Source organism: Micromonospora ferruginea (assembly GCF_013694245.2).
GTDB classification, from domain to species: domain Bacteria; phylum Actinomycetota; class Actinomycetes; order Mycobacteriales; family Micromonosporaceae; genus Micromonospora; species Micromonospora robiginosa.
Genome location: NZ_CP059322.2, coordinates 5,592,630 through 5,649,297, shown reverse-complemented (window position 1 = coordinate 5,649,297; position 56,668 = coordinate 5,592,630). Strand labels below are relative to the sequence as shown.

Annotated in this window: 49 protein-coding genes, 3 tRNA genes and 3 rRNA genes (1 of these 55 running past the window's edge); 29 read left to right on the top strand and 26 right to left on the bottom strand. The window is 71.6% G+C overall.

Translation table 11 applies throughout. The features are described 5' to 3' along the window. The 4 genes from H1D33_RS25165 to H1D33_RS25150 all read left to right on the top strand — a co-directional run. Positions 1-187, top strand: the 3' portion of a protein-coding gene (locus tag H1D33_RS25165; protein WP_181570820.1) for a hypothetical protein. Its footprint begins 428 nt before the window's first position; only the last 187 of its 615 coding nucleotides appear in the window; the start codon falls outside the window, past its left edge; the stop codon is at positions 185-187. A gap of 32 nt (positions 188-219) precedes the next feature. Next, a complete protein-coding gene (locus H1D33_RS25160; protein ID WP_414685554.1) occupies positions 220-714 on the top strand; it encodes a hypothetical protein in 495 nt (164 codons plus the stop codon). Positions 715-798: 84 nt separating this feature from the next. Then, complete coding sequence (locus H1D33_RS25155) at positions 799-1,410, top strand: permease-like cell division protein FtsX (protein ID WP_181570822.1); 612 nt, start codon at positions 799-801, stop codon at positions 1,408-1,410. Beyond that, positions 1,407-1,991 carry a SigE family RNA polymerase sigma factor gene (locus tag H1D33_RS25150; RefSeq protein WP_246411881.1) on the top strand — a complete coding sequence of 195 codons (585 nt, stop codon included), beginning with the start codon at positions 1,407-1,409 and terminating at the stop codon, positions 1,989-1,991. The genes H1D33_RS25155 and H1D33_RS25150 overlap by 4 nt, the downstream gene beginning before the upstream one ends. A 67-nt stretch (positions 1,992-2,058) precedes the next feature. Here H1D33_RS25150 and H1D33_RS25145 read toward each other — a convergent pair. Next, positions 2,059-2,145 (bottom strand) — tRNA-Ser (locus H1D33_RS25145). Between the two features lie 75 nt (positions 2,146-2,220). Here H1D33_RS25145 and deoD point away from each other — a divergent pair. After that, the gene (gene deoD, locus H1D33_RS25140; RefSeq protein WP_091070383.1) at positions 2,221-2,928 is read left to right on the top strand and encodes a purine-nucleoside phosphorylase; all 708 of its coding nucleotides are present in this window, start codon (positions 2,221-2,223) and stop codon (positions 2,926-2,928) included. A gap of 105 nt (positions 2,929-3,033) precedes the next feature. Here the strand turns inward: deoD and H1D33_RS25135 are convergent, their stop codons facing one another. The 4 genes from H1D33_RS25135 to H1D33_RS25120 form a co-directional block, all read right to left on the bottom strand. After that, complete coding sequence (locus H1D33_RS25135) at positions 3,034-3,480, bottom strand: nucleoside deaminase (protein WP_181572591.1); 447 nt, start codon at positions 3,478-3,480, stop codon at positions 3,034-3,036. Positions 3,481-3,634: 154 nt separating this feature from the next. Then, the gene (locus tag H1D33_RS25130) at positions 3,635-4,159 is read right to left on the bottom strand and encodes a tRNA adenosine deaminase-associated protein (protein WP_181570823.1); all 525 of its coding nucleotides are present in this window, start codon (positions 4,157-4,159) and stop codon (positions 3,635-3,637) included. A 121-nt stretch (positions 4,160-4,280) separates the two neighbouring features. Continuing rightward, positions 4,281-4,451: a hypothetical protein gene (locus tag H1D33_RS25125; RefSeq protein ID WP_175441502.1), complete on the bottom strand. Its 171-nt coding sequence runs from the start codon at positions 4,449-4,451 to the stop codon at positions 4,281-4,283. A 72-nt stretch (positions 4,452-4,523) separates the two neighbouring features. Continuing rightward, entirely contained in the window at positions 4,524-4,820 is a 297-nt protein-coding gene (locus H1D33_RS25120) for a hypothetical protein (RefSeq protein WP_246412138.1), read from the bottom strand. Positions 4,821-4,950: 130 nt separating this feature from the next. Here H1D33_RS25120 and H1D33_RS25115 point away from each other — a divergent pair, with 130 nt between their 5' ends. After that, positions 4,951-5,784 (top strand): M23 family metallopeptidase, encoded by an 834-nt coding sequence (locus H1D33_RS25115; RefSeq protein ID WP_414685440.1) that lies wholly within the window; start codon positions 4,951-4,953, stop codon positions 5,782-5,784. A 56-nt stretch (positions 5,785-5,840) separates the two neighbouring features. Then, positions 5,841-6,911: a PHP domain-containing protein gene (locus tag H1D33_RS25110; RefSeq protein ID WP_181570825.1), complete on the top strand. Its 1,071-nt coding sequence runs from the start codon at positions 5,841-5,843 to the stop codon at positions 6,909-6,911. A gap of 4 nt (positions 6,912-6,915) precedes the next feature. Here H1D33_RS25110 and H1D33_RS25105 read toward each other — a convergent pair whose 3' ends face one another. After that, the gene (locus H1D33_RS25105) at positions 6,916-7,887 is read right to left on the bottom strand and encodes a DMT family transporter (RefSeq protein WP_181570826.1); all 972 of its coding nucleotides are present in this window, start codon (positions 7,885-7,887) and stop codon (positions 6,916-6,918) included. A 91-nt stretch (positions 7,888-7,978) separates the two neighbouring features. Between H1D33_RS25105 and H1D33_RS25100 the strand changes: the two genes are divergently transcribed. Continuing rightward, positions 7,979-8,602, top strand: coding sequence for a Uma2 family endonuclease (locus H1D33_RS25100; protein ID WP_181570827.1), 624 nt, complete (start codon positions 7,979-7,981; stop codon positions 8,600-8,602). A 52-nt stretch (positions 8,603-8,654) separates the two neighbouring features. Beyond that, positions 8,655-10,325, top strand: coding sequence for a DUF885 domain-containing protein (locus H1D33_RS25095; RefSeq protein ID WP_181570828.1), 1,671 nt, complete (start codon positions 8,655-8,657; stop codon positions 10,323-10,325). A gap of 72 nt (positions 10,326-10,397) precedes the next feature. Here H1D33_RS25095 and H1D33_RS25090 read toward each other — a convergent pair whose 3' ends face one another. The 3 genes from H1D33_RS25090 to nudC all read right to left on the bottom strand — a co-directional run bounded on the left by H1D33_RS25090 (position 10,398) and on the right by nudC (position 13,915). Next, complete coding sequence (locus H1D33_RS25090; protein WP_181570829.1) at positions 10,398-11,909, bottom strand: DUF6114 domain-containing protein; 1,512 nt, start codon at positions 11,907-11,909, stop codon at positions 10,398-10,400. 80 nt (positions 11,910-11,989) lie between these two features. Further along, positions 11,990-12,577: a DUF6230 family protein gene (locus tag H1D33_RS25085; protein ID WP_181572593.1), complete on the bottom strand. Its 588-nt coding sequence runs from the start codon at positions 12,575-12,577 to the stop codon at positions 11,990-11,992. A 414-nt stretch (positions 12,578-12,991) separates the two neighbouring features. Continuing rightward, positions 12,992-13,915: an NAD(+) diphosphatase gene (nudC, locus tag H1D33_RS25080; RefSeq protein WP_181570830.1), complete on the bottom strand. Its 924-nt coding sequence runs from the start codon at positions 13,913-13,915 to the stop codon at positions 12,992-12,994. Positions 13,916-14,102: 187 nt separating this feature from the next. On the opposite strand from nudC, the gene H1D33_RS25075 reads away from it, so the two are divergent. Then, positions 14,103-15,917, top strand: a complete 1,815-nt coding sequence (locus H1D33_RS25075) for a VanW family protein (RefSeq protein ID WP_181570831.1) — start codon at positions 14,103-14,105, stop codon at positions 15,915-15,917. Positions 15,918-15,974: 57 nt separating this feature from the next. On the opposite strand, the gene H1D33_RS25070 is transcribed toward H1D33_RS25075, so the two are convergent. The 5 genes from H1D33_RS25070 to H1D33_RS25050 form a co-directional block, all read right to left on the bottom strand. After that, positions 15,975-16,601 carry an NADPH-dependent F420 reductase gene (locus H1D33_RS25070; RefSeq protein ID WP_181570832.1) on the bottom strand — a complete coding sequence of 209 codons (627 nt, stop codon included), beginning with the start codon at positions 16,599-16,601 and terminating at the stop codon, positions 15,975-15,977. A 203-nt stretch (positions 16,602-16,804) separates the two neighbouring features. Continuing rightward, positions 16,805-16,921: ribosomal RNA gene (gene rrf / locus H1D33_RS25065) — 5S ribosomal RNA — on the bottom strand. 74 nt (positions 16,922-16,995) lie between these two features. Then, positions 16,996-20,105 (bottom strand): 23S ribosomal RNA (locus tag H1D33_RS25060). Between the two features lie 374 nt (positions 20,106-20,479). After that, positions 20,480-21,994, bottom strand: a 16S ribosomal RNA gene (locus H1D33_RS25055). The 16S, 23S and 5S rRNA genes sit together here, the layout of an rRNA operon. Before the next feature lie 661 nt (positions 21,995-22,655). Next, on the bottom strand, positions 22,656-22,937 hold the full coding sequence (locus H1D33_RS25050; protein ID WP_414685439.1) for an SCO4848 family membrane protein: 282 nt from the start codon (positions 22,935-22,937) through the stop codon (positions 22,656-22,658). A 152-nt stretch (positions 22,938-23,089) separates the two neighbouring features. On the opposite strand from H1D33_RS25050, the gene H1D33_RS25045 reads away from it, so the two are divergent. The 4 genes from H1D33_RS25045 (at position 23,090) to H1D33_RS25030 (ending at position 28,961) form a co-directional block, all read left to right on the top strand. Continuing rightward, complete coding sequence (locus tag H1D33_RS25045; RefSeq protein WP_181570833.1) at positions 23,090-23,533, top strand: PRC-barrel domain-containing protein; 444 nt, start codon at positions 23,090-23,092, stop codon at positions 23,531-23,533. Positions 23,534-23,778: 245 nt separating this feature from the next. Next, complete coding sequence (gene argS / locus H1D33_RS25040) at positions 23,779-25,497, top strand: arginine--tRNA ligase (RefSeq protein ID WP_181570834.1); 1,719 nt, start codon at positions 23,779-23,781, stop codon at positions 25,495-25,497. 222 nt (positions 25,498-25,719) lie between these two features. Then, entirely contained in the window at positions 25,720-28,317 is a 2,598-nt protein-coding gene (locus tag H1D33_RS25035; RefSeq protein ID WP_181570835.1) for a carbohydrate binding domain-containing protein, read from the top strand. Between the two features lie 113 nt (positions 28,318-28,430). Then, entirely contained in the window at positions 28,431-28,961 is a 531-nt protein-coding gene (locus H1D33_RS25030) for an alpha/beta hydrolase (protein WP_181570836.1), read from the top strand. Here H1D33_RS25030 and H1D33_RS25025 read toward each other — a convergent pair. The 4 genes from H1D33_RS25025 to H1D33_RS25010 all read right to left on the bottom strand — a co-directional run bounded on the left by H1D33_RS25025 (position 28,958) and on the right by H1D33_RS25010 (position 32,018). Next, on the bottom strand, positions 28,958-29,251 hold the full coding sequence (locus tag H1D33_RS25025; RefSeq protein WP_181570837.1) for a DUF4287 domain-containing protein: 294 nt from the start codon (positions 29,249-29,251) through the stop codon (positions 28,958-28,960). The two genes, H1D33_RS25030 and H1D33_RS25025, sit on opposite strands and share 4 nt — an antisense overlap. Positions 29,252-29,362: 111 nt before the next feature. Continuing rightward, positions 29,363-29,644 (bottom strand): SCO0607 family lipoprotein, encoded by a 282-nt coding sequence (locus tag H1D33_RS25020; protein ID WP_181570838.1) that lies wholly within the window; start codon positions 29,642-29,644, stop codon positions 29,363-29,365. 48 nt (positions 29,645-29,692) lie between these two features. After that, positions 29,693-30,835: a glutathione-independent formaldehyde dehydrogenase gene (locus tag H1D33_RS25015; protein ID WP_181570839.1), complete on the bottom strand. Its 1,143-nt coding sequence runs from the start codon at positions 30,833-30,835 to the stop codon at positions 29,693-29,695. Positions 30,836-31,043: 208 nt separating this feature from the next. Then, positions 31,044-32,018, bottom strand: a complete 975-nt coding sequence (locus H1D33_RS25010) for an AraC family transcriptional regulator (protein WP_181570840.1) — start codon at positions 32,016-32,018, stop codon at positions 31,044-31,046. 196 nt (positions 32,019-32,214) lie between these two features. Here H1D33_RS25010 and H1D33_RS25005 point away from each other — a divergent pair, with 196 nt between their 5' ends. Genes H1D33_RS25005 through H1D33_RS24990 form a run of 4 tightly spaced genes read left to right on the top strand, consistent with a single transcriptional unit; the run spans position 32,215 to position 35,386 of the window. After that, a complete protein-coding gene (locus tag H1D33_RS25005; RefSeq protein ID WP_181570841.1) occupies positions 32,215-32,634 on the top strand; it encodes a TOBE domain-containing protein in 420 nt (139 codons plus the stop codon). 35 nt (positions 32,635-32,669) lie between these two features. Beyond that, entirely contained in the window at positions 32,670-33,473 is an 804-nt protein-coding gene (modA, locus tag H1D33_RS25000) for a molybdate ABC transporter substrate-binding protein (protein WP_246411883.1), read from the top strand. Between the two features lie 6 nt (positions 33,474-33,479). Then, the gene (locus H1D33_RS24995) at positions 33,480-34,331 is read left to right on the top strand and encodes an ABC transporter permease (protein ID WP_181570842.1); all 852 of its coding nucleotides are present in this window, start codon (positions 33,480-33,482) and stop codon (positions 34,329-34,331) included. Then, a complete protein-coding gene (locus H1D33_RS24990; protein ID WP_181570843.1) occupies positions 34,328-35,386 on the top strand; it encodes an ABC transporter ATP-binding protein in 1,059 nt (352 codons plus the stop codon). The genes H1D33_RS24995 and H1D33_RS24990 overlap by 4 nt, the downstream gene beginning before the upstream one ends. A gap of 54 nt (positions 35,387-35,440) precedes the next feature. On the opposite strand, the gene H1D33_RS24985 is transcribed toward H1D33_RS24990, so the two are convergent. The 3 genes from H1D33_RS24985 to H1D33_RS24975 form a co-directional block, all read right to left on the bottom strand. Then, positions 35,441-36,982, bottom strand: coding sequence for a non-reducing end alpha-L-arabinofuranosidase family hydrolase (locus H1D33_RS24985; protein WP_181570844.1), 1,542 nt, complete (start codon positions 36,980-36,982; stop codon positions 35,441-35,443). A 351-nt stretch (positions 36,983-37,333) separates the two neighbouring features. Continuing rightward, positions 37,334-39,604 carry a glycoside hydrolase family 44 protein gene (locus H1D33_RS24980; protein ID WP_181570845.1) on the bottom strand — a complete coding sequence of 757 codons (2,271 nt, stop codon included), beginning with the start codon at positions 39,602-39,604 and terminating at the stop codon, positions 37,334-37,336. Positions 39,605-39,705: 101 nt separating this feature from the next. Beyond that, on the bottom strand, positions 39,706-40,680 hold the full coding sequence (locus H1D33_RS24975; RefSeq protein ID WP_181570846.1) for a helix-turn-helix domain-containing protein: 975 nt from the start codon (positions 40,678-40,680) through the stop codon (positions 39,706-39,708). 292 nt (positions 40,681-40,972) lie between these two features. On the opposite strand from H1D33_RS24975, the gene H1D33_RS24970 reads away from it, so the two are divergent. From H1D33_RS24970 to H1D33_RS24950, 5 genes are all read left to right on the top strand, one after another. Next, entirely contained in the window at positions 40,973-41,464 is a 492-nt protein-coding gene (locus H1D33_RS24970; protein ID WP_181570847.1) for a hypothetical protein, read from the top strand. Next, on the top strand, positions 41,457-42,146 hold the full coding sequence (locus H1D33_RS24965; RefSeq protein ID WP_246411885.1) for a VanZ family protein: 690 nt from the start codon (positions 41,457-41,459) through the stop codon (positions 42,144-42,146). Before H1D33_RS24970 ends, H1D33_RS24965 begins: the two co-directional genes overlap by 8 nt. A gap of 5 nt (positions 42,147-42,151) precedes the next feature. After that, on the top strand, positions 42,152-42,838 hold the full coding sequence (locus H1D33_RS24960; protein ID WP_181570848.1) for a response regulator transcription factor: 687 nt from the start codon (positions 42,152-42,154) through the stop codon (positions 42,836-42,838). Positions 42,839-42,854: 16 nt separating this feature from the next. Next, positions 42,855-43,937, top strand: a complete 1,083-nt coding sequence (locus tag H1D33_RS24955) for a sensor histidine kinase (protein ID WP_281370414.1) — start codon at positions 42,855-42,857, stop codon at positions 43,935-43,937. A 142-nt stretch (positions 43,938-44,079) separates the two neighbouring features. Then, positions 44,080-45,039: a helix-turn-helix transcriptional regulator gene (locus H1D33_RS24950; protein WP_181570850.1), complete on the top strand. Its 960-nt coding sequence runs from the start codon at positions 44,080-44,082 to the stop codon at positions 45,037-45,039. Positions 45,040-45,117: 78 nt separating this feature from the next. Here H1D33_RS24950 and H1D33_RS24945 read toward each other — a convergent pair whose 3' ends face one another. Continuing rightward, entirely contained in the window at positions 45,118-46,734 is a 1,617-nt protein-coding gene (locus H1D33_RS24945; RefSeq protein ID WP_246411887.1) for a cellulose-binding protein, read from the bottom strand. A 267-nt stretch (positions 46,735-47,001) separates the two neighbouring features. Between H1D33_RS24945 and H1D33_RS24940 the strand changes: the two genes are divergently transcribed. From H1D33_RS24940 to H1D33_RS24925, 4 genes are all read left to right on the top strand, one after another. Further along, complete coding sequence (locus tag H1D33_RS24940; RefSeq protein WP_181570851.1) at positions 47,002-48,486, top strand: tannase/feruloyl esterase family alpha/beta hydrolase; 1,485 nt, start codon at positions 47,002-47,004, stop codon at positions 48,484-48,486. A 94-nt stretch (positions 48,487-48,580) separates the two neighbouring features. After that, positions 48,581-48,976: a GntR family transcriptional regulator gene (locus H1D33_RS24935; RefSeq protein WP_181570852.1), complete on the top strand. Its 396-nt coding sequence runs from the start codon at positions 48,581-48,583 to the stop codon at positions 48,974-48,976. Continuing rightward, entirely contained in the window at positions 48,973-49,872 is a 900-nt protein-coding gene (locus H1D33_RS24930) for an ABC transporter ATP-binding protein (protein WP_181570853.1), read from the top strand. The genes H1D33_RS24935 and H1D33_RS24930 overlap by 4 nt, the downstream gene beginning before the upstream one ends. Continuing rightward, positions 49,869-50,831, top strand: coding sequence for an ABC transporter permease subunit (locus tag H1D33_RS24925; protein ID WP_181570854.1), 963 nt, complete (start codon positions 49,869-49,871; stop codon positions 50,829-50,831). Before H1D33_RS24930 ends, H1D33_RS24925 begins: the two co-directional genes overlap by 4 nt. A gap of 65 nt (positions 50,832-50,896) precedes the next feature. Here the strand turns inward: H1D33_RS24925 and H1D33_RS24920 are convergent. Next, positions 50,897-50,969, bottom strand: a tRNA-Arg gene (locus tag H1D33_RS24920). A 36-nt stretch (positions 50,970-51,005) separates the two neighbouring features. Beyond that, positions 51,006-51,096 (bottom strand) — tRNA-Ser (locus tag H1D33_RS24915). Between the two features lie 134 nt (positions 51,097-51,230). On the opposite strand from H1D33_RS24915, the gene H1D33_RS24910 reads away from it, so the two are divergent. Then, complete coding sequence (locus tag H1D33_RS24910; RefSeq protein ID WP_246411889.1) at positions 51,231-52,949, top strand: hypothetical protein; 1,719 nt, start codon at positions 51,231-51,233, stop codon at positions 52,947-52,949. On the opposite strand, the gene H1D33_RS24905 is transcribed toward H1D33_RS24910, so the two are convergent. Beyond that, positions 52,910-53,683, bottom strand: a complete 774-nt coding sequence (locus tag H1D33_RS24905; protein WP_181570855.1) for a CPBP family intramembrane glutamic endopeptidase — start codon at positions 53,681-53,683, stop codon at positions 52,910-52,912. The genes H1D33_RS24910 and H1D33_RS24905 overlap by 40 nt on opposite strands. A gap of 122 nt (positions 53,684-53,805) precedes the next feature. Between H1D33_RS24905 and H1D33_RS24900 the strand changes: the two genes are divergently transcribed. Then, complete coding sequence (locus H1D33_RS24900; RefSeq protein ID WP_181570856.1) at positions 53,806-54,927, top strand: globin domain-containing protein; 1,122 nt, start codon at positions 53,806-53,808, stop codon at positions 54,925-54,927. Positions 54,928-55,001: 74 nt separating this feature from the next. On the opposite strand, the gene H1D33_RS24895 is transcribed toward H1D33_RS24900, so the two are convergent. Then, positions 55,002-56,534: a peptide deformylase gene (locus H1D33_RS24895; protein WP_181572598.1), complete on the bottom strand. Its 1,533-nt coding sequence runs from the start codon at positions 56,532-56,534 to the stop codon at positions 55,002-55,004. Positions 56,535-56,668: the final 134 nt, after the last annotated feature.

The following is a 56,668-nucleotide window of genomic DNA, read 5'->3' as shown; positions in this document are numbered from 1 at the left end:
GATCGACCCGTTCGCCGAGTTGGGCCTGCACCTGGAGCGCGACACGGACGGCTGGCTGGCGCACGGCCGGCGCGGGCTGTCCGCCGACTACTGGGACGAGCTGGCCGACGAGTGGGAACTGCGCCAATCCGGCCCGCACCAGCAACCTCTTCGCCCCGGTCCCGTTGGGGACTGGGGGATTGCATGAAATTACGACAATTCGGTTTTATAGCCGCACTGCTGGCTGCCGCTTCCGCCGCCGGGAGCGGCGTCCGTCCACAAGGGCCCGACATCGCGGCCCGCCCGGTCGGATCCGCCGAGGTGGTCAGCCTGGACGGCCTGCGCAACGCGGAGTTCGGCGCCACCGAGGAGGACCTGACCCGCCGCGGCCTGCTGCGCACCGACGAGGAGGCGTGCGGGCCCACACTGGCCGGACACGGCTCGGTCAGCCCGATCTTCGTCGACGACCGGCTCGTCCTGCTCTGGCTCGACGACCCGATGACCACCCCGGAGGGCATCGGCGCCGGCACGCCGGTCGGCGAGGTGCGCGCCGCGTACCCCGGGGCCGCCGCGCTGCCGGCGCCGCCCGGCAGCCACCGCTTCGCCGGGCTGCTCGCCCGCGACGGCGACCGCGCCTATCTCTTCCTGCACGACGGCGTCACCGTCCGCAAGGTAATCGCCGGGTACGCGGACTGGGCCCGCCGCCTCTTCGACGAGGGCTACGGCCCCTGCTGACGGTTCGCCGGCGATCCGGTGTGACCGATGCGGCGCCTCGACCAGTCCTTGAGAGAGGAAGCCATCGGACACCAGGAGCGAGCTGTGGACCAGAACCTGCACGTGCTCTTCGAGCGGGCACTCGACGTCGAACCCGCACCACCGACCAGGGACGTGGCCCGGGAGGCCATGGTGGCGGGCAACGCGCTGCGTCGCCGACGCGGCCTGCTCGGGGGAGGCGCGGCGGCCGGCGTCGTCGCGATCGCCGCCGCTCTGATCGCCCTGAACGTGGCGCCCTCGTCCACGGAGCCGGTATCGCCGGTGGTCGCGGCGGGCGCGCTCATGCCCTCCACCGATCCCACCTGTGACCGGCGATGGGGGTACGAGGCGGTCGACGTCGGCGTCTTCCTGCGCCAGGAGATCACCGATCAGCAACGCCTCGACCTGCGCGAGGCGCTCCGCTCGGATCCGCTCGTGCGGAGCGTCACCTTCCAGGGCCACGACGAGGCGTACGCCAGGTTCAAGGAGATGTACAAGGACAACCCGGATCTGGTCAACGCGGTCAGACCGGAGCAGATGCCCGAATCGTTCCAGGTCAGACTGGCCAGGGCCGCGGACTTCTCCCGGCTCGTGACGAACTTCCACGACACCGGCGGCGTCGACCAGATCCTGGGCGGACCGTGCCCGGCCCGCTCGGGTGCCGGGGAGGGCGAGTGACGAGCGGGCAGATCGACGTGTGCGCCACGCCGCCCACCGAACACCAGGCCGGCCCACTGGCCCGGTGGAGCAGCGCCCGCCGACGTGAGCGCGAGATCCGGGACGAGGACTTCAGCGCGTTCGTCGCGGCGACCGCGCCCCGGCTGAGACGCACCGCCTACCTGATGTGCCGGGACTGGCACCTCGCCCAGGACCTGACCCAGATCACGTACGCCAAGATGTACGCGTCGTGGGGGCGGATCCGGCGGGCCGCCAACCTCGACGCGTACAGCCGTCGGGTGCTCATGAACGCCGTGTTCGACCAGCGGCGACGGCGCAGCGACACCGAGGTGGTCTGCGCCGAACTGCCCGAACGGCCGGAACCACCGGCGACGACGGACCTGCACGTCGCGTTGATGACCGCGCTGTCGACGCTGCCCGTTCGGGACCAAGCGGTCGTGGTGCTGCGGCACTGGGAGGACCAGAGCGTCGCCTCCGTCGCCACGATCCTGGGTCTCTCCGCCTCGGCGGTGAAGATGCGCGACGCCCGGGGGTTGGGCCGGATCCGCGCGCTGCTCGGCGAGGACTTCACCGGCAACTGAGGGCCGGAACACGGAACGCCCGGTGTGATCCGAACGGATCACACCGGGCGTTCTCGCTGTTCACGAGCGGTGGCGGCGGGATTTGAACCCGCGGAGGGCGTAAACCCTCACACGCTTTCGAGGCGTGCTCCTTAGGCCACTCGGACACGCCACCGCCGACGAGGGTACAGGACCACCGGTACGGACGCCGAACCGGTATCCCGCCGGCCGGCCTGGCAGGATCTTTGCCATGAGTACGCACATCGGCGCTGAGCCGGGAGAGATCGCCGAGCGGGTCCTGATGCCGGGCGACCCGCTGCGGGCCAAGTGGATCGCGGAGACCTACCTCGAGGAGGCCCGCTGCTACACGACGGTGCGCGGCATGCTGGGCTTCACCGGGCGGTGGAACGGCGTCGACGTCTCCGTCCAGGGCTCCGGCATGGGCATGCCGTCCGCCTCCATCTACGCCCACGAGCTGATCAACGACTACGGCGTGAAGACGCTGATCCGGGTCGGCTCGTGTGGCGCCCTGACCGAGGACCTGCAGTTGCGGGACGTGGTGGCGGCCATCGGCTCGTCCACCGACTCGAACATGAACCGGATGCGGTTCGACGGGCTGATCGACTACGCCCCGGTGGCCGACTTCGGCCTGCTGCGTACCTCGGTCGAGGTGGCCGAGCGGCGCGGCATCACCATGCGGGTCGGGCCGATCCTGGCCGCGGACGCCTTCTACACCGACCGGCCGGACCTGTACGACACGCTCGCCGACTACGGCGTGCTGGCGGTGGAGATGGAGTCGGCGGCGCTCTACACCATCGCGGCCCGGTTCAAGGCCCGCGCGCTGACCGTGCTGACCGTCAGCGACCACATCAAGACCGGCGAGAAGACCACGTCGCAGGAGCGTGAGCAGACCTTCGGCCAGATGGTCGAGATCGCCCTCGACACGATCATCGCCTGACCTGTCGTTCCCGCCCGCCCGTCCCGCCACCGCCCGGTGCCGGGGCGGGCGGCTTGTTAAGAGGGGGCCCCTTCTCTACCGGAGGCGTTAACCGGGGGCCCCGCCTTACTCCCTGAAGAAGGCGCGCAGCAACGCCGCGCTCTCCGCCTCCAGGACGCCGCCGTACACCTCGGGGCGGTGCGGGAGCCGGCGGTCGCGCAGCACGTCCCAGAGCGAGCCGACCGCGCCGGTCTTCGGCTCCCACGCCCCGAACACCACGGTCGGCACCCGGGCCAACGCGATCGCCCCGGCGCACATGGTGCACGGCTCCAGCGTCACCACGAGGGTGCAGTCGTCCAGCCGCCACCGGCCCAGCCGGCGCGCGGCCCGGCGCAGCGCCAGCACCTCGGCGTGCGCGGTGGGGTCGCCGGTCAGTTCCCGCTCGTTGCGCCCGACGGCCAGCTCGACGCCGTCGGGGCCGTAGAGCACCGCGCCGACCGGCACGTCGTCGACGCCCTCGTCGGGTGGTCCGCCGTCCGGGCCGGTCACCGCGACCTGAAGCGCACGGCGCATCCACAGCTCGTGCCGCTGCCGGCGGCCCAGCGCGCCCGGGTCGGCCAGCCCTTCGGCGGCGCCGGGACCGACGTGCGGCGACCCGGCGGTGTCCAGCGCCGGGTCGGTCGCGTCGGCCGGTTCGGTGACGCCTGGTGCCACGGACTCGCCGGGCTCAGACCTCACGCAGTTCCTCGACCTCGTCCACGCAGCCGAGCACCTGGCAGATCTCGGCCGTCACGTCGGCCGGCATGTTGCCGTCGTGGGCGCAGAGGGCGAGCAGCTTCTGGGCCGGGATGCCCAGGTCGGTGAGGAGGTCGGCGTCACCGACCGGGTCGGCCTCCGGGTCCACGGCCGGCTGCTCGTTCTCGTCGTCGCCGCCGGACGGCCGGGGCTCGTCGACGTCCTCCAGCCCGGTGACCGACGTCTTCAGGTCACCCACCAGCAGCGCGCCGAGCCGGGACTCCTCCGCGTACGCCGAGTCGGAGCCGAAGACCCGCAGGTCCTCCCCCTCGTCCAGGCGCAGCACCACCAGGTAGGTGTCGTCGGCCTCGACGAACATCAGGGAGAGGTCGGCGTCCGGCTCGACGTCGCGCAGCCGGTCGGCCACCTCCTCGATGTCGGTGACACCCCGCAGGCTCACCTCGCCGGCGGTCCAGCCGCCGTCGACGCGCGCCACGGCAGCAGCGAAGTACGACACGGTCCCCCCAAATTGGCCTCGGCAGCACGCCGACACGTCACGCGATGCACGTTAACCGGTCGGGTCGGCGGGCGACCGGTCAACGCCCCGTAAGGGGCCGGCCGTTCCTGGAGAAAGTCGGTCAGCCGGCGACGCGCCGGCGGGTCGCGATCAGTTGGCGTAGACGTTCGCTGCGCGCCCGCTGCGGCCGTTCGCGCTGCTGTACCGCTCGGGCGCCGGCCAACTCGGCGAGGAGTTGCAGGCGGCGGCGGCTCCGATCGGGGTCGAGCCGCGGCGGTGTGGTCCAGGCCATACGGCGAGCGTGAACCGTCACCGCCCGTACGTCAAGATGGTCTTCGCTACGCAGCGAAACCGGCACCCAAGGTCACCAGAGCGGCCAGTCGCCGGCCTGCGCCCACCGCACGGCGACGATCGCCGCGGCGATGCTCCAGCCGCCGGCGGTGACGATCGCCACCCCGGTCGCCACCCCTCGATCGCCGTGCCGGACCAGCACGGAGGCGGCCACCCAGGCGAGCCCGCCGGCGAGCAGCGTCCACCAGGCGTAGCCGGGGACGTCCCTGCCGACCAGCCCGAACAGCAGCAGCCAGGCGAACGTGACCACCGCGCCGATCGCGACGCCGGCGCCGGTGACCGGGTTCGGCTCGCGGTAGCTGGGGCGCATCGGCCCGCCGGACGGGAAGAGCCCCGACGGGGTACGCGGCGGGGGCGGCAACGCCCCCGCGCCGGGCCCGTCGGCTCCGCCGTGCCACCCGTTCGTCACCGCTGCCCCCTTCCCCGGATCACCCGCGCCGATGTCACGCACAGTGACCGAACGGTGCGGGCGGGTCTCGGCTGTCGTCCCTACGGTAGTGGTCTGCCAGGATGACCGGATGCGCTCGCCATCGATCGGACGCCGCGCGCGTCCGGCGTACCCGGTCCTGCTGCTCGTCGCGGCGCTGCTCGCCGGGTGCGGCCGTCCCGCCGCGCCGGCCGACGCCTGGCAGGACCCGAGCCCGATGGCGACCGCCGCGCAGCCCGCCGAGTCCACGGCGGGCCCGGCCCCCTCGGTGGTCTCCTCCGCCGCGCCGACCCCGACGCCGACGCGCGCGGCGGCGCGGCGGGTGTTCCCGGTGCGCGCCGGCAACGTCGACTACCACCCGACGCACGGCGGCTACCCGGGCACGGACGTCTTCGCCGACTGCGGCGAGCCGGTGGTGGCGGTCACCGACGGGGTGGTCCTGGAGGTGAGCCGGGTGGACCGGTTCGACAAACGCGGGCCGCTCGGGCCGAACAACGGCGGCCTGTCGGTGTCGCTGCTCGGCGACGACGGGGTGCGCTACTACGGCTCGCACCTGAGCGCGATCGCGGCCGGCGTCGACGCCGGCGTCCGCGTCCGCGCCGGTCAGCAGCTCGGCAAGGTGGGCCGCACCGGCAACGCCAACAACGTGTGCCACCTGCACTTCGGGCTCTCCCCGAAGTGCACCGGCCACGACGACTGGTGGATCCGCCGGGGCGTGGTGTGGCCGGCGCCCTACCTGAACTCCTGGCGCAAGGGCGGCAACCGCTCCCCGGTCGCCGAGGTCACCGCGTGGCAGCGCGGGCACGGCTGCCCGAAGTCGCCGGGCGGGTCCGCCGCGGGCGGCTGACCCGACGCGCGGGCAGCGGCACCCGGCGGGCCGCCCGAGCGCGTAGGTTCCAGGGCATGACTGCCCGGGATCCCCTCGCCGACCTGCGCCGGATCGCGTTCCTGCTGGAGCGGGCGAACGAGGCCACCTATCGGGTCCGGGCGTTCCGGTCGGCGGCGAACGCGCTGGGCGCGCTGCCGGCCCGGGAGGTGGCCGAGCGGGCCCGCACCGGCACGCTGACCGAGCTGGCCGGCGTCGGTGACGTCACCGCCCGCTGCGTGGCCGAGTCGCTGGCCGGCGAGGAGCCGGTCTACCTGCGCCGGCTGCTGGCCACCGAGGGCGCCGACCTGGACGCGGAGGCGGCGAAGCTGCGCGACGCGCTGCGCGGCGACTGCCACAGCCACTCGGACTGGTCCGACGGCGGCTCGCCGATCGAGGAGATGGCGTTGGCCGCGGTCGAGCTGGGCCACGAATACCTGGTGCTCACCGACCACTCGCCGCGGCTCAAGGTGGCCCGGGGTCTCACCGCGGACCGGCTGCGCCGGCAGCTCGACCACGTGGCCGCGGTCAACGAGGCGCTGCCGAAGGGCTTCCGGATCCTCACCGGCATCGAGGTGGACATCCTCGCCGACGGTTCGCTCGACCAGGACGACGAGTTGCTGGCCCGGCTGGACGTGGTGGTCGGCTCGGTGCACAGCGGCCTGAGCGACGAGCGGGCGAAGATGACCCGCCGGATGCTGGCCGCGGTCGCCAACCCGCACCTGGACATCCTCGGTCACTGCACCGGCCGGATGGTGTCGTCCCGGCCGGCCGGCGTGACCGGGCCGGGCGACAAGGGGCACCGGGCGCGTACCCGCAAGGAGAGCGACTTCGACGCGGACGCCGTCTTCGCCGCCTGCGCGGAGCACGACGTGGCCGTCGAGATCAACTCGCGGCCGGAGCGGCAGGACCCGCCGAAGCGGCTGATCCGCCGCGCCCTGGAGGCCGGCTGCCGGTTCGCCATCGACACCGACGCGCACGCTCCCGGTCAGCTCGACTGGCAGCGGTTCGGCTGTGAGCGGGCGGCCCGCTGCGGCGTACCGGCCGATCGGGTGGTCAACACCTGGAGTGCCGACCGCCTGGTGAAGTGGACGGCGGGCCGGGGCTGAGCGGTCAGCCCCGGGCGGCCGGCTCGACCACTCGGGTGGCGGCCGGCGCCGGCACGCTGCGGCGCCGGCCGAACAGGCCCTGCGCGACCGCCACGCCGACGAGCACCACGAGCGCGCCCACCGGCTGGTGCCAGTTCATCCGCTCGCCGAGGACCACGGCGCCGACCAGCACCGCGAAGACCGGGATCAGGTAGGTCACGGTGGACGCGGTGCTCGCGCCGGCCAGCCGGATGTTGCGCATGTTGATCACGAAGGCCAGCCCGGTGCCGAGCGCGCCGAGCGCGAGCACGCTGGCCACCACCCGCGCCGAGAGGCCGGTCGGAGCCGGCGGCGCGCCGGCCACCAGCGGCGCGACCAGCGCGAGCTGTGCGGTCGCCACGAGCAGTTGCGCCGCCGACAGCGACAGGCCCGAGTGCGCGCTGCCCGCGATGAACTTCTTCTGGTACGGGATGGCCACGCCGTAGCAGGCCGCCGCGCCGAAGCACATGAGCTGGCCGGTGAAGTGGGCCCCACCCACGCCCTCCCAGACGCCGAGCACCACCAGCACACCGGCGAAGCCCAGGGCCAGCCCGACCGCCCGCCGCGCGGTCAGCCGCTCGGTGCGGAACACCAGCACCGCCAGCGGCAGCACGATCAGCGGCGTGGTGGCGTTCCAGATGCCGGCGAGCATGGACTCGACCCGTTGCTCGCCGAAGCCGAACAGCGTGAACGGCAGCGCGACGCCGAACGCGGCCACCACCAGCAGGTGCGCCCAGATCCGGGGTTCGCGGGGCAGCCGGTCGCGCAGCACGGCCAGCACCACCAGCAGCGTGGCCGCGCCGGTGGCGACCCGGTAGAGGGTGAGGTGCACCGGGTGCAGCTCGGTCACCCCCACCTTGATGAACAGGAAGCTGGAACCCCAGATCGCGGCCAGCGCGACGAAGCCCGGCAGCCAACTGCGCAGCGGTGCCCGGTCAGGAGCGGTATCGGCGTTCACCCCTGACACTCTGCTCCTCGGGTACGACGATGTCGCGCGAAATTCTCCACGCCGTGTCGACCGCCACAGCAACCGACTTACAGTGGAGAAGTTGACCGGTCGAGGAGGTGACACGTCGATGGCCGCGCCCCTGCGCTTCGATCCGCTCGTCGATTTCGACGGGATGTGGACCACCCGGCTCGCCGACCGTTACCTCCCGTTGCGCGAGCTGCCCGACGCGCGCTACGAGTGCATCGACGGAAGGCTGGTCATGACCCCCGCCGAGACCGGCACCAACAGCTACGCCGAGGGCGAGCTGAGCCACCTGCTCAAGCCGGCGGCGAGGGAGGCCGGTTTCTACGTCTTCGGGGCGGTGAACCTGACCTTCACCCCGGACCGCTGGATCCAGCCCGATCTGACGGTCCTGCACACCCTGCCCGCGAGCGAGCAGGAGGACCGCTGGATCCCGGTGCGGCTGTGCACGATGGCGGTCGAGTTCGTCTCGCCGGGCAGCCGGCGACAGGATTTCGTGGACAAGCCCCGCCGCTGCGCCGAGGCCGGGGTGCCGTACTTCATGCGGGTGCAGATCGCCCGGCAGATCCGGCATGTCGGCGTCGGGTTCCTCACGCTCGACGGCGGCACTTATGTCAGTACGGCCCAGGCGGTCAGCGGCCAGCGGCTCAAGCTGGACCTGCCGTTCCCGATCGACTTCGACCCGGCTGATCTGCTGCCCTGAACACGACAAACACCATCGACACCGGGGTGCCCCGGTCACGTAGTCTCGCGCGGTGGGACGAATCGATGACCTCGCCAACCGGTACGTGGCGGAGTGGGCTCCGCTGAGCCCGACCGGCGCCACCTACGTCGGCATCGCCGGCTACGACGACCAGCTCGACGACCTCTCCCCCGACGGCTACGCGGCCCGCGCCGACCTGGTCCGGCGCACGCTGGCCGAGCTCGACGTGGCCGAGCCGGAGACCGAGGCGGAGCGGACCGCCCAGGAGGCGATGCAGGAACGCCTCGGCCTCGAACTCGCCCGCTACGACACCGGCGAGACCACCAGCGAGGTCAGCGTCATCGAGAGCGGCCTGCACGAGCTGCGGATGGTCTTCGACCTGATGCCGACCGACGGCGAGGAGGCCAAGGCCAACGTGGCCACCCGGCTCAACCGCTTCGCGTCGGCGCTGGACGCCTACAAGCGCACGCTGCGCGAGGCCGCCGCCAACGGCCAGGTCAGCTCGCAGGTGCAGCTCGTCGAGGTCGCCAAGCAGTGCGACATCTGGACCGACCCGGACGGCGACAACTTCTTCCACGGCCTGGTCGAACGCCTCGACGCGGACGGCACGCTCGGCGCGGAGCTGCGCAAGGGCGCCGCCGCCGCGACCGCGGCCACCGCCGAGTTCGGGCAGTTCCTCCGCAGCGAGCTGGCCCCGGTGGGCCGGCAGAAGCAGGCCGCCGGCCGGGAACGCTACGAACTGGCCTCCCAGTACTTCCTCGGCGCGAAGGTCGACCTGGACGAGACGTACGCCTGGGGCTTCGCGGAGCTGGCCCGGTTGGAGGCCGACATGCGGACGGTGTCCGGCCGGATCGCCGGTCCGGGCGCCACCATCGACGAAGCGGTACGCGTGCTCGACGCGGACCCGGCGCGGACGGTCCTCGGCAAGGAGGCGTTCCGCGACTGGATGCAGGCGCTGGCCGACCGGGCGATCAGCGAGCTGGACGGCACCCACTTCGACATTCCGGAGCAGGTCCGCCGGATCGAGTGCTGCCTCGCGCCGACCAGCGACGGGGCGATCTACTACACCGGCCCGAGCGAGGACTTCTCCCGCCCGGGTCGGATGTGGTGGGCGGTGCCGCAGGGCATCACCGAGTTCTCCACCTGGCGCGAGGTGACCACGGTCTACCACGAGGGCGTGCCGGGTCACCACCTCCAGGTCGCGCAGACCGCCGTCCGGGCCGACCTGCTCAACCGCTGGCAGCGGCTGCTCTGCTGGGTGTCCGGGCACGGCGAGGGCTGGGCGCTCTACTCGGAGCGGCTGATGGACGAGCTGGGCTACCTGGAGGACCCGGGTGACCGGCTCGGCATGCTCGACGGGCAGGCGCTGCGGGCGGCCCGGGTGATCGTCGACATCGGCATGCACCTGGAGCTGGAGATCCCGGCGGACAACCCGTTCGGCTTCCACCCGGGCGAGCGTTGGACGCCGGAGCTGGGCTGGGAGTTCATGCGGGCGCACTGCCGGGTGCCGGACGAGAACCTGCGCTTCGAGCTGAACCGCTATCTCGGCTGGCCGGGTCAGGCCCCCTCGTACAAGGTGGGCGAGCGGATCTGGTTGCAGGCGCGCGAGGAGGCGAAGGCCCGCAAGGGCGCCGACTTCGACCTGAAGGAGTTCCACCGCCAGGCGCTCGACCTGGGGGCGCTGGGGCTGGACCCGCTGCGTCGGGCGTTGGCCCGGCTCTGAGGTTCGCGGCGACGGCGACGGCCGGGAGCCGGAGGGTGGTTCCTCCGATTCCCGGCCGTTTCGTCGTGCCGGTCAGGCCAGGTCGAGCCGGAGCACCGGCTGGGCGGTGAGCGACTTCGAGTGCTCGTAGGCCAGCTCGATCACCGGGTCGTCGAAGCTGATCGGGATCGGCGAGGTGATCGGGATGCCGTCCGGGAAGGGCAGGTCCGGCGTCAGCGTGATCTTGATGCCGAGCAGGTGCCCGACGAACCGGGTGGCGTAGAAGGCGACGTCGCCCTCGACGGTGAGCCGGTCCGTGACGTACCGCTGCTTCTTGCCGGCCGGGCCGCTGGCCAGCAGCGTGAAGTCGTCCGTGACGGCCTTCTTCATGGTGAACTTCAGGCACTTCAGCTTGCCGTCGTGGGTGGGCAGCTCGACGATGCCCTCGAAGCGCAACCCGGTCATGGTCACCTTGGAGCCGGTGAGCCGCGACGGCGGGTCGGCGACGATCGGCTGGTCGGGGTCGGCGGCGAGCTTGGGCAGCGGCTTGCCCTCCTCGACCGGCTTCGGCTTGGTCGGCGCCGGTTCGGCGCAGTCGTCGCCGGACGTCGCCGGGGAGGACGGCTTCGCGCTTCCGCTGGGCTTCGGCGTGGCGCTGCCGCTCGGGGACGCGGCAGCGGCCGCCGCCGTCGAGGGCGACGGGGACGGCGACGCCTCGGTCTTGTCGTTCCCGCCGGTGAACAGGCCGGTGATGCCGTCGACCAGGTCGGTCAGCAGGTTGCCGTCCGACTCCGGGGCCGGCTCGGCCGGCGCGGTGGTGCTCGGGCTGGCCGACGGGGAGGCCGAGGCGGTCTTCGAGGCGGACGGCTTCGGCGCGGGCGCCGTCGTGGTCGGGCAGGCCGCCGGCGCGGCGAGCGCGGGTCGCTCGTCGCGGACCGCGACCAGTCCGGCCGCGGAGACCGCGAGGACCAGCAGGATCGCGTACGCCCGGGGCGGGTGCCCCGGTCCGCGCGGCGCGTCCGGTCCGGCCGGTTCGACGGGCGACGCCTCGCGCAGCGGGTTACGCGGCGCCGGCAGCGTGTCGGTGAGGACGCCGGTGGTCTCGTCCTCCCGTTGCCGGGGCAGCAGTTCGTCCACCAGGGCCGGCTCCGGCTCGTCGGCCGGCTCCTCCACCGGCTCGTCGACCGGCTCCTCCACCGGCGTCACGGTGGCGTCCTTGCGCGGCACCCAGGCGAAGCCGAGCGCGCTGCCGATCATGCCGAGCAGCAGGCCGATGAAGAACCCGCCGAGGTTGACCCCGATCAGCGAGTAGAGCGCGGTGATCGCCGCGACCACCGAGTAGAACATCCGCTGGGCCGGGCTGAACCAGAGCAGCATGCCGCAGGTCACGAGGATGGTCGGGACGAGCCAGGACAGGAAGCCGGTGGGCCCCATCTGGAACGTGAGGCCGTTGAGGCTCATCTGGGTGGTGGCGAAGATCTCCAGGCCGGCCAGGGCGGTGAGGAGACCGCCCCAGAACGGCCGCGCCCGGCGCCACCGGCGGAAGCCACGCCACGCCTGGCCGAGCCGACCGGGCCGGGCCTGCTGCGTTTCGGCGGTTGTCACGTACTCCTCCTGGCGGTGCTGACGGGGTGCGACATGGTTGAGGCCCGCGGAGGGCGCCCTCCGCGGGCCTCGCCATCAGATCAGAAGCATTCCTTGGCGTCCTTGCCCACGTTGACCTTCAGCTTGAGGCCGTTGAGGGTGAAGACGCCGGCGCTGGTGGAGCGGGCCACCTGCTCCAGCTTCGTGATGGTCACCGAGTCGGCGCTCTGCCCGAACGCGCCGGGCTGGCCCTTCGCCTTGTTGAGGTCGTTGGCGTCGCGGCCGATCTGGATGTTCTCGAAGGTGGCGTCACCCTCGAGCGACTCCATGTCGATCAGCAGGTTGGTGGCGGTGGCCGGCTTGCCGCCGCCACCGGCGTTGATGGTCAGCACGATCGGCACGCCGGGGATGCTGGCGTTGACCGACTGGCAGAGGTCGTAGAGCTTCGCGTCGGCGATCTCGGAGACGGCGACCGGGTGCTGGGTGCCGTTCTTCTCCTGGACCAGGCCGCCGTACTGCTTGAAGCCGTTGCCCTCCAGCTTCGAGGCGCCGACCTTGAAGGTCTGGCCCGACACCGCGAACGACGCCGCGATGGCGCCGTTGGCCATGCCGAGCACGATGCCGCCGGCCACGACGGTCGCCGGGACCATCATCGCGGCGAAGCGCCGCCAGCGGGTGCCACCACTCATCTGGCGGTTCTCCGATTCACTCACAAGGTCCTCCTCGACGGGGGTGCGTCTCCGGACGCGGGACGCGACGCGGGACGGAAAGCTGCGGGGCGGCGCGGGAGGCCGTTGTGCCGAACGGACCGCGCGGTTCGCGGATTGGATGCTCTCGCGAAGCGACAGACCTCACAAGTCCCTTGCTACTGACGGGTAACACAGTTGTGGTATCAAGATCGCCTACGGTTACCAACGGTTAACGTCCCGGCGACAAGGAGCCCCGGACAAACCGTCGCCATTACGACACGATGGCGGACAGGTTTCACCTGTGGTAGCCGTCACGGCAAAACATCACAGTTCGATAACGGCGAGCTGACAAGCCGCTGAGGGTGAGGCCCCGCTCACCCGTCCGGTCAGCCCCGGCCACCGACCGGAGGCCGATCAGCCCCGCCCGTCCAACCACGACCCCAGCAGGTGGCGGTCGATCGAGTCGATCCGACCGAGGAGCCGCCCGGCGGCGACCCGGTCGCGCAGCTCCGCCCGGGTGAACCAGCGCGCCTCCACCACCTCGTCGCCGTCCACCCGCACCCGCGTCGACACCGCCGTGGCGCGGAAACCGACCATCAGCCCGGCCGGGAACGGCCACGCCTGCGAACCCTGGTAGGTCACCTCGCCCACGGCCACCCCGGCCTCCTCGTCCAGCTCCCGCCGGACCGCGTCCTCCAGGCTCTCGCCGATCTCCACGAACCCGGCCAGCGTCGACCAGGAGTCCTCCGCCGCGCCGCGGTGCCGGGCCAGGAGGCACCGCTCCGGCTCGCCGGGCGCCTCGACAAGCATGATGACCGCCGGCTCGATCCGCGGGAACAGCAGCCGACCACAGCCGGCACCGGCGCAGGAGCGGGTGTGGCCGCCCGTCCCGGCCACCGTCGCCGCGCCGCAGGTGCCGCAGAACCGCTGGCCGCGGTGCCAGTGCAACAACCCCTTCGCGTACGCCTGGACGGCCGCCTCGGCCGGCTCCAGGCCGCCCACCAGCGCCCGGACGTCCACCGCCTCGGACGCGCCGGCCAGCGCGCACGCCTCGTCGCCCTCCCGGCCGGACAGGTCGGCGGCGAACACCGCCCGCCCCGCGTCCAGCCCGAGGAAGACCGTCTGGTCGGCGGCGGCGAGCACCTCGCCGGCGTCCACCGCCGCCGGGCGTACCAACGCCCGCCCGGCGTCCACGAGGCACCGGTCCCGCCACAGCGGCAGCACCACGCTCCCCGGGTCGCTCAGCCGCTCGGCGAGCCACGCGGCGTCGCCGCGCAGCGCCGCCGCCCGGTCCAGCCACCCACCGCCGTACGCCACCACCCGGTCGTCCGTCCGCACCCGCCCACCGTGTCACGACCAGGACCGGAACGGGGACCCGAAACGGGTGATCGGCGCGACACCCCCGCACGCCCGACACGACCTCCCCGCCGGAGACTCCCGACCGGCCCGAGCGTTGGTTACCGTAGGTGTCTCCCGCGGGGGAAGCAGTCCCCGCACGCGTATTCCCGATGAGGTTGCAGTGACGATGAGCGGCGAGAAGATGCCGGCTGCCGACGACCGGCCCACCGTCAAGGTGGCGGCGGTGAGCTGGCCCGGAGTCGAGCTGGAGCCGGTCGCCACACCGCCCGCCGCCGACGGCGGGAAGCCGACCCGCTCCCGACGCGCCCGGCTGCTGCTGGCCGGCGGGCTCACCGCCGCGCTGCTCGCCGGCGGGATCGGCCTCGGCGCCTACGCGTACGCCGGTGACGTGCCCCGGGGCACCGAGGTGCTCGGCACCGAGCTGGGCGGGCGGAGCCGGGCCGACGCCGCCCGGGCGCTCCGCGCCGAGCTGGAACGCCGGGCCGACGCGCTGAACGCGCCGGTCGGCGTGACCGTGGGCGAGAAGAAGGCCGAGCTGAAGCCGGCCGACGTCGGGCTCGCCATCGACGTGGACGCCACCGTGGCGGCGGCCGCCGCCGCCGACGCGCACGCGGTGAGCCGCCTCGTCGGCTCCCGCACGGTGGAGCCGGTGGTGACCGTGGACGCCGAGCGGTTGGGCGCCGCGCTGCGCAAGGTGATGGGCAGCCAGGGGCGCGAGATGACCATGCCCACCGTCATCTGGACCGGCACCACGCCGAAGCCGGTCTACCCGAAGCCGGCGCTGACCGTGGACACGGCCGGCGCGACCGAGGCCGTCACCGCGGCGTGGCTGGCCGCCCGGCCGGTCACCGTGCCGCTGGTGGAGAAGTGGCCGGCGACCTCCCGGGAGGAGGTCGACCGGCTCGTCACCGAGCTGGCCCGGCCGGCCGTCGCCGCGCCGGTCACGCTCACCACCGAGGGCGGCTCGGTCACCATCCCGCCGGCCGCCATCGCGCGGGCGCTGCGTTTCTCGACCGACGACGACGGCAAGGTCACCCCGCGGGTCGACGTCAAGCGGCTGCGCACCGCGCTCGGCGGCAAGCTGGGCAAGCTCGAGGTGGAGCCGCGTGACGCCGGGCTGACCATCACCGGGGGCAAGCCGAAGGTGGTGCCCAGCCGGGCCGGCCGCCAGGTCGACGCCGCCGCGCTGGGCCCGGCCCTGCTCGCGGTGCTGCCGAAGTCGACCGACCGCACGGTCACCGCCGCCCTCAAGCCGGCCACACCGGAGCTGACCGAGGCGAAGCTGGCCGAGCTGGGCATCAAGGAGCGCGTTTCCACCTTCACCACCCGGTTCACCGGCGGCCTCTCCTCCCCGCGCAGCCAGAACATCGTGCAGGCGGCCAAGGACGTGGACGGCACCATCGTGAAGCCGGGGGAGACGTTCTCGCTCAACGCCCACACCGGCGAGCGCGGCTATGACCAGGGCTACCAGGACGCGCCGACGATCGTGAACGGCAAGCTGGTGCCGGGCGTGGGCGGCGGCGTCTCGCAGTTCACCACCACGCTGTTCAACGCCTCGTACTACGCCGGGATGGAGGACGTCGAGCACAAGCCGCACTCGTTCTACTTCAGCCGCTACCCGGCCGTGATCGAGTCGACCATCTACTGGCCGCAGCTCGACTTCAAGTTCCGCAACAACTCGCCGCACGGCGTGCTCATCGACACCTCGTACACGGGCAGCTCGATCACCGTGTCGATCTGGAGCACCAAGATCTACGACAGCGTGAAGACCGAGTACGGCCCGCGCCGGAACGTCACCCAGCCGAAGACCGTCTACCTCAAGCCCGGTCCGGACTGCATCGCCGCGGCCGGTGGTGTCGGGTTCGCCCAGGACGCGTTCCGGGTCATCAAGAAGGACGGCAAGGTCATCAAGCGGGAGAAGTTCAGCTGGCGCTACGACGCCGAGCCGCGCTTCATCTGCGCCCCGGACCCCGGCGCCTGACACCTGACACGCGAGAAGGCCCCGCCGAGGCGGGGCCTTCGTCGTGCTCGGTGCCGGTCAGGGCCGTGCCGCGGCCAGCCCCTCCCGGACGCCGTCCGCGTCGCGGTCGGTGCCGTAGACCGGGGTGTCCGGCTGCTGCCGCCAGCTCTCGTCCAGGGTGCCCGCGTCGACCGGGTCGAAGCCCAGCTCGTCCACCAGGCCCATGACGACCCGCTTGGCGTCCTCGTCGTCGCCGGCCACCGGCAGGGCGATCCGACCCGCCGTGCCCGCCGGCTTGCCCTGGTCCATCAGGTGCGCGGCCTGGATGTTGTTGAACGTCTTCACCACCCGGGCGCCCTTGAGGTGGTCGGCCGTCCACCGGCTGGAGCTGAGGCTGCGGTCCAGCAGCTCGGCGACGTCGCCGTCGCGCTGCGGGTAGTAGTTGTTGGCGTCGACGACCAGCTTGCCGTCGAAGAGCGCGGCCGGCAGGTCCGGCACCGCCTTCAGCGGGATCGCGACCACCACCAGCTCCGCACCCTGGACCACCTCCTCCAGGGCGGCGGCCCGGGCGCCGGTCTCCGCGGCGAGGTCGGTCAGGCTCTCCGGGCCGCGGGAGTTGGTTACCGCGACGTCGTGGCCGAGTGAACGCAGACGACGGGTGAGGGTGCCCCCGATGTGCCCCGACCCGATGATTCCGATCTCCATGACCACTCCTGTACCCCGGCGGGTCCGTTCCGTGCACGAACCCGGCCGTACGCGATGTCACGTTTCTGGATCCGCCAGGCCGGCGGGGGACGCGCGGGGCGGTCCCGGCTCGACGGTACGAGATGCGGCGGGTCGGTCGTGGCGATTCCCGGCGGAAACGCAATGAGGGCCACCCCGTCGGGGGTGGCCCTCATTGAAAGATTGTCCGGCGGTGTCCTACTCTCCCACACCCTCCCGAGTGCAGTACCATCGGCGCTGGAGGGCTTAGCTTCCGGGTTCGGAATGTTACCGGGCGTTTCCCCTCCGCCATGACCGCCGTAACTCTATGAACATGTCAACCAACCCTCGGGTTGTTTGTTTGTTCTGAGTTGCACAGTGGACGCGTAGCAGCTTGGTAGTCAAGTCCTCGGCCTATTAGTACCGGTCAACTGAACCCGTTACCGGGCTTACATTTCCGGCCTATCAACCCAGTCGTCTAGCTGGGGGCCTTACCCCACAATGTGGGTGGGATACCTCATCTTGAAGCGAGCTTCCCGCTTAGATGCTTTCAGCGGTTATCCCTTCCGAACGTAGCTAACCAGCCGTGCCCCTGGCGGGACAACTGGCACACCAGAGGTTCGTCCGTCCCGGTCCTCTCGTACTAGGGACAGCCCTTCTCAAGTATCCTACGCGCACGGCGGATAGGGACCGAACTGTCTCACGACGTTCTAAACCCAGCTCGCGTACCGCTTTAATGGGCGAACAGCCCAACCCTTGGGACCTGCTACAGCCCCAGGATGCGACGAGCCGACATCGAGGTGCCAAACCATCCCGTCGATATGGACTCTTGGGGAAGATCAGCCTGTTATCCCCGGGGTACCTTTTATCCGTTGAGCGACACCGCTTCCACATGCCAGTGCCGGATCACTAGTCCCGACTTTCGTCCCTGCTCGACCTGTCAGTCTCACAGTCAAGCTCCCTTGTGCACTTGCACTCAACACCTGATTGCCAACCAGGCTGAGGGAACCTTTGGGCGCCTCCGTTACCCTTTAGGAGGCAACCGCCCCAGTTAAACTACCCACCAGACACTGTCCCTGAACCGGATAACGGTCCGAAGTTAGATACCCAAATCAACCAGAGTGGTATTTCAAGATTGCCTCCACCCATACTGGCGTATGGACTTCACCGGCTCCCACCTATCCTACACAAGCTAATTCAGATACCAATGTCAAGCTATAGTAAAGGTCCCGGGGTCTTTCCGTCCTGCCGCGCGTAACGAGCATCTTTACTCGTAATGCAATTTCGCCGGGCCTGTGGTTGAGACAGTGGGGAAGTCGTTACGCCATTCGTGCAGGTCGGAACTTACCCGACAAGGAATTTCGCTACCTTAGGATGGTTATAGTTACCACCGCCGTTTACTGGCGCTTAAGTTCTCCGCTTCGCCCCGAAGAGCTAACAGGTCCCCTTAACGTTCCAGCACCGGGCAGGCGTCAGTCCATATACATCGAATTACTTCTTCGCATGGACCTGTGTTTTTAGTAAACAGTCGCTTCCCCCTGCTCTCTGCGGCCATACAACGCTCCACCCGCGCGGGGCTTCACGTCTCCGGCCCCCCTTCTCCCTAAGTTACGGGGGCAATTTGCCGAGTTCCTTAACCACAGTTCGCCCGATCGCCTCGGTATTCTCTACCTGACCACCTGTGTCGGTTTGGGGTACGGGCCGCTAAGAACTCGCTAGAGGCTTTTCTCGGCAGCATAGGATCACTGACTTCACCTGAATCGGCTCGGCATCACGTCTCAGCCTACATGCACCGCGGATTTGCCTACGGCACGGCCTACACGCTTACCCCGGCACAACCACCGGCCGGGCTCAGCTACCTTCCTGCGTCACCCCATCGCTTGACTACTACCCGCCAGGTTCCCACGCTCCCCACCATCAACCCGAAGGTATCCGGCAGCTCGGGTGGTTAGCACAACGAGGTTCGTCAGGGTCGCTCTTTCGCGGGTACGGGAATATCAACCCGTTGTCCATCGACTACGCCTCTCGGCCTCGCCTTAGGTCCCGACTCACCCAGGGCGGATTAGCCTGGCCCTGGAACCCTTGGTCATCCGGCGGAAGGGTTTCTCACCCTTCTTTCGCTACTCATGCCTGCATTCTCACTCGTGCCGTGTCCACAACTAGGTCACCCCGTCGCTTCACCCCCGGCACGACGCTCCCCTACCCATCCACACACCTGCACCAGATATCAAGACCTGGCGAAGTTAAAATGTGAATGCCACAGCTTCGGCGGTGTGCTTGAGCCCCGCTACATTGTCGGCGCGGAACCACTTGACCAGTGAGCTATTACGCACTCTTTAAAGGGTGGCTGCTTCTAAGCCAACCTCCTGGTTGTCTATGCGACCCCACATCCTTTTCCACTTAGCACACGCTTAGGGGCCTTAGCTGGTGATCTGGGCTGTTTCCCTCTCGACTACGAAGCTTATCCCCCGCAGTCTCACTGCCGCGCTCTCACTTACCGGCATTCGGAGTTTGGCTGATTTCGGTAAGCTTGTGGGCCCCCTAGACCATCCAGTGCTCTACCTCCGGCAAGAAACACGCGACGCTGCACCTAAATGCATTTCGGGGAGAACCAGCTATCACGGAGTTTGATTGGCCTTTCACCCCTAACCACAGGTCATCCCCCAACTTTTCAACGTTGGTGGGTTCGGCCCTCCACGCGGTCTTACCCGCGCTTCAGCCTGCCCATGGCTAGATCACTCCGCTTCGGGTCTAGAGCATGCGACTGAATACGCCCTATTCAGACTCGCTTTCGCTACGGCTCCCCCACCCGGGTTAACCTCGCCACATGCCACTAACTCGCAGGCTCATTCTTCAAAAGGCACGCCGTCACCCCGTAAGGCTCCGACGGATTGTAGGCGAACGGTTTCAGGTACTATTTCACTCCCCTCCCGGGGTACTTTTCACCATTCCCTCACGGTACTCGTCCGCTATCGGTCACCAGGAAGTATTTAGGCTTACCAGGTGGTCCTGGCAGATTCACGGCAGATTTCAGGAGTCCGCCGCTACTCGGGAACACCCACAGAAGACCAGCAGCTTTCACCTACCGGACTATCACCGTCTACGGTCAGCCATTCCAGACTGTTCGACTAACCACTGGCTTTGTAACTTCTCGACTGTGTGTCAGCACAATCAGCAGGGTCCCACAACCCCGACCACGCAACCCCTGACAGGTATCACACGCCGCCGGTTTAGCCTCAATCCGCTTTCGCTCGCCACTACTCACGGAATCACTAAATTGTTTTCTCTTCCTACGGGTACTGAGATGTTTCACTTCCCCGCGTTCCCCCCACACACCCTATGTGTTCAGGTGCGGGTGACATCACATGACTGATGCCGGGTTCCCCCATTCGGACACCCTGGGATCACAGCTTGGTTGACAGCTCCCCCAGGCCTATCGCGGCCTCCCACGTCCTTCATCGGCTCCTGGTGCCAAGGCATCCACCGTTCGCCCTTGACAACTTGACCACAAAGATGCTCGCGTCCACTGTGCAATTCTCAACAAACAACCAACCCACAACCCGACACGTCCCACACCAAACCCGGCAACCGCCGGCGGTATGCGAGACCAGGCCATGCCTGGCGCCCGACGAACCCTCACGGTCCGCTCCAAGGCTCCGAAGAAAACAACCGATGGTTGTTCCTTCAGGACCCAACAGGGTGCTTACGCTCCTCCCCAGCCGCACCAGAGGCATCCGTTCCCACCACCGAAGTGGCTGTACTAGGCACCCCCAGCCGTTGCCGAGGACAAACTTGCCAGTGTCTCCGCCATCTGAGCACCCCGACCCGACATTCGCAGGTCGCGGGCTCCATACCAGCTTTCGCTGGATGGTGCTCCTTAGAAAGGAGGTGATCCAGCCGCACCTTCCGGTACGGCTACCTTGTTACGACTTCGTCCCAATCGCCAGCCCCACCTTCGACGGCTCCCTCCACAAGGGTTGGGCCACCGGCTTCGGGTGTTGCCGACTTTCGTGACGTGACGGGCGGTGTGTACAAGGCCCGGGAACGTATTCACCGCAGCGTTGCTGATCTGCGATTACTAGCGACTCCGACTTCACGGGGTCGAGTTGCAGACCCCGATCCGAACTGAGACCGGCTTTTTGGGATTCGCTCCACCTCACGGTATCGCAGCCCATTGTACCGGCCATTGTAGCATGCGTGAAGCCCTGGACATAAGGGGCATGATGACTTGACGTCATCCCCACCTTCCTCCGAGTTGACCCCGGCAGTCTTCGATGAGTCCCCGCCATAACGCGCTGGCAACATCGAACGAGGGTTGCGCTCGTTGCGGGACTTAACCCAACATCTCACGACACGAGCTGACGACAGCCATGCACCACCTGTGACCGCCCCCGAAGGACCTTACATCTCTGCAAGTTTTGCGGCCATGTCAAACCCAGGTAAGGTTCTTCGCGTTGCATCGAATTAATCCGCATGCTCCGCCGCTTGTGCGGGCCCCCGTCAATTCCTTTGAGTTTTAGCCTTGCGGCCGTACTCCCCAGGCGGGGCGCTTAATGCGTTAGCTGCGGCACAGGGAACCGGAGAGGCCCCCCACACCTAGCGCCCAACGTTTACAGCGTGGACTACCAGGGTATCTAATCCTGTTCGCTCCCCACGCTTTCGCTCCTCAGCGTCAGTATCGGCCCAGAGACCCGCCTTCGCCACCGGTGTTCCTCCTGATATCTGCGCATTTCACCGCTACACCAGGAATTCCAGTCTCCCCTACCGAACTCTAGCCTGCCCGTATCGACCGCAGGCCTGGAGTTGAGCCCCAGGTTTTCACGGTCGACGCGACAAGCCGCCTACGAGCTCTTTACGCCCAATAAATCCGGACAACGCTCGCGCCCTACGTCTTACCGCGGCTGCTGGCACGTAGTTGGCCGGCGCTTCTTCTGCAGGTACCGTCACTTACGCTTCGTCCCTGCTGAAAGAGGTTTACAACCCGAAGGCCGTCATCCCTCACGCGGCGTCGCTGCATCAGGCTTCCGCCCATTGTGCAATATTCCCCACTGCTGCCTCCCGTAGGAGTCTGGGCCGTGTCTCAGTCCCAGTGTGGCCGGTCGCCCTCTCAGGCCGGCTACCCGTCGTCGCCTTGGTAGGCCATCACCCCACCAACAAGCTGATAGGCCGCGAGCCCATCCCAGGCCGAAAAACTTTCCACCACCAACCATGCGATCAGTAGTCATATTCGGTATTAGCCCCGGTTTCCCGGGGTTATCCCAAAGCCTAGGGCAGGTTGCTCACGTGTTACTCACCCGTTCGCCGCTCGAGTACCCCGAAGGGCCTTTCCGCTCGACTTGCATGTGTTAAGCACGCCGCCAGCGTTCGTCCTGAGCCAGGATCAAACTCTCCAACAAAAACTTTGTCGGACACAATGTCCTGGCAACAAAAGTGTTGCCAAAGGAATCCCAACCGAATCAGACCAAAGCCTGACCAGTCCGGGGTATAAAACAATTGGCACTGGCTTTACAAGCACCCTGTTGAGTTCTCAAAGAACAACCACACACCACACCGGAAACCCCCACCAGGAGGCCCCCGACCCGGGGCATTTCGTTCACCACACCCGCCGCTCTCGCGCCGGGCACTTTTACTACGTTACCGCACCGTCTTCGCCGTGTCAAACCGTGTGTCCCGGTCTGTCATGCTTCGTACGGGTTGGCGCCGGTGAGCACACGCAGCGGCGAACCCCTGCGTCTGATCATCGGATTTGGCAGGCCGGCCGCTGCGGTCTCCCGCAAGCTCGCCCGGTGCCCTGCCGGTCGACAACGTTACCCGGTCGGTTCCGCTCCGCCAAATCCGCCCTGCGGCGTTTCGCCGAGCCCCGCCCGGACCGCGTCCCTCAGGGGTGGAACACCCCCGGCGAACCCGGTCACCCGCTTGGATCGGCACCTCCGGGCTTTCGTCCCGTTTGCCCCGTTCCGCGCTGGCAGAGAGAAAGTTACGCGTCTGCGGGTTTGATCGTCAAATCCAGGGGTAGGGTCCCGCGTCACATCATCACCTGGCAGCTATATCCGCAGCTCAGCGCCGACCGGCACGACGAGTGGCGAGCCAGCCGCGCACGCCCAGCACTCCGGCCGTCGTACCGATGGCCAGGGAGGCGGCGATGAGAAGCGCGTGCACCCAGAGGAAGGCGGTCGGGGCGCCCTCGCCGACGGCGCCGGTCGACCAGGCCCGGGTGTCGTTCCAGATCGCGACCGCGAACCGCGGCCAGATCACCCAGGTCCACACCCCGACGCCCACCAGGAACAACGACCAACCACGCGACAGGACCATGGTCGGCCAGTATGCCAGCGGCACCACCTTCGAGGACGGTCACGACGGGCGATCCAGCGCCCGCCCGGACGCAGGAGACCGCACCACCGATCGGCCGGGTCCGCCCGCCCGGCCTCGTTTCCTCCGCCGGTCTTGCGGGCACTGTCCACGTGCCGAGACGACATCACGGAGGTGCCAGCATGCAGCCGTTCAATCCGTGGGCCTGGCGGGACCCGGCCGCACTCGCCGGTGGCTACGACCAGACGAGCCCGGACGACGTGCCACGCCAGCGCACCGAGGGCGGCGACGACCGGGTGGATGCGCCCGGCCCCGGCACGCCGATCGACCTCACCGGCTATCGGGTGGAGGCCACCGACGGCCGGATCGGCTCGATCGACGAGGCGAGCGAGGAGGCCGACGCGCGGTACCTGGTGGTCGACACCGGCCCGTGGATCTTCGGGAAGAAGGTGCTGCTGCCGGCCGGGACGGTGGCCCGGGTCGACCACCTGGAGCGCGTCGTGCACGTGGACCGGACCCGGGACCAGGTGAAGGACTCCCCGGCGTTCGACCCGGACGACTTCGCCCGCGCCGACTACCGGGAACAGGTCGGCACCTACTACTCGGAGAGCTACCGGCAGGGTTGAGCGCTTGCGCCACCCCCGGGCCGGGCGGTTACGCTGCCGGCATGAGCAGCTCGCAGGCGTACCCGACGGCGTCCCCCGACGTCCGGCTCGGCGCGCTGCGACGCCGGCGGTCCCGCGACCGCCTGCGCTGAGCCTTCCCTCTCCTGCGACCGGCGGATCGAGCCGCCGGTCCTCGTCGATCGTCCTCGCTCCGCCGCCTTCCATCCGGTGATCCGCGCGGCGGATCGAGCGAGATCGGCGTACCCATGGATCTTGAAAAGGTGTTGACCGACCGGCTGGCGCCGGCGTTCGCGGCGGTGGCCGGCGTGCCGGTGGACCCGGTCGTGCGGCGCTCGCAGCACGCGGACTTCCAGTCCGACGCGGCGCTCGCGCTGGCGCGGCGGCTCGGCCGGCCGCCGCGGGCGGTCGCCGAGGAGGTACGGGAGCGCGCGGAGCTGGCCGACCTGTGCGCGGCGGTGGAGGTGTCCGGGCCGGGTTTCCTCAACCTGACCGTGGCCGACCGGGCGCTCGGCGACCTGGTCTCCGCGCTGGCCGCCGACCCCCGGCTCGGGGTGCCGGTGGTGGCCGAGCCGGCGACCGTCGTGGTCGACTACTCGGCGCCGAACGTGGCCAAGGAGATGCACGTCGGGCACCTGCGGTCGACGGTGATCGGGGACGCCGCGGCGCGGACGCTGGCGTGGCTGGGACACCGGGTGTCGCGGGCCAACCACCTCGGCGACTGGGGCACGCCGTTCGGAATGCTGATCGAGCACCTGGTCGACCTGGGCGAGGCCGAGGCGGCGCAGGAGCTGTCCATGGGCGACCTGGACTCGTTCTACACCGCGGCGCGGGCGAAGTTCGACCAGGACGAGGCGTTCCGGGAGCGGTCGCGGCTGCGGGTGGTGGCGTTGCAGGGCGGCGACCCGGCGACGGTGCGGCTGTGGCGGATGCTGGTGGCGCAGTCCGAGAGCTACTTCCTGACCGTCTACGACCTGCTCGACGTGACGCTGTCCCGGGCCGACTTCCGGGGGGAGAGCAGCTACCACGATCTGCTCGCGCCGACCGTCGACGAGTTGGACCGGCTCGGGCTGCTGCGGCGCAGCGAGGGCGCCGACTGCGTGTTCCCGCCCGGCTCGGTGGGCCGGGACGGCGAGCCGTTGCCGCTGATCGTGCGCAAGTCGGACGGTGGCTACGGCTATCCGGCGACCGACCTGGCCGCGGTGCGGCACCGGACCGGCACGCTGGGCGCGACCCGGCTGCTCTACGTGGTCGGGCTGCCGCAGCGGCGGCACTTCGAGATGGTCTTCGCGACCGCCGCGCAGGCCGGCTGGCTGGCCCCGCCGGCCCGGGCCGAGCACGTCGGTTTCGGGTCGATCCTCGGGCCGGACGGGCGGATGCTGCGCAGCCGGGCCGGCGGGGCGGTGAAGCTGGTCGGGTTGCTGACCGAGGCGGTGGAGCGGGCCACCGCGCTGGCCCGGGAGCGGAATCCGGAGCTGGGCGAGGCGGAGGCGGCCGAGGTCGGGCGCGCGGTCGGCATCGGCGCGATCAAGTACGCCGACCTGTCCGGCGACCGGCACAAGGACTACGTGCTGGACTGGGAGCGGATGTTGTCGCTGGACGGGAACACCGCGCCGTACCTCCAGTACGCGTACGCCCGGATCCGGTCGATCTTCCGGCGGGCCGGGGTCGCGGCACGGCCGGACGCGGAGACGGCGCTCACCGAGCCGGCCGAGCGGGCGCTCGCGATCGAGCTGGCCGGTTTCGCGGCGGTGGTCGACACGGTGGCGGGCAGCCTGGAGTTCCACCACCTGGCCGCGTACCTGCACCGGCTCGCCGCCGCGTTCAGCGCGTTCTACGAGCGGTGTCCGGTGCTGCGGGCCGAGGGGCCGGTGCGGGAGAGCCGGCTTCTGCTGTGCGACCTGACGGCGCGGGTGCTGCACCAGGGGTTGGACCTGCTCGGCATCCGCACCCCGGAGCGGTTGTGAGCGGGCCTGACGGCTGCGGCGATCCGTTAACCGATTCAGCCCGAGGCAGCGTCCCGGCCGGGCTCGTGACGTCATCGATAACGTTCGAATAACGCGGTGTTTCCGACGCTTGACGCTCGTTACCTTAACCGGTTCAGTGAGCGATGGCGACGGCCGGACATCGACGGACGCCGTCGCCGCTCGGTCGCCGCCGGCCCCGGCGGCACAGTCGCGGAGGTTCCCATGACACTGCGCATCCGCCGGACCGCCATCGCGCTCGTCGCCGTGCTGGCGACCGGCGCGCTGTCCGCCCCACCGGCGGTCGCCGCCGGCCGGCCGGCCGCACCCGACCCACCCTCCCGGCGCGCCGACCCGGCGTTCGTGGTCCGCGACGGCACCCGGCTGACCGTCGCCGGCCGGCCGTTCCGGTTCGCCGGGCCCAACGCGTACTGGCTGGGCCTGGACGAGAACGTCGGCGGCATCGACCCGGCCGACCCGCCGGCCGTCGACTACCCGACCTACTTCCGGATCCGGGACGGGCTGACCACGGCCCGGCGGATGGGCGCCACCGTGGTCCGCGCGCACACGCTCGGCGTCTCCACCGGCCACCCGAAGTCGCTGGAACCCACGCTCGGCCAGGTCAACCCGGAGGCGTTCGACCGCATCGACTACGCGATCGCCGAGGCCGGCCGGCAGGGACTGCGGCTGGTCGTCCCGCTCACCGACAACTGGCAGTACTACCACGGCGGCCGGTACGACTTCCTGCGCTGGCTCGGGCTGAGCACCGACGACGACGGCGCGCTGTTCTACACCGACCCGGCCGCACGGGCCGCCTTCAAGCAGTACGTCCGCACGCTGCTCACCCACGTGAACCGCTACACCGGGAAGGCGTACGTCGACGATCCGACGATCATGGCGTGGGAGTTGGGCAACGAACTCAACGGGATGACCGCCGACTGGGTCGACGACCTCGCCGGCCACGTCAAGACGCTCGCCCCCCGGCAGCTCGTCGCGGCCGGCAGCCAGCACGGCACCGACCCCGCCGTGCTGGCCTCGCCGCACGTCGACATCAGCGACTCGCACTACTATCCGCCCACCGCCGCCGGCATCGCGGCCGACGCCGCCGCGGCCACCGCCGCCGGCAAGGTCTACATCGCCGGCGAGTACGGCTCCGGCCAGGCCACCGACGAGTTGCTGGACCAGGTCGCGGCCAACCCAGACGTCAGCGGCGCGCTGTTCTGGTCGCTCTTCGGCCACCACGACCACTCCGGCTTCGTGCCGCACGGCGACGGCTTCACCGTGCACTACCCGGGCGACACCCCGGCGATGCGGGCGGCCGTCTCGGCGTTGACCCGCTTCGCCGCGACGATGTCCGGACGCCCCGCGCCGGCGGTGACCGGCGACCGTCCGCTGCTGACCGCCGTCGACGCCGACTACGGCATCACCACGCTGCGCTGGCGGGGCACCGCGGGCGCAGCCGGCTACCTGGTGCAGCGACGCGGACCGGGCGGGGCCTGGGCCACCGTCAGCGGCGCCCGGCTGCTGAGCGCCGACGACGCACCCTGGTACGACCTGACCACGCCCGCCGGCCGGGTCACCTACCGGGTGGTGGCGGTCGACACCACCGGCGCCGCCGTGGCCGTGTCCGCGCCGGTCGGCACCGACCCGACGAGCGACCAGACGTACGACCCGCTGGAGGACTGGTTCGTCAGCGCCGGGCACAGCGACTCGCTGCGCCGCACGCCCACCGCCGACGGGGTGCTGGTGGCGCCCGCGCGGGGCCGGTCGGGCGAGCTGCGCTACCGCCGGGACGACCTCACCGCCGCCACCGTCACGGTCGCCTCCGCCGGACGCCCCCGGGCCGTGGTCGAGGTGTCCGCCGACGGCACGACCGGGTGGCGGGCGGTACGGCCCCGCGTCGACAAGGCCGGCCACGGCCGGTGGACGCTCTCCGTCACCGGGCTGCGCGCGGTCGGCGGGATCCGGGTGGTGTGGCGGCGCGACGCCCGCTTCGCCGTCGCCTCCGTCGCGTTGTCCGCCCGGTCGGACTCGGTGACCAGCACCGCGCCCGGCACGTTCGCGCTCACCGCGCCGGCGCCGGACTCGACCGGTGTCAGCCGCCTGGCGGCGCTGGACTGGTCGGCCGCGCCGGGCACCGCCTACTACTCGCTGACCGTCTCCGAGCACGCCGACCTCAGCGCACCGCTGGTGGCGGTGTCCGGCCTGCGTACCCCCGGTTTCACGCCGACCACGGCCTGGCCCGCCGGGGCCACCCTGCACGTGCGGGTCACCGCCACCAACGGGTACGGCTCGACCACCACGGACGCCGCGTTCACCAGCCGCGCCGACCTGCCCGGGGTGGTGGTCGACGACTTCGACACCTACCCCTCGGACGAGGCGCTGACCGCCGCCTACCCGCGCAACGGCGGCGGCGACCCGATCACCACCACGCTGGCCCCGGCCGGCGAGGGCAGCGGGCACAGCATGCGGCTGAGCTGGACCCCCGGCGCCAGCGGATACGCGGGCGTCATCCACAACCTGCCGGCCGCGCAGGACTGGCGCGGCACCACCGGGCTGCGGATGTGGGTCGAGCCGGGCGCGGACGGGCAGCAGGTGACCGTCCAGTTCGTCGCGTCCGGCTTCTACTGGGAGAAGACGCTGACGTTCACCGGCACGGAACCCCGGGTGGTGCAGGTGCCGTTCGCCGACTTCGCGCCGCCGCCGTGGGCCACGCCCGGCCCGCTCGACCTGGGTTCGGTCACGCAGTTGTCGCTCTACCCCGGCGGCACGACCGGGCCGAGCAGCCTGCGCCTGGACTCGTTCGGCGCGTACGCGTCGTGAACCCTCGGCGCCGGGCCGGGGCGTCGTGCCCGGCCCGGCGCCCCGCCACGGGCCACCGCGGTCCCCGACGAGCGGCTAGCGTGGACGGTCGACCCGACGAAAGGGAGGCGACCATGGCGGATCGGCGGGCGGTGCTCGCCCCGGGGCGCGGCTACGACACCCGGGGTCCGCTCTTCGTCTACCTCGGGGAGGCGTTGCGCCGGCTCGGCTTCGAGGTGCACGAGGTGACCTGGCAGCGGCTGGACGAACTGCGTCCGGACGCGGCCCCCGGCTTCGTGGCCGAGCAGCTCACGCCGGTCCTCGACGACGGCGTCGACCTGCTGGTCGGCAAGTCGCTGGGCAGCTTCGCCACCCCGTTCGCCGCCGACCGCGGCATCCCGGCGGTCTGGCTGACGCCGTTGCTGACCGACCCGGCCGTCCGCGAGCCGTTGGCGCGTGCCACCGCGCCGTTCCTGCTGGCCGGCGGCACCGCCGACACCCTGTGGGACGGCGAGGTCGCCCGCCGGCTCACCCCGCACGTGGTGGAGGTGGCGGAGGCCGACCACGCGCTGATGGTGCCCGGCCCGCTGGCCCGCTCCGCCGACGCGCTCGGCCGGGTCTGCACCGCCGTCGAGGCGTTCGCCCGAGGGCTCGACCCGGCCTAGTCGGCCGGCCGGGTGGCCTGGCCGTCCAGCCAGAGCGTGTCGCCGGCGTCGCGGTGCGAGCCGGTGGAGCCGACGTGCTTGGCGCTGATCCGCGGTCCGTTCCTGATGACGTGGACCAGGGCCATGGCGTGCCCGCGTCCCAGCCCGTAGTCGTGCTTCAACCAGTCCACGATCACGCCGGCCTTCACGCCCGCCTCCCCGTAGCCGTGTCGCTCGGCCTCCTGGACGAGGACGCGTGGGGTCTTGCCGGTCCGGTTCTCGATCGCGTCGAGGTACGCCTGAAAGGACATGCCCACAGCCTGCTCGCCCGCCGGAGGGCGATCAAGGCGCGGCCGCGGCACGAGCGTTGACCCGGAGGCAACGATCCCGGTCCGGATCCGACCGCTCTGCCGGCGGTGCGCTCACCGCTCGATGATGGCGTTGTTCTCGTCGATGCCGTGGGTCCGCCAGTAGACGTCCCACTCGTCGTCGACGTGCTGGGGAACCTTGCCCTCGGGATAACGGACGTACGGCGGGGTGGGCTCCTGGCCGTTCGGGAAGCAGGCGCTGCCGCCCTGCGCCCCGACCGCGATGGCCGGATACTCGCCGCTGCCGCAGATGGACTCCTCGAACGAGCAGCCGGCGGTGAGCATCAGCGCGCTCAGGCCGACCGCGGCCAGGGCGATCGAGATTCGGGTTCGCATGCGGAGAATTCTCGTCGCCCCGGCCGCCGCCGCCATCCGTACGCGTACTCAGTCGCCGGGGTGCAGCAGCACCTTCGTCCAGCCGTGCTCGCGCCGGTCGAAGTGCCCGTACGCCTCCGGCGCCTCGGCCAGCGGCAGCTCGTGCGAGACCAGGAACGACGGTTGCGCGCGGCCGGCGATGATCAGGTCGCGGAGCTGCCGGTTGTAACGCATCACCGGGGCCTGGCCGGTACCCATCCGCTGGCCCTTGGTGAAGAACGTGCCGTACTGCCAGCCGATGCGCCCCTCGCGCGCCCGCTTGTCCGGGGCGTTCGGGTCCTGCGGCACGTAGACGCCCACCACACCGATCCCGCCGGTCGAGCGGACCACGTCGACCAGGTTGTCCAGCACCAGTTCCGGATGCTCGTCGCCGGACGGGTCGTGCGCCTGGTAGCCGACCGCCTCCACGCCGCAGTCGGCGCCCACCCCGTCGGTGGCGTCCATGATCTGCTGTACCGGGTCGCCCTCGGCGAAGTTGACCGGGATCGCGCCGAGCTTGCCGGCCATGGCGAGGCGGTCGGTCTCCTTGTCCACCACGAACACCCGGTCGGCGCCCTTGATCAGCGCGCTGTGGGCGGCCATCAGCCCGACCGGGCCGGCGCCGAACACGGCGACCGTGTCGCCCGGGGCCTGGCCGGCGAGTTCGGTGCCGTGCCAGCCGGTCGGGAAGATGTCCGACAGCATGGTGAAGTCGTTCTCGTGCTCGGTGCCGGGCGGCAGGCGCAGCAGGTTGACGTCCGCGTACGGCACGCGCAGGAACTGCGCCTGCCCGCCGTCGTACGGGCCCATGTTGGCGTAGCCGTACGCCGCGCCGTCCATCCCCTCGGTCGGGTTGGTGCGCAGGCAGAAGCTGGTCCAGCCGTGCAGGCAGTTGCGGCAGGTGCCGCAGGCGATGTTGAACGGCACGGACACCCGGTCGCCGACCTTGATCCGGGTGAGCGCGTCGCCGACCGCCTCGACCACGCCCATGTTCTCGTGGCCGAGGATCTTGCCGGCCTCGACCGACGTGCGCCCCTCGTACATGTGCAGGTCGGAGCCGCAGATGTTGGTGGTGGTGATGCGGATGATCGCGTCGGTGGGTGCCTGGATGGTCGGGTCGGGCCGATCCTCGACGGCGACGTCGCGGGGACCTCGATAGACAAGTGCCTTCACGGTGAACCTCCAGATCGGTCGGCGGGTCGGGTCAGCCGAGGGCGCGGAGGCGCTCGGCGCTGGTGTCGCGGTGCAAGTCGAGGAACCCGTCCGCGTCCGGGCCGGCGTTCTGGAGAACGAGGTGGTCGAGGGAACCTGCTCCTCGCACTGACCTTTCCAGGCAGGAGCGCCGGAAACCGGCAGACCGGAAAAACCCCTGACCGCCGGCTCAGTCGCGCAGCGTGTCCCCGGGAGACCGCCCGTACGCCGCCCGGTAGTCCGCCGCGAACCGACCCGTGTGCAGGTAACCCCACCGGCGCGCGATCGCGGCCACCGTGTCCCCTGCGGCGCGCCCGGCGGCCGTCAGGTCCCGATGGGCCCGGTCCAGGCGCGCCCGCCGCAGGTAGGCGGTCGGGGTGATGCCGAGGTGCCGACGGAACGCCGCCTGCAGGGCCCGGGGCGTGACGCGGGCCGCCTCGGCGATCCGGGTCGCGGTGATCGGCTCGCCGGCGTGCGTCTCGATGAACGACACGGCACGGCGCACCGGGGCGGCGGTGAGCGTGACGCCGCCGCTGTGGCGGGACACCGCCATCGCCGTGTTCGGGAACGTGGCCAGCGCGACCGAGGCAGCCAGGTCGGCGGCGGCGCGCACCGCGAGCGGACTGCCCCAGTGCTCCTGGGGGCCGGTGAAGATCTGTGTCAGGTACGCGGTCGTGTCGCGCCAGAGGCGGCTCATCGCCACCGAGACCGGCGTCATCGCCTCGAAGCGGAAGTGAGCCGGATCGATGCCGGTACGCGCCGCGGCCACCTCGGTCACCGTCGCGCGATCCAGGTTGACGCTGTCGAGGTCGAAGTTCAGGCAGATGTTGGTCAACGGACGGCCGACCTGGTGCAGAAGCACATCGCCGGGACCGGTCCTCGTCACGTCCCGCCGGTCGCGCGTCTCCAGCCGCCCGGTCCGCATGACGATGATCAGCAGATGGTCCAGCGGTTCGAGCCGGATGTCGGCGTCCATGCCGTACCGCACCCGGCCCACCACGATCGGCCCGGCCCCGGCCGCCTCCTGCTGGTAGGTGAACCGGCGGCCCACCCGATGGAGCCGGAAGTCGTGGCCCACATAGAGCCGGCGCAGCACGTCGTGCGCCTCCCCAGCCTCGTGGGTGGTGTACGAGTAGCGGAACGGCGACCCCGCGTCCTCGGTCATCCTGATCGCCTCCCCGGTTCGGCGGACCGTCCTGTCGTCGCTCCCAACGAGGTCGCCACCCGTGCCGTTGCCGCACAGCAGGTCCGACGAACCCGACATCTATTCGCAGTTGAGAGCCCATATGCACGCTCAGGGCCGTAAGAGCGAGCCGGATTTGGCCTTCTCGCCGGCAGACGCGTGCGGGTAGGGTGCCGGCGTGACGGTTTTTCGGATCGGTGAGGCCGCCGAACTGCTCGGCGTCAGCGCCGACACGGTGCGTCGGTGGATCGACGCGGGTCGGCTGCCCGCCGCCCGCGACGAGCAGGGTCACCGGGTGATCGACGGCGTCGAGCTGGCCGGGTTCGTCCGCGAGCAGGCGGGCGAGGCCGACGGCCGGTCCGAGGAGTCGTCGGCGCGCAACCGCCTGCGGGGGATCGTCACCGCGGTCGCCAAGGACACGGTGATGGCCCAGGTGGACATCCAGGCCGGGCCGTTCCGGATCGTCTCGTTGATGAGCCGCGAGGCGGTCGAGGAGCTGGGCCTGCGGGTCGGCTCGGTCGCGGTCGCGGTGATCAAGTCGACCACGGTGGTGGTGGAGCGGTCCGCTCCGACCCACCGGAGCCGGGCCGGCGCGTGAGCACCGGGGCCGGCGTCCACGAGGAGGGGAAGTCGATGGGCTCACGTCTCGCCCGCGTCGCGCTGACCGGGGTGACCGCCCTGACGATGGCGGTGCCGGCCGGCTGCGGCGGCGGCAGCAGCAACGAGGCCGGCTCCGGGGCGGGTGGCTCGTCCTCCGGGGTGACCGGCTCGGTGACGGTGTTCGCGGCGGCGTCGCTGACCGAGTCGTTCACCACCATCGGTAGGGACTTCGAGGCCGCGAACCCCGGTGCGAAGGTCACCTTCAACTTCGCCGGCAGCTCCGCGCTCGCCAACCAGATCAACCAGGGTGCGCCGGCGGATGTGTTCGCCTCCGCCGCGCCGAAGAACATGCAGTCGGTCACCGACGCCGGTAACGCCGACGGCACCCCCGCCACATTCGCCAGGAACCAGCTCGTCATCGCCGTGGCCAAGGGCAACCCGAAAGGCGTCAAGGCGCTGACCGACCTCACCAGGCCCGGCCTGAAGGTGGCGCTCTGCGCCGAGCAGGTCCCCTGCGGCGCCGCGGCGACCAAGGCCCTGACCACGGCGAAGGTGAAGCTCACCCCGGTCACCCTGGAGCAGGACGTCAAGGGCGCCCTGTCGAAGCTGAAGCTCGGCGAGGTGGACGCCGCGCTGGTCTACCGGACCGACGCCAGGGCCGCCGCCGCCGACGTCGAGGCCGTGGAGTTCCCCGAGTCCGCCGGCGCGATCAACGACTATCCCATCGTCGTGCTGAAGAACGCCCCCAACCGGACGGCCGCGCGGGCCTTCGTCGCCTACGTCCGCTCCGACCAGGGCACCTCCGTCCTGACCACCGCCGGCTTCCAGGCCCCCTGACCGGCGATGACCTCGACCGGCGCCCACGACACGGCGGCCCGCCCCGAACCGGGGAGGCCGCCGCGTCGCCGCCGGGCACAACGGGTGCCGGCGGCCCTGCTGGCGCCGGCGCTGCTCGGCCTGCTGTTCCTGGTGCTGCCGCTGGCCGGGTTGGTGGTCCGGGCTCCGTGGACCAGCCTGCCGCAGCGACTCACCGAGCCGGGCGCGCTGACCGCGCTACGGCTGTCGTTGCAGACCGCCACCGCGGCCACCGTCGTGTGCCTGCTGCTCGGCGTACCCCTGGCGTGGTTGCTGGCCCGCGCCCGGTTCCCCGGTCGTCGGTTGGTCCGGGCGCTGGTCACGGTCCCGCTGGTGCTGCCACCGGTGGTCGGCGGCGTGGCGCTGCTGCTGGTGTTCGGGCGCCGGGGGCTGCTCGGCGAGTGGCTGGACGCCACGTTCGGCTTCTCGTTGCCGTTCACCACCACCGGGGTGGTCGTCGCGGAGGCGTTCGTCGCCATGCCGTTCCTGGTCATCGCGGTGGAAGGTGCGCTGCGCGGGGCGGACGCCCGCTACGAGGAGGCCGCCGCCACCCTCGGCGCCGGCCGCTGGACCACGTTCACGCACGTCACCCTGCCCCTGGTGGCGCCGGGCGTCGCCGCCGGCGCGGTGCTGTGCTGGGCGCGGGCGTTGGGCGAGTTCGGCGCCACGATCACCTTCGCCGGCAACTATCCCGGCGTCACCCAGACCATGCCGCTGGCGGTCTACCAGACCATCGAGGGTGGCGACCTGGACGGTGCGGTGGTGCTCAGCCTGGTCCTGCTGACCGTGTCGGTGGCCATCCTCGCCGGCCTCCGGGACAAGTGGATCACCAGCGCATGAGCCCGGTCGTGGACGCCCACCTGGTCGTCGAGCGGGGCACCTTCCGCCTGGACGTGCCGCTGCGGGTCGCCGCCGGTGAGGTGGTCGCGCTGCTCGGCCCCAACGGCGCCGGCAAGACCACCGCCCTGCGCGCACTCGCCGGCCTGCAACCGCTGACCGCCGGCCATCTGGTCCTCGCCGGGCGGGACGTCGACCGGCCCGGGCAGCGCCACTGGACGCCGCCGGAGCACCGCCCGATCGGCGTGGTCTTCCAGGACTACCTGCTCTTCCCGCACCTGAACGCGCTGGACAACGTCGCCTTCGGGCCGCGGCGGCACGGTGCCGACCGGCGTAGCGCCCGCCGCCGGGCGGCCGAGTGGCTGGACCGGGTCGGGCTGGGCGCCCAGGCGCGCAGCCGGCCGAGGCAGCTCTCCGGCGGGCAGGCCCAGCGGGTCGCGCTCGCCCGCGCCCTGGCCGTCGACCCGGTGCTGCTGCTGCTCGACGAGCCGCTCGCCGCGCTCGACGCGCGTACCCGGCTCGACACCCGCGCCGAACTCCACCGGCACCTCGACGCCCACCCCGGCGCCGCCCTGCTGGTCACCCACGATCCGCTGGACGCCCTGGTGCTGGCGGACCGGCTGGTCATCATCGAGGACGGCCGGGTCGTGCAGGAGGGCGACGCCGCCACCGTCACCGCCCGGCCGCGCACCGACTACGTCGCCCGCCTGGTCGGTCTCAACCTCTACCGTGGCGTCGCCGACGGCCACGCCGTACGCGTCGACGACCGGCTCACCCTCGCCGTCGCCGATCCCCTGCACGGCGACGCGTTCGTCGCGTTCCCCCCGTCGGCCGTCGCCCTGCACCCGCGCCGGCCGGACGGCAGCCCGCGCAACGCCTGGCCGGCCGTCATCGCCGGGCTGCAACGGCACGGCGACAACCTGCGCGTGCAACTGGACGGCCCGATCGCGGTCGCCGCCGACGTCACGCCGGCCGCCGCCAGCCACCTCGATCTGGCTCCGGGCCGGCCGGTGTGGGCCGCCGTGAAGGCCGCCGAGACGCGGGCCTACCCGGCCTGACGGGCCGGCCTCCCCGAGGTGGGGAGACCGGCCCTCGATCCGATCCGCCGGCGGTCAGCGCTGGAGCGTCAGCAGGCCCGGACGGTAGGGCAGCAGGCCGTAGTCGCCGCCGGAGTTGGTGGCGCGGCCCTGGTAGAGCAGTTGCAGGTTGCAGGGGTCGACGGTGAACGTCTGGTCCGCGCTGGTGCGGATCAGCTCACCGTGGCTGATGTCGTTGGTCCAGGTGGCGCCGCTGTTGGCCTTGCCGGCGAACGGGTTGCTCTCGGTCGCCGCGTTCGGCGTCCACGAGCCGCTCAGGCTGGTGGCGGTGAACGACCGGAAGTAGCGGCCCTGCGCGCCGATGGCCTCGACGATCATGAGGTAGCGGGTCTGGCCCTGGAGCTTGTAGACCTGCACGGCCTCGAAGAGGTTGTTCGTGCTGTCGCTCATGATGGTGGTGTAGTTGGAGCCGAAGCTGCCGGGGAAGTTGCCGATCGGCATGCTGGCCCGGTAGATCTTGCCGTTGTCACCGGCGAAGAAGAGGTACATGTTCTGGCTGTCGGCGATGATCGTCTGGTCGATCGGACCGGTGCCGGAGCCGGAGATGCTGCCGGTGAACAGCGGCTGCGCCGACGACCACCCGTTGGGGTTGGTCGGGTCGGTCGAGGTCTTGTAGGAGAACGCCGTGCCGCCCCACTGGTAGGCGAGCACCCAGATGTTGCGCGGGGCGAAGTAGAACAGCGTCGGCGCGACGGTGCCCTGGTTCATGCCGTTCTGGCTGGCCGAGGCCATGTCCGACCAGTTGGTGAACGGGCTGAAGTTCATCGAGCCCCAGGACGAGCCGAAGTCGTGCGTGGTGGCGTACACCAGGTGCCGGCCGTTGTACGGCGCGACGGTGAAGTCCTTCAGCGACGCCCAGCCCGACTTGGGCTGCGCCAGCGGGCCGGTCGACGACCACCGGTACGACGTGGGCAGGTTGCAGGTGCCGCCCGGCGGGGGCGTGGTGGGCGGCGGCGTGGTGGGGTTGCCCCCGCCGTCGACGCGGACGAGCTGCCACTGCTGGTTGCTGCCGTTCCAGTCGTCGTACTGGACGATGCTGCCGCCGTCGGCGGTCGAGGCGCCCTGCACCTCCACCACCTTGTTGCTGTTCCGGTTGATCAGCCGGACGTAGCCGCTGTCGGAGTCGGCCAGCCGGAACTGCTGGTTGGTCCCGTTGGCGTCGGCCCACTGCACGATGTTGCCGCCGTTGGCGGTGGAGAAGTTGTAGACGTCGAGCACCTTGCCGGAGAGCCGCGACCGCAGCCGGTAGTAGCCGCCGCCCGAGTCGACGAACTGCCACTGCTGCTGGTTGCCGTTGTTGCGCGCCCACTGCACGATCCGGGCGCCGTCGTTGGTGGCCAGGTTGTAGACGTCCAGGGCCTTGCCGCTGTTGCGGTTCACCAGGACGTACCAGGCGCTGGTGTCGACCGTCGCGGCGGCGGCCGGGGTGGACAGCACCGCCGTGGCGCCGACGCCGGCCAGCACGGCCGTCACGCCGGCCGCGACGACCCGCGGCGCCCATCCCCGCCGCCGCGACGGCGGGGAGGTGACCGATGGGGACCTACCAAAGCCAAACATGATCCTCCTCGATGGCCTGAACCCGGACGCGGCCGTCCGGTGTTAGCGCTAACAGGAAATCGCGCACTCGATTGCACGCGACGTCTCGACAAGGCAGACCTGCCCGGTGAGTCCCAGCCTCGTCCTTGACCATCGAATGTGGGCGATAACACGACGTTCGTCAAGTCGTAACTTTTTCGAATCATCGAGTCCGCTCATGATGACGCTAACATCGACCACTGCCCATCACTTGACTGTCGGTCCACCGCAACGGTCAGCACCACCCCGGCCCGGAGAGCCACCCCGGGCCGGGGTCGGCGCCGCCACACCGCCACGGCACGGGCCGCCGCGCGGATGGGACCGAGCGGCGGGTCAGCCGCAGCGCCTGCCGTTGAGACTGAACGCGGTGGGCGCCGGGTTGGTGCCGCTCCAGGTGCCGTTGAAGCCGATGCTGGTGGACGCGCCGGGGGCCAGCTTGCCGTTCCAGCTCAGGCTCTCCGCGGTGACCGCCGTCCCGGTCTGCTTCCAGGTGGCCGACCAGCCCTGGCCGACCTTCTGGGTGCCGGTGGGGAAGTCGAACGCCAGCTTCCAGCCGTCGATCGCGGTGGCGCCGGTGTTCGTGACCGTCACGGTCGCGGTGAAGCCGCCCGGCCAACTGTTCGCCGCATACCCGACCGAGCAGCCGCCGGTCGGGGTGGCGGGCGCGGTCCGCACGGCCAGCCCGGGCGAGGCCGCCGAGACGTTGCCCGCCGCGTCGCGCGCGGTCACCACGAAGGTGTACGGGGTGTCCGCGGTCAACCCGGCCACCGTGTACGAGGTGCCGGTCGCACTGCCCACCTTCACGGTGCCGGCGGCGTCCACCCGGTGCACGTCGTACCCGGTCACGCCGGTGTCGTCGGTGGACGGCGTCCAGCTCAGCGCGACGCTGTCCGCGGTGACCGTGCCGGCGGTCGGCTTGCCCGGCGCGGTCGGTGGCACGGTGTCACCGGAGGTCGTCCCGCGCGGCAGCACCAGGTGGGTGATCGAGTTGGCCGGGAAGGTGGCGGTGAAGCCGCCGGCGGCCACCGGCTGGTCGGCCTCCCGGACGATCCCGGCGAGGTTCGCCCCGCTGTAGCGGTAGACCTGGGCACTGCCGGCGGAGGCGCCGGTGAGCGCCACCGGGCTGGTCAGGGCGTCGCCGCTCTTGTTCACCACGACCAGGGTCAGCGCCTTGTCGGCGGTGCGCTCGGCCGCGTACACGGCCAGTTTGTCCTGGTCGGCGCTGGTGGCCCGGACGGACGTCTCGCCGAACGCGCCACCGGCGCCGTCGTAGTTGCGGTAGATGCGGAACGCGTCGGCCACCGGCTGGTCGGCCGTGGGCGCGGTCCACAGGCTGGCCAGGTCGAGCCCCTCGCGGCCGAAGATGCCCAGCACGTCGGCCTGGGCGAGCGCGCCGTTGAGCGAGCCGAACCCGCCCCAGCTGTACTCGGTCATCGCGATCTTCGTGCCGGGGTAGTGCTGGTCGACCAGGTCGCGCATCCGGGGGATGAAGCGGACCGGCTGGTTGATCCAGCTCTCGTCGACGTACGTCGGGTCCCAGAGCTGGCGCGTCGAGCGCAGCCGCAGCGCCTGGGTGGCGGCGTCGCCCGCGTCGGAGCCGCTGACGCCGGACTGCTGCGGGTAGAGGTGCACGTCGAAGTAGTCGAGGATCCGGGTGCCGTGCTGCTGCTCGTACTCCCACATCCGGTCCAGGTACCAGGGGCCGAGATCCTGGCCGCCGTGCGCGGCCTTGTCCGGCGGGTTCGACCAGCAGCCGGTCCGCGAACAGGTGTCCTGGTCCAGCCCGGAGTAGAAGATCGAGTTCAGGCCCCAGCCGACCGGGCCGAGCGTCTTCGCCCCGGGATCGGCCTTCTTGATCGCGGCGGCGTACTGGTAGGTGCGGTCGCGCAGCTCGTCGTAGCCCAACCCGACCGGACGGACGTCCCGGTGGGTGGCGTGCCACAGGTCCGGCTCGTTGTCCAGGTTGTAGAAGCGGACCCCGCCGGAGCCGGCGGCGCCGAACCGGTCCTTCAGGTGGGTGACGAAGTCGCCGGCGTACTCCGGCCCGACCGCCACGCTAGTGTCCTCCGGATCGTTGCCGGTGATCAGGCTGCCGTCCGGCTTCTTCCCGTTGCCGCAGTCCGGCGCCCACTGGTCGGTGGACTCCTGCGGGCCGTACTTGGCGACGCTGAAGCCGCACGACCGGGCCCGGTCCTTGGCGATCCAACCGATCATCGGCACGGTCATGATGGTGTCGGTGCCGGTGGCCTTGTTCCGCTGCACGAAGCGGTCACTCTCCGAGCCGTCGGGCAGGCTGTCCGGGTCCGCGTTGTCGTTCGGGATGTTCTCGAAGTACCAGTCCGAGGCGCGGTTCGTGGTGTCGGTGCGGAAGTTGTAGCGGGTGGTGGCGTTGCCGCCGTACCGGTGCACCGGCAGGCGCAGCTCCCGGGCGAGGGCTTCGTCGGCGAAGTTCATGCCGTAGACGTACGGACTGATCGCGTGCCGGCCGGCGGTCACGTCGACGGCCAGCGCCGGGCCGGTCGCGGCCTGGGCGGGCGCCGGCAGGGCCAGACCACCGAGGGTGGCGGCCAGCACGACGGGGAGCAGTGCTGTGGTGGGACGCACGAGCTCTTCCTTCCTGAGGACATCGAAGCTCGCCGTTGGGAGCGCTTCCACAGCCTGCCCCGGTTCGCCTGCCGCGTCAACACTCCGGCGACGACCTCGGGTCAGCCCCTCAGCGTCTGGCCGGGCGTCTCCCCGTACTCGTCGCGGTAGCGCTCGGCGAAGCGGGAGGGATCGGCGAAGCCCCAGCGGCTCGCGACCGACTCCACGGTCCGGTCGTCGCCGGTGGTGGCCCGGCCCAGTTCCTCCCGCGCCTTGTCGAGGCGGACCCGGTGCAGGTAGGCCAGGGGGGTGCTGTCGAGGTGCCGGCGGAAGGTGAGCCGGAGCGCGCGGGGCGTGACACCGGCGGCGCGGGCGATGTCGGCGACGCTCAGGTCGAGGTGCGGGTGGGACTCGATGAAGGCGATCGCCCGACGCAGCGTCGCCGGGTGGGCGTCGTGCCGGTCCGTCGCGCTCGGCCCCGGTGTCACGTCGCTCGGGAAGATGGTGAGCGCGGTCGCGGCCAGCATCCGCACCGCGGCACCGAGGATGAGTGGTTCGGTCGCGACCTGCGGCCGCTCGAACAACTCCTGGACGTAACGCGCGGTGGTGCGCCACTGCTCGGCGCATCCGGGCAACGGCTCCCACGACCGGGGCCGCCACGGCTGGTCCGGTGCGGTGCCGGACACCTCGTGCAGCAGAGATTCGGGCAGGCCGACGACGTCGAGGTCAGCGTTGTGCAGCCGGGCGTCCCACCGCATCTCCCGCTGGCTGGCGACATAGGTGTCGCCGGGCCCGTAGCGGGCACTGCCCCGGCCCCGCGCGTAGTCGACCCGGCCGGCCTTGACGGTGGCGATGAGAACCTGGTCGCTGCCCTCCACACGGAAGTCGAGGTCCGCCGAGATCCGCGCCGCGCTCACGTTGACGTCGCCGAACTCGATGCGGTCGAAGCCGACCCACATGCCGCCGCCCACCGCGTCCCGGACCCGCAGGTGCGCGCCGTACATCCGGCCGATGAAGTCGCGCGCCTCGTCCGGCTCCGACGATACGAACCGGGTCTGCCGGGGCGGCCCGGGCGAGTCGGCCGCCGATCCCACCATGAGTCCTCCTCGGCGATGTCGCTCCTGGCTGGACCCCGTATCCCGCCCAGCCTAGGCGGGAAGCCACCCATCACAAATGTCCTAGAAGTCGTGTCCTGGACAGGACGTGGGCGCGCGGTCCGGCGGGGTCGCCGATACCCGCGAGGTGCTCCGGCTCCACCGACGCCACCGCGGATGTCACGGGCGTATCGGAAAACGCATACGCCCTCGCAACGCCCCGACGCCTTGGGTGGAGGAGGGCGACCGCGGGCACGGTCGCGGCGCCCGACCGTCGACCGGAAGGAGCACGGGGATGGGACTGGACCCGACAGCCGGCGTGAGCCGGCGGAGGTTGGTCGAGTGGGGCGGGCTGGCGGCCGCCGGCGCGGTGGCGGCCGGGGTGCCGCTGGCGGGCGCCGGACCCGCCGCCGCGGCGGCACGCGCGCCCCGGCCCGGCCGGATCCCGCCGGCCACCCGACCCGGCGGCGCCTACGACAGGTACGTGGCGGGGCTGGCCGCCGCGGGCCGCTTCTCCGGGGTAATGCTGCTGTCGCACCGGGGCCGGACGGTGCTGTCCCGCAGCTATGGCATGGCCGACCGGGAGCGGGGAATCGTCGGCGGCCAGTGGGTGATCCAGCGGGCCGGCGGCAACCCCGGTGTCTGCGCCAACTGGACCAACTACCCGGACACCGGCTGGGTCGGCGTGATCCTCGCCAACGGCGACGACGCGCCGCTGGTCGAGATGATCGCGCGGGAGACGCAGGCCGTCACCGGGGCCACGCCCGACGGGGGCTCCGGTGGCTGAGGCGGGCGGCACCCGCCGTACGCCGAGGGTCGCGCTCGTCGCCCTGGCGGTCCTCGGCCTGGCGGGCGCGGCGTATGCCGTGCGCCGGCCGCTGCTGATGGCCGCCCCGGCGTGCCGGGCCGGGCGGTGGCACGGCTGCCTCGACACCGAGAACGGCGTGGTGCTCATGACCCTGGTCGGGTTGCCGCTGGCCGCGCTGGCGGCGTGGGCCCTGGCCCGGTGCCGTCGGGCCCCGGACGCCGCCACGGCGTGGCGGAGGTCGGTGGCCGAGGTGGGCCTGGTCCATGGCACGGTGCCGTTCGTCTGGATGACCCTGATGCCGGGCCCCGGGGCGGGCGTCGTCCCGGGGCGGGTGAGCCTGGTCCCGCTGCGGGACCTGGTCGCCATGGGGCCGCTGGGGATCGGCGGCAACCTGCTGGTCCTCGCGGCGCTGGGGTTCTTCGCGCCGCTGCGGTTCCCCGCGCTGGCGTCCGTGCCGCGGCTCCTCGCGCTCGGCGCGGCCTGCTCGGCGGTGATCGAGACCCTTCAGTACGTGCTGCGGCTGGACCGGGTCTCGTCCGTGGACGACATGCTGGTCAACGCCGCCGGCGCGGTGCTGTTCGGGCTGGCGTCGCGCCCCTGGTGGCCGAGCGCGGCGCCGACGCCGGACCGACCCCGCCCGACGCCGGCCCGGGCAGACTGAGTCGCATGCGCGTGCTGATCGTGGAGGACGAGCCCTACCTGGCCGAAGCCGTCCGGGACGGGCTGCGGCTGGAGGCGATCGCGGCCGACATCGCCGGCGACGGGGACTCGGCCCTGGAACTGCTCGACGTCAACAGCTACGACCTGGCGGTGCTCGACCGGGACATCCCCGGTCCCTCCGGCGACGAGGTGGCCCGGCGCATCGTCGCCTCCGGCAGTGGCATCCCGATCCTCATGCTCACCGCCGCCGACCGGATCGACGACAAGGCCTCGGGCTTCGAGCTGGGTGCCGACGACTACCTCACCAAGCCGTTCGAGCTGCGCGAACTCGTCCTGCGGCTGAGGGCGCTCGACCGCCGGCGCGGGCACGCCCGTCCTCCCGTGCGCCAACTCGCGGGCCTTCGGCTCGACCCGTTCCGCCGGGAGGTCTTCCGCGACGGACGCTACGTCGCGCTCACCCGCAAGCAGTTCGCCGTGCTGGAGGTCCTGGTCGCCGCCGAGGGCGGGGTGGTCGGCGCTGAGGAGCTGCTGGAACGGGCCTGGGACGCGCACGCCGACCCGTTCACCAACGCGGTCCGGATCACGGTCTCCGCGCTGCGCAAACGGCTCGGCGAGCCGTGGGTGATCGCCACCGTGCCGGGCGTCGGCTACCGCATCGAGACGCCACCGGCGAGCGGTGACGCACGTGGCTAGGCGGCCCGGGTGGAGCGTGCGCGCGAAACTCACCCTCAGCTACGCCGGGTTCCTCGTGCTCGCCGGCGCCCTGCTGCTCACGGCCGTGTGGGTGTTCCTGCTGCGGTACGTCCCCGACCGGGCCATGCTCATCGTCCCCGGCTCCGCCGACACGCTCACCCCCGGCGTGTTCCCGGTCCGGTCCCACCTGCTGCGCGTCTTCGCGCCGAGGGCGGCCGAGACGCTGGCGTTCCTGCTCGCGTTCGGCCTGCTCGGCGGCTGGTTCCTCGCCGGCCGGATGCTCGCGCCGCTGACCCGGATCACGGAGGCGGCCCGGACGGCCGGGACCGGCTCCCTGTCCCGCCGGATCCGCATGCCGGGCCGGCGGGACGAGTTCCGGGAACTCGCCGACGCGTTCGACACCATGCTCGACCAGCTCGAGTCGCACGTCGCCGAGCAGCAGCGGTTCGCCGCGAACGCCTCCCACGAGCTGCGTACCCCGCTGGCGATCTCCCGGGCGTTGCTCGACGTCGCCCGCGACGACCCGACGCGGGACCGGGACGAACTCGTCGCCCGCCTGCACGAGGTCAACCGGCGGGCGATCGACCTCACCGAGGCGCTTCTGGTGCTCAGCCGAGGCGACCGGGGCGTCGTGGGTCGCGAGCGGGTCGACCTCTCGCTTCTCGCCGAGGAGGCCGCCGAGACGCTGCTCCCCGTCGCCGAGCGACGCCGGGTCACCCTGGACGTGACCGGTGGCGCGGCCCCGACCGGCGGCTCCACCGAACTGCTGCTGCGGATGGTGACCAACCTCGTCCAGAACGCCGTCGTGCACAACCTGCCCGGCGGCGGCACGGTGACGGTCCACACCGCGACGTCCGGCGACGCCAGCGTGCTGCGGGTGGTGAACACCGGACCCCCGCTCGCACCGGACCTGGTGCCGACGCTCACCGAGCCGTTCCGGCGCGGCACGGACCGGGTACGCGCCGACGCGCACGCCGGCGCCGGTCTCGGCCTGGCCATCGTGCAGAGCGTGGTCCGCGCCCACGACGGGACGCTCGACCTCGTCCCCGGCCCCGACGGCGGGCTCCTCGTCACGGTGCGGCTGCCCACCGCGCCCTGACCCGTCTCCCCCGCCGCGCCGACGAAACGTGCCTGCTCGGTGCGGTTCCCCGCCAGCCGCACAATGGTGGTTGGACGCGTCGAGAAAACGGCGCGCCGTCGTCTCTGAGCGCCGCATGCTGGGTGCCCCCCGAGGAGCATGCATGGGCCAGGTTTTCGAGGCGACCGACATCGACGTCGCCGAGCAGATCCTCCGCGACGGCTACGGCGGGAACATCCGCCTCGACGCCGGCGAGATTCCGCCGAGGCTGCGACTGGACGCCGTCGCCGTGAGTCCGGCGGCTCGGCTCGACCAGATCACCTTCGGTTTCCGCTTCCACGTGCGGGCCGAGGCGCTCGGCGCGCTCGTCATCTGCCACATCGGCTCCGGCCGGCTCGCCTACCACCCCGCGGACGGTGAGCGGACGACCTACGGGCCCGGCGACGCGTTCGTTCCCGTCCAGCCGGAGCGCGGTTTCACCGCAGACTGCGCGGAGGCCGACTTCCGCACCACGGTTCTGGACCCGGCGCTGCTTCACAGCATCGCGGAGACCGCGCCCGGTCGACGCCCCGAGCCGGTCCGCTTCACCAGCCACGCGCCTCTCTCCGCGGATGCCGCCGGGACATGGGACGCCGTCCACGCCTACGCCCGGGAGACGGTCGGCCTCGGGGTGACCGGGGAACCGCTGGTCGCCGGGAGCGTGGCCCGGATGCTGGTGGCCACCGCCCTGACCGTCTTCCCGAACAATGTGCTCAGCGATCCCACGTTCGCCGACCGCCGCGACGCGCACCCCCGGATGCTGCGTCGCGCGGTCACCTTCATCGAGGAGAACGCGGACCGGGACATCACGCTCGCCGACATCGCCGCCGAGGCCCGCACGACCATCCGCGCCGTGCGGCTGGCGTTCCGCCGGCACCTCGACACCACTCCGACCGCCTACCTGCGGTGGGTCCGGCTCGAACGCGCCGACCAGGAGCTGCGTCGGGCGGACCCGGCCGACCATCTCGCGGTCGCCGAGATCGCCCGGCGCTGGGGGTGGGCCGGCCCGAACCAGTTCGCCGCCGCCCACCGGCGACGGTTCGGCTCGCCACCGGGCGAGCCGCCGCGTCCGCGCACACCGTGAGCGCGGGGAGGCGTACCCGATCCGCGACCGGCGGACGCCGGCGTCGCCGCGAGGGTGACGCCGGCGTCCGCCCGCCCGTTACGGCGTGACCACCTTGCCGCCGAACGTCACCACGAGGCGGCCGTCGGAGGCGAAGGACCAGCCGAGGGCTCCGGAGTACGAGGTGCACCGGGACCCGTTGCTGCCGGAGAAGAACTGGTTGGAGCTGTCGGAGTTGCCGACGATCCGGTCGTTCGAGCCGCCGCTGCACGAGGTGTTGTTCCGGAACACCGAGGAACCGCCGTCGAAGTTGAAGTTGCGCTCGGTGTTGCCGACGCTGGCGTTGTTCGACACCGTCATCGAGCCGACGTTGCGGTTGTAGGTGAAGCCGTGCTGTCCGTTGTGGTAGGCGATGTTGCCCCGGACCACGTGGTTCACCCCGATGTCCTCACCGCCGAGCTTGAAGCCGTTGCGGTCGCCGTTGCCGGCCTGACCGCCGTTGCTCAGCGTGCCGTTGTCGTAGGCCAGGGAGGATTCGATGGTCACCGCGCCGATCGCGCCGGTGTCGCTCTTGGTGTAGAGGTCGTAGCCGTCGTCGATGTTGTTGTGGGACACCGTCCAGCGGAAGACGTTGCCCGGTCCCACGGTGAGCTTCGGGGCGAACCCGTCGGCGTCCTCGCCGTCGGAGTCGACGTTGTCGTGCGACTCGGTGCTCACGATGAGGTTGTTGGACGGCCACTGGTCGCGGGGCGCGTTGGCCACCAGCCGCGAGAGCTGAAGCCCGGAGTCCCGGTTGTTCCGGGTCACCACGCGCTCGATGATGTTGTTGTTGCCGGCGAGCAGGATGCCGTTGTCCCCGGCCCGCTCGACGACGATGCCCCGGATGTGCCAGTACGACCCGCCCACCTGGAGACCCCGGTTCGCCGGGTCCTCGCTCTGGGCCGAGAAGTTCAGCACCGGCGTCTCACCCGGGTAGGCGAAGATGTTCTTCCGCGCGCTGGACGTGCCGTTGTTGCCCTGGCCGATGGTGACGGTCTGGGTGTAGCGGTAGGTGCCGCCGCGCAGGTAGATCGTGCCGCCGGCGGCGACCCGGGTGATCGCCGAGGCGAGTGTCGTCGGGTTGGCCTGGGTGCCGGCCGCGCCGTCGGTGCCGGTCGGCGCCACGTACAGCGTGCCGCTCGACGGTGGGGGCGTGGTCGGCGGCGGCGTGGTCGGCCCGCTCGTCGGCGGCGGGGTGGTGGGTGCCGGCGTGCTCGACCCCGAGGCGTACGTCTCGAACTCGGCGACCCTCGGGGTGCCGTTCGCGCTGGTGATCTCAAAGTTGATCTTCTTCAGCGAGGTGGCCGCGAACGTGATCGGCCCCGCGCCGGTGCCGCTGGCCAGCGTGGCGCCGGTGTCGTTGTTGACGACCCGCCACGAGCCGATGACCCCGACCGCGCCGGCCGCCTCCCGGATGGTGATCGAGGCGACCGTGGTGGCGGAGCCCCACTTCACCGAGATGCGGCCGGTCGAGCCGGCCGGCGACCAGTACGTGCCCATGTCGCCGTCGACCACGTTGCCGTAGCTGGTGCCGGATGCCTTGCTGGAACCGTCGGCGCCCGCGCCGAGACTGAGATTTGTTGCATAGGCGTTGACCGATGACATGGCGGGATTGCCGAATGCGCCCGACGCCTGGGTCATCGGCAGCGCCACGACCGCCGCGGCGATCGCCGCCACGACGGCACCGCCGGCGGGGAGACCGCGTCGCACAATTTTTCTCACTGTTTCTCCTCAGGGCGTGGAAACGGTTTCGTGTGCGCATGTGCAGCCCGGCCGGGGTCGAAACATCGATGAAACACAGGCTAAGAAAGCGCTTACCGACGAAGCAAGAGATTGGATGTGCAGGTTTGTTGCATCTCCGGCGGAGACTCCGTCGGCAGATTGAGGCGGAAGCCGGTCTGTGGAGGGATCCGCCGGCAGTGGCGCGTCCGTAACGTCGGCGGCATGAGGCGAACATTGACGGCCGTGCTGGCCGTCGTAGCGATCATGGCCCTGCCGGCGCCGGTCGCCCGGGCCGCGTCCGGCGGATGCGCCGCGCTCACCCGCCTGCCCGGGGTGGCGTCCGCGGTGGCCGACGCCGACTACTGCGACGTGCGGGGCACGCTGCCCCCGCACGAGAGGTACGAGATCAAACTGCCGCTGCGGAACTGGACCGGGCAGTACGTCCAGCAGGGTTGCGGCGGCCTGTGCGGCGCGGTGCCCGAACTGACCCTGCCGCTGTTCGGGTTCCGGTGCGCGCCGGCGGTGGACAAGCGGGTCGTGCTGGCCGCCTCCGACAGCGGGCACACCGGCGCCGACGCCGGCGACGGCACCTGGGGCGCGCACGACGTCGCGGCCCGGGTCGACTTCGGGCTGACCTCGGAACACAAGCTCAAGGTGTTCGCCGACGTGGTGACCCGGTCGTTCTACGGCCACGGACCGACGCACCGGTACTTCGACGGCTGCTCCACCGGCGGCCGGCAGGCCTTGAACCTCGCGGAACGCTTCCCGGCCGACTTCGACGGCATCCTGGCCGGAGCACCCGCCCACAACCTCGCGCCGCTCGCGCTCCTCAACGCGTGGCTGACGCAGAAGAACAAGGGCGGCATCCTCACGCCGGCGAAGCTGCCGGTGCTGCACGCCGCCGTCCAGCGGGCCTGCGGCGAGCTGATCGAGGACCCGCGCACGTGCGGCTTCCAGCCCTCGTCCATCCGCTGCACGGGTGCCGACCGGCCCGACTGCCTGACCGACGCGCAGGTCGCGGTGGCGGTGGCGGCCTACCGGGGGCCGTCCGACGCGCGGGGCCGCAACCTCTACAACGGCGGCTTCGCGTACGGCTCGGAGCTGAGCTGGAACGGCTGGTTCGTCGGGCCGGACCCGTTCGCGGCGCGGATCGGGCTGGCGTACTTCGCCGACCTGGCGTACCCGAAGAACCCGCCGGCCAACTTCACCCTGGACGACGTCACCTTCACCGAGGCGACGTTCGACCGGCTCCAGATCCTCGGCGACGCCGTCTACAACGCCACGTCACCGGACCTGTCGGCGTTCCGCGCGCACGGCGGCAAGTTGATCGTCCACCACGGCTGGGCGGACGCGCAGATCCCGCCGTTCTCCACCCTGGACTGGTACGCCGCGGTCGAGCGGCACGCGGGCGGTTACGCGGCGAGCCAGCGGTTCTCCCGGCTCTACATGATCCCCGGCGGGTACCACTGCCTGTTCGGGCCGGAGGTGGACAGGCCGAGCGAGATCGGCGTACCCGAGTTCCTGACGCCGCTGATGTCCTGGGTGGAGCGGGGCGAGGCGCCCGGTGCGATCGACGTGCCCACGGTGACCTCGACCGACCCGCCCGACCTGGTGCGCTTCCTCAGCGTCGACCCGTCGGACGCGCTGTCCCCGCCGCCGGCCGCGCCGGGCAGCCTGAACGCGAACTACCACTACATCCGGGGCTAGCCCGACGAAGCGCCCGCGACACTCGACCCGAGGGCCGTTGACCCCTCACCGCCGCTTTACTATCTTCCTAGTAAAGCAGCAGTGAGGGGTCCCCGTGTTCGTGTTTCGGCTCGACGCCCACTCGGGCGTGCCGCCGTACCTGCAACTCGTCCAGCAGGTCCGCCAGGCAGTCCTGCTGGGCTTCCTGCAACCCGGCGACCGCCTCCCGCTCATCCGCGAGGTGGTCGAGGACCTGGCGATCAACCCCAACACCGTCGCCAAGGCGTACCGGCAGATGGAACAGGAGAACCTGGTCACCGGCCGGCCCGGCCAGGGCACGTTCGTCGACGCACAGCAGTCGGCCGCGATGTCGGCATCGACGTACTCGTCGCTGCACCGCGGCCTGGCGACCTGGCTGCGCCGCGCCTACGCCGCCGGCCTCGACGAGCGGGCGGTCGACGCGCTCTTCGCCTCCGTCCGCCAGCAGACCAGGAACGAGGACGTGGCGTGAGCGAGACCGAGTTCGCGCTGCGCACCGACGGTGTGGGCAAGCGGTACCGGAAGGGCTGGGCGCTGCGCGACTGCACCCTGACCCTGCCGGCCGGCGGCGTGATCGCCCTGGTCGGGCCGAACGGCGCGGGCAAGACCACGCTGCTGCGCCTGGTCGTCGGGCTGCTGGCGCCGAGCACCGGCACCGTGGAGGTCCTCGGCCACGACGTCACCGCCAGCACCCCGCACACCCTGTCCCGGATCGGGTTCCTGGCGCAGGACCACCCGCTCTACAAGCGCTTCACCGTCGCCGAGATGCTCCGCTTCGGCCGGGCCTGCAACCTGCGGTTCGACCAGGGGCTGGCCGAACGGCGGCTGGCGAAGCTGGGCATCCCGCTCGACCGCCGGGCCGGCACGCTCTCCGGCGGGCAGCAGGCCCAGGTCTCGTTGGCCCTGGCCCTGGCGAAACGGCCCGACCTGCTCGTCCTCGACGAGCCGGTGGCCAGCCTCGACCCGCTGGCCCGGCACGAATTCCTCCAGGTCCTCATGGGCGCGGTCGCCGAGGGCGGGGTGACCGTCCTGTTCTCCTCCCACGTCGTGCACGAGCTGGAGCGCGTCTGCGACCACCTGGTCGTGCTCAACCACGGCCGGGTCACGCTGACCGGCGACATCGACACCCTCCTCGCCGAGCACCGCCTGCTCGTCGGCCCGCGCACGGCCGCCGACCTCGACCGGGCCGGCACCGTCGTGGAGGCCGTCCACAGCGACCGGCACACGACCCTGCTGGTGCGCGACGGCGGGCTCCCGGCCGCGCCCGGGTGGCAGGCCCGGCCGGTCGCGCTGGAGGACCTGGTGCTGGCGTACCTGCGCCGCCCGTCCGAGCCGGGCGCCGCGGTCGCCCCGGAGGTGGCGGCATGACGTGGTTGATCTGGCGCCAGCACCGGACCGAGGTCTGCGTCCTGGGCCTGCTCGTCGGCACGTTCGGCGTCACCCTGCTCCTGCTCGGGACGCAGGCCCACGACCTGTTCCCCGGCGGTCCCGCCCGGTGCGCGGGCGGGACCGGCGTCGGCGAGGGCTGCGCGGCCTCCTTCCGCCGGCTCGACGAGGAGTACGGGTACGTCGAGAACCTCCTGGCGGCCTTCTACCTGGTCCCCGTCGTCATCGGCGCGTTCCTCGGCGCGCCGCTGCTCGCCCGCGAACTGGAGGACGGCACGTGGCAGCTCGCCTGGACCCAGGCCGTGCCCCGGATGCGCTGGCTGGCCGCCAAGCTCGCCGCGCTGGCCGGCGTGACCGTCGCGCTCACCGGGCTGTTCACCGCGGTGCTCACCTGGTTCCGGCAGCCGTTCGACGCGTGGGAGGGGCGGTTCCAGTACGACGCCTTCGACCTGGAGGGGATCGTCCCGGTCGCGTACGCGCTGTTCGCGTTCGCCGTCGCCACCGCCGCGGGGGCGATCCTGCGGCGCAGCCTGCCCGCGTTCGGCGTCGCGTTCGGGGCGTTCCTCGCCGCCCGGATGTCGGTGGCGCTGCTGGCCCGGCCCGCGTACGCCACGCCGCTCACCACCACGGCGCCGGTCCCCGCCGACGGCGCGAAGGGCCGGACGCCCGGCCTCGCCGACTGGACGATCGACCGCGGCTACGCGGACGCCACCGGCCGCAGGCTGAGCTGGACCGAGTACGACGAGTTGGCGGGCGCCGCCGACCGGGCCGGCACCAACCTCAACCAGTTCCTGCACGCGCGGGGCATCCAGCGGTTCGGGGTCTACCACCCGGCCGGGCGGTTCTGGGAGTTCCAGCTCGTCGAGGCGGCCCTGTTCGTCGCCGTCGCGGCGGTCCTGCTCGGTGTGGTGGTGTGGCGGGTACGGCGCCGCGTGATCTAGCGCCCCCACGGGTCGAAAAAAGGCCGTGATCAGCGTTTCGGCTGATCACGGCCTTTTCCGTGACGTGCGCCCGAAGGGACTCGAACCCCTAACCTTCTGATCCGTAGTCAGATGCTCTATCCATTGAGCTACGGGCGCTTGGTGCTCGGCCAGTCTACACAACCGGCTTTCGCGCGGAGACTCCGGGATTCGAACCCGGGAGGGGCTTTAAAACCCCAACCGCATTAGCAGTGCGGCGCCATAGACCAGACTAGGCGAAGTCTCCCCGGTGACCCGGAGGCCACCGCGCCCGAGGATACAGGTCCGCACCCGCCCGGGGCAAAGCGACTACCGGCAGCCCACCGAGTCGCCGTGTCTTCGCCGTGTGCCAGGTCACGTCCCCGACTACGCTCCATCGATATGCAGGAGCAGCCGCCGAGCGATACCCCCCGTCGCGAGCCCGCCGACAAGGCCCGGCGGAGCCGCTCCCCCAGGGCGACCTTCAGCCCACCGCCGGCCCCCGAGCCGCCGTCCACGGACGCGCCCGCCGAGACGCCGCCGCGCAAGCGGGCGCGTCGGGCCGCGCCGGCCGTCCTGTTCCAGCCGCCCGAGCCGGCCACCGACGTCCCACCGGCTCCGCGCCCACGCCCGGCCGCCGAGCGGTCCGCGCCCGTCCCGGGTACGCCGGCCGACGCGCCACCCGCCGGAACCGCCACGACCGATCCCGGTACGCCGGTCCCCCTACCCGCACCGGCCCAGCCCAGCGGATCGACCGCTACGCCGCCCTCGGCCGACCCCGGAACCCCGGTCGCCGCGCCGTCCCCGGCCGACCCCGGAATCCAGGCCGCCACGCCGACCCCGGCCGACCTCGAGACTCCGGTCCCCGCGCCGTCCGCGGCCGAGCCGGGGTCACCAGGCGGGACACCGTCCGAGGCCGGCACGGCCGGGCCGCGACCCGCCTCCGGGGAGGCGACGCCTGCGGCCGGGCCGGTCACCTCCGCCGGGCAGCCGTCCACGGATGCGGAACCCGCCGAGGAGAAGGCAACCGCCACTCCGCCGGCCCCGGAGATCCCGGTCGGCGAGGGGCCGGCGCGCCGCGTCCCCGCCGAGAAGAAGGCGGCCAGGAAGGCCACCCGGAAGGCTCCCGCCACGCCCCGGAAGACGGCCGTCGCGCCCGAGTTCACCGCGCCGGCCGGGGCGGAGCCGTCCCCGGCCGGCGGGGCAGCGGTCGAGGAGGCGGGCTTCGCGCCCCGGGCCCCTCGCGCCCGCCGGACCACCAAGGCCGCACCGGCGGCGAAGACCAGCCCGGCGAAGCGCCCCGCCAAGCGGGCACCCGTCGAGCCACCCTCGGACGGGACGGCCGGCGGGGTCGCCGGCACGCGCACCGACGAGCCGCCCGCGCAGGCGCAACCCGACCAGGAGCAGACGACTCACGAGCCGGCGGCGACCGGGGTCGCGGCGATGACGCGTACCCCGGTGGAGGGCTGGCGGGCGGTGGCGCCGCGCCTGCGTGACCACCCCGGGTTCGCGCCGGAGCTGCTGGCCCTGGCGGCGGTGGACGCGATCGGGCCGCGGGCCCGGGGCTGGGTGGCGCAGGTTCGCGAGGCGTACCCGCAGGCGGACGCCGACGGGGTGGCCCGGCTGGCGACCCGGCGGTTCGTCCGGATGGCCGGCACCGGCGGTGGGCTCGCGGCGGGGGCCGGGCTGTTCGCGCCCGCCGCCGAGCTGGCGGCGGTGCTCTGGACGCAGGCGAACCTGGTGCTGCACATGGCCGCCGCGTACGGCCACGACCCGGCGCATCCGGACCGGGCGGCGGAGCTGCTGGTGCTGACGTCGGTGCATCCGGACGAGGGCGCCGCGCGGGCGGCGCTGGCGGCGGCCCGGGCGGCCGGCGAGCCGGCGGACGGGCCGTGGGGTCGGGTGGCCGAGGCGGCTTGGCGGCTGGCCACGCCGGTGGCCGCGCAGGCCGGCGGCTGGCTCGGGCTGCGGCTGGCCGCGCGGTTGCTGCCGGGTGCGGCGGTGCTTGCGGCGGCGACCGGTGGCACGGCTGCCGCCGAGCGGGTCGCCGCGCGGGCGGTCGGCCGTTACCGGCGTGCCCGTCAGAGCCAGCCGAACCAGGACTTCGGCAGCAGCGCGTAGCCGACGAAGGCGACCACGTCGAGCAGCGTGTGCGCGACGATCAGCGGGGCCACCCGGCGGGTGCGCAGGTAGACCAACCCGAAGATCACGCCCATCACGGCGTTGCCGACGAACGCGCCGAAGCCCTGGTAGAGGTGGTAGGAGCCGCGCAACACGGCGCTCGTCGCGAGCACCGCGCCGAGTCGCCAGTTGAGCTGCCGCAGCCGGGTGACCAGGTAGCCGACCACGATCACCTCCTCCAGCACGGCGTTCTGCACGGCGGCGAGGATCAGCACCGGCACCGCCCACCACAGGTCCGGCAGCGCGGCCGGGACCAGGGTGGCGTTCACGCCGAGCTGGGCGGCCACCCAGAACAGCGCCAGCCCGGGCAGGCCGATGAGCGCGGCCAGGCCGGCGCCGCGGGCCAGGTCCGACCCGGGGCGGGCGAGGTCGACGCCGAGCGTCCGCGCCGGGTCGCCGGGGTCACGCGCCAGCAGGTGTACGGCGAGCAGCACCGGAAGCAGCGCGAAGACGATCCCGAGGAGCTGGTAGGTGAGGTCGAGGTAGGGCCGCGACGAGGTGGACGTGTTCAGCGCGGCGGTCTGCTTCGACAGCCCGCCCGACGCGGTGAGCTTGGCGATCAGCGAGACCAGCGCGTACACGGCCGACTGGCCGAGGGAGAGGCCGAGCACGAGCAGCGCCTCGGTGCCCAGCATCCGGCGGGACACCGGCCGGGCCAGCTCGTCAACCGTCACCCGACCATGAAACCACTCCCGGCGGCAGATGAGCCGGTCGCACATTGTGTGCGACCGGTGGACACGCTCCGTGGACATTCTATGGGGGCCGATCCGCCCGTCCGGAGAAGGAGCGTGCCCCTGTGGAGAACGTCGCGCGGCTGCTGAAGGAGAGCTGGGCCCTGGTCGAGGAGCACGGGGACCGGCTCTGCGGCCACTTCTACGCCCGGCTGTTCCTGCTCGACCCGGAGCTGCGCAAGCTCTTCCCGGTGCAGATGAGCGGGCAGCGCGAGCGCCTGCTGGAGGCGATCGTCACCGCCGCCCAGACGATGGACGACCCGGAGACGTTCGACGACTACCTGCGCGGGCTGGGCCGGGACCACCGGAAGTACCACGTCACGGCCGAGCACTACGAGACCGTGGGCGTCGCCCTGCTGGACGGGCTGCGCAGCGTCGCCGGGGACGGCTGGAACCTGGAGTACGACCAGGCGTGGCGGGACGCGTACGCGGGGATCAGCGAGCGGATGCGGGCCGGCGCGGAGGCCGACGGGAACCCGCCGTTCTGGCACGCCGAGGTGTTGACCCACGAGCGCCACGGCCCGGACACGGCGGTGCTGACCGTGCGGGCGTTGCAGGACCCGCTGCCCTGGCGGGCCGGCCAGTACGTCAGCGTGGAGGTGCCCCGCCACCTGCCGCGCACCTGGCGCACGTACTCGGTGGCGAACGCGCCGAACGAGGAGAACGTGCTGGAGTTCCACGTCCGGACGCCGGAGGGTGGTGCCGGCTGGGTGTCCGGCGCGCTGGTGCGCCGAACGAAGCCGGGTGACCTGCTGCGGCTGGCCGCCCCGATGGGTTCGATGACGCTGGACCCGGACTCCACCCGGGACGTCCTCTGCGTGGCGGGCGGGGTGGGGCTGGCCCCGATCAAGGCGCTGGTGGAGGAGTTGACCCGGGTCAACCGGACCCGCTGGGTGCACGTCTTCTACGGCGCCCGCCACCCGGACGAGCTGTACGGGCTGGCCGGGCTGGAGGAGCTGGTGGCGACGCATCCCTGGCTGTCGGTGACGCCGGCGTGCAGCGACGACCCGGACTTCGCCGGCGAGATCGGCGACGTCTCCGAGGTGGTCACCCGGTACGGGCCGTGGACCACGCACGACTGTTACGTCTCCGGCTCGGCCGCGATGGTCCGGGCGACGCTGCGGGCGCTCGCCGCCGACGACGTCCCGCCGGACCACATCCGCTACGACACGTTCGGTGTCCTCTGAGAAGCCTTACTCCCCCCGAGCCGGGTCGCGTGCCCCCGCCCCCTGGGGCACGCGACCCGGCCCCCCCGTTCCGGTCAGTAGCGCCAGGGGGTGCCGGTCTCGCGGTATTCCTCCACCGGCACCAGCGGCACGTTGGGCGCCATCCGGTCGACGTACAGCCGGCCCTCCAGGTGGTCGATCTCGTGGGCGACCAGCCGCGCCATCGCGTACTCGAAGGACGTGATGACCCGGCTGCCGTCCCACAGGGCGTGTTCCACGTCGATCCGCAGCGGCCGGGGCACCAGTCCGCGGTGGTCGAAGAAGGAGAGGCAGCCCTCGTACTGCTCGTCGGCCTCGGCGGCGGCGTCGACCACCCGGGGGTTGAGCAGCACGACCGGCTCGGCCGCCCGGTCGGCGGGGCGGACCAGCGCGGCGGCCCAGCCCAGGCCGAGCTGCGGCGCGGCGAGGCCGACGCCCTTGCTGAACGGGTGCAGCTCGTCGAGGCGGGTGAGCATCCCGGCGAGCCGGTCCACCACCTGCCGGGCGTGCGCCTCCTCGGTGGGCAGGTCGAACTGGCGGGCGGGCTGGCGGAGCACATCGTCGCCGCGCTGCACGATGCCCACCGCGCGCATCCGGTCGCTGGCGCGGATCCGGCTGTCGCCGGTGGGCGGTGTGTCGGGTTCGGCGTCGGCGGCCTGGCTGCGAAACCGCCACTGCATCCGGTAGCGGGCGTTCAGCGGCGGGTCGTCGGTCCCCCAGTCGTAGATGACCCGGTCGTCCGCCTCGGTGCGCTGGATCGGGGTCCGCAGCGGCCCCTCCTCCGCCGACAGCGAGGTCTCCGCGCCCCACACCTTCGGGTCGAGGTCCGCGGGCAGGTCGAGCCGCACCGCCAGGTGCCGGGTGGGCAGGCGTACGGCCCGTTGGAACCAGGGGCCCCACTTGTCCCGCCCGACGCGGTACGCGTACTCGATGGTGACCCGGTCGCCCGGGTAGAGCGGGAAGCGGCCCTCGTCGTTCTCGAAGAGCAGCCAGATCTCCTTGAACGCGTCCCGGTCGTGCTTGGCCCGCCAGTGCATCGGCTCGCGCCCGCCGGCGTCGTCCCGGACGGCGGTGAGTTGCAGCTCGGCGAAGGTGAGCGGGTGCTCCCGGTGGTGCCGGTTGGAGCGGCCCGGGTCGTTGGGGTAGCGGTCGACGGCGACCCGGACCAGGTAACGGGTGACCGGCTCGGTGCCGGCGTTGTAGAGCTCCCGCCGGATCGCGCAGTGGTAGCCGTCGCCGGTGTGGGTGAGCGTGGCGACCTCGCGTTCGACCACCAGGCCGGTGCCGGGGGGCAGCCACTGGCCCGGGACGGGTGGCTCCCGGTGCGCTCCGGTGCCCCGGCTGTGCCGCAGCTCGTCGTACTCCCGGAAGCGCTGCCAGATCGCGCCGCTGGCCTCCAGGACGGCCTCGGCCCGGCGGGCGAAGTCCTCGGTGGGCCGGTGCCGGCGCCCTTCGACGTGGCTGACGTAGGACGGGTCGAAGCCCATCAGCGTCGCCAACTGCTTCTTGGACAACCCTCGGCCGGTCCGGTGCCGGGCGAGTTCGGCCGCGAACGAGTCGGCGGCACGCTCGATCGGTGAGGTCATCAGCATCCTCGTACGCGGGAAGACCATCTTCACGTTTCGTGTCCGACCGTGTACGGAAACTGCCTCGTATTCGACACTCACCTTGACAATTCAGCGGCGTACGTCTATGCTTGCGCCGTCTGCCGGCGTTGCCGGCG

What these genes read in the sequence shown, in the direction of transcription:
- H1D33_RS25110 (WP_181570825.1), top strand. Translation starts at nt 5,841, where the DNA reads ATGACTGCCCGGGATCCCCTCGCCGACCTGCGCCGGATCGCGTTCCTG.
- H1D33_RS24985 (WP_181570844.1), bottom strand. Translation starts at nt 36,982, where the DNA reads ATGTTTGGCTTTGGTAGGTCCCCATCGGTCACCTCCCCGCCGTCGCGG.
- H1D33_RS25045 (WP_181570833.1), top strand. Translation starts at nt 23,090, where the DNA reads ATGCAGCCGTTCAATCCGTGGGCCTGGCGGGACCCGGCCGCACTCGCC.
- H1D33_RS25115 (WP_414685440.1), top strand. Translation starts at nt 4,951, where the DNA reads ATGTCACGCACAGTGACCGAACGGTGCGGGCGGGTCTCGGCTGTCGTC.
- H1D33_RS25030 (WP_181570836.1), top strand. Translation starts at nt 28,431, where the DNA reads ATGGCGGATCGGCGGGCGGTGCTCGCCCCGGGGCGCGGCTACGACACC.
- H1D33_RS24995 (WP_181570842.1), top strand. Translation starts at nt 33,480, where the DNA reads ATGACCTCGACCGGCGCCCACGACACGGCGGCCCGCCCCGAACCGGGG.
- H1D33_RS25070 (WP_181570832.1), bottom strand. Translation starts at nt 16,601, where the DNA reads ATGGAGATCGGAATCATCGGGTCGGGGCACATCGGGGGCACCCTCACC.
- H1D33_RS24990 (WP_181570843.1), top strand. Translation starts at nt 34,328, where the DNA reads ATGAGCCCGGTCGTGGACGCCCACCTGGTCGTCGAGCGGGGCACCTTC.
- H1D33_RS25135 (WP_181572591.1), bottom strand. Translation starts at nt 3,480, where the DNA reads ATGCGCCGTGCGCTTCAGGTCGCGGTGACCGGCCCGGACGGCGGACCA.
- H1D33_RS25120 (WP_246412138.1), bottom strand. Translation starts at nt 4,820, where the DNA reads ATGCGCCCCAGCTACCGCGAGCCGAACCCGGTCACCGGCGCCGGCGTC.
- H1D33_RS24940 (WP_181570851.1), top strand. Translation starts at nt 47,002, where the DNA reads ATGAGGCGAACATTGACGGCCGTGCTGGCCGTCGTAGCGATCATGGCC.
- H1D33_RS25075 (WP_181570831.1), top strand. Translation starts at nt 14,103, where the DNA reads ATGAGCGGCGAGAAGATGCCGGCTGCCGACGACCGGCCCACCGTCAAG.
- H1D33_RS25010 (WP_181570840.1), bottom strand. Translation starts at nt 32,018, where the DNA reads ATGACCGAGGACGCGGGGTCGCCGTTCCGCTACTCGTACACCACCCAC.
- H1D33_RS24950 (WP_181570850.1), top strand. Translation starts at nt 44,080, where the DNA reads ATGGGCCAGGTTTTCGAGGCGACCGACATCGACGTCGCCGAGCAGATC.
- deoD (WP_091070383.1), top strand. Translation starts at nt 2,221, where the DNA reads ATGAGTACGCACATCGGCGCTGAGCCGGGAGAGATCGCCGAGCGGGTC.
- argS (WP_181570834.1), top strand. Translation starts at nt 23,779, where the DNA reads ATGGATCTTGAAAAGGTGTTGACCGACCGGCTGGCGCCGGCGTTCGCG.
- H1D33_RS25085 (WP_181572593.1), bottom strand. Translation starts at nt 12,577, where the DNA reads ATGAGTGGTGGCACCCGCTGGCGGCGCTTCGCCGCGATGATGGTCCCG.
- H1D33_RS25035 (WP_181570835.1), top strand. Translation starts at nt 25,720, where the DNA reads ATGACACTGCGCATCCGCCGGACCGCCATCGCGCTCGTCGCCGTGCTG.
- H1D33_RS24960 (WP_181570848.1), top strand. Translation starts at nt 42,152, where the DNA reads ATGCGCGTGCTGATCGTGGAGGACGAGCCCTACCTGGCCGAAGCCGTC.
- H1D33_RS25125 (WP_175441502.1), bottom strand. Translation starts at nt 4,451, where the DNA reads ATGGCCTGGACCACACCGCCGCGGCTCGACCCCGATCGGAGCCGCCGC.
- H1D33_RS24910 (WP_246411889.1), top strand. Translation starts at nt 51,231, where the DNA reads ATGCAGGAGCAGCCGCCGAGCGATACCCCCCGTCGCGAGCCCGCCGAC.
- H1D33_RS24970 (WP_181570847.1), top strand. Translation starts at nt 40,973, where the DNA reads ATGGGACTGGACCCGACAGCCGGCGTGAGCCGGCGGAGGTTGGTCGAG.
- H1D33_RS25025 (WP_181570837.1), bottom strand. Translation starts at nt 29,251, where the DNA reads ATGTCCTTTCAGGCGTACCTCGACGCGATCGAGAACCGGACCGGCAAG.
- H1D33_RS24975 (WP_181570846.1), bottom strand. Translation starts at nt 40,680, where the DNA reads ATGGTGGGATCGGCGGCCGACTCGCCCGGGCCGCCCCGGCAGACCCGG.
- H1D33_RS24925 (WP_181570854.1), top strand. Translation starts at nt 49,869, where the DNA reads ATGACGTGGTTGATCTGGCGCCAGCACCGGACCGAGGTCTGCGTCCTG.
- modA (WP_246411883.1), top strand. Translation starts at nt 32,670, where the DNA reads ATGGGCTCACGTCTCGCCCGCGTCGCGCTGACCGGGGTGACCGCCCTG.
- H1D33_RS25020 (WP_181570838.1), bottom strand. Translation starts at nt 29,644, where the DNA reads ATGCGAACCCGAATCTCGATCGCCCTGGCCGCGGTCGGCCTGAGCGCG.